This window comes from Microbacterium salitolerans (genome assembly GCF_019720895.1).
In the GTDB taxonomy this organism is placed as follows: Bacteria; Actinomycetota; Actinomycetes; order Actinomycetales; family Microbacteriaceae; genus Microbacterium.
On the sequence record NZ_JAHKSH010000005.1, the window covers coordinates 281,272 to 337,179 of the forward strand.

Sequence of the window (55,908 nt, forward strand, 5' to 3'; positions counted from 1 at the left end):
TTCGCGAGCGCGAGCTCGGATTCGAGAACCTGGCGCGCCTTGGCCAGCATGCGCTTCTCGCCCGCGGACAGCCCGCGATCCTGATCGCGACGCCAGAGATCGCGCACGACCTCGCTCACCTTGATGACGTCGCCGGAGGCGAGCTTCTCGAGGTTCGCCTTGTAGCGACGGGACCAGTTCGTCGGCTCTTCCGTGAACGGCGCCTTCAGCACATCGAAGACCTCGTTGAGGCCGTCTTCGCCGATCACGTCGCGGACGCCGACCAGGTCGACGTTGTCTGCGGGAACCTCGATCACGAGATCGCCCTGCGTGACGTTGAGCTTGAGGTACGTCTTCTCCTCGCCCTTGATGACTCGAGTCTTGACTTCGGTAATGGTTGCTGCCCCGTGGTGGGGGTAGACGACAGTCTCGCCAACCTCAAAAAGCATATGGATTACGTCCTTCCCGGCCTTACCGAGTTTACCACAGGAGAATATGCGCTAAGATCGGCGCCCCGCGCGCGGATCAGTGGTCTCAGAGCGCACCGGGGAGCACCCATCCGCACCCTCTAAGATGGGGAGCACGCCCGCAGCTGGGCGGCGCCCGCACCACCTGGAGGATCCGTGACATCGCGCACCATCGCGTCCCTCGCCCTTGGCGGCATCGTGCTCCTGACGGCCACCGGCTGCGCCGGCATCACCCCGCAGGCGACGACCTTCGAGTACACGCCGTCTGACGGCGTCAACGTCCCCGACGCCGAGGGCTCCGACCTCGCAGTGCGCAACGCGTTCATCGTGGCCGACTCCGACGGCGCGGACGGCAACTTCATCGCCGCGCTCGTCAACGACGGCGACCAGCCCACGCGCCTCAGCCTCGACTGGGAGTCGGGCAACGCGACCGTCACAGTCGCCCCCGGCGAGACGATGAGCCTCGGCGGCGAGGCCGACCCGATCCTCATCTCCGGCCTCGACACGATGCCCGGCGAGACGCTCAGCATGTACCTGCAGTCCGGCGACGGGGAGGGCACCGAGATCGAGATCCCGGTGCTCAACAACTGCCTCACGGAGTACGCGACGCTGGCCCCGAACGAGACGGCCGCCGACACCAGAGAGTCCTGCGAACCCCACTCCGAGGTCGAGGCGCACTGAGGCTCCGACTCTCGTACGACGAATCCCCCGGGAGCCGCCAGCGGCCCCGGGGGATTCTCGTATCCGAGCGGCGTCAGCCCTCGAAGCGGTAGCCCAGGCCGCGCACCGTGACGAGCATCACGGGCTTCGACGGCGTCTCCTCGATGCGCGAGCGGATGCGCTTGATATGCACGTCGAGCGTCTTGGTGTCGCCGAAGTAGTCGGAGCCCCAGACCCGGTCGATGAGCTGGCCGCGCGTGAGCACGCGACCCGTGTTGCGCATGAGCAGCTCCAGCAGCTCGAACTCCTTCAGCGGCATGTTGATCTGCGCGCCGTCGACCGCGACCGTGTGGCGGTCGATGTCGAGCGTCACGCGACCGCCCTCGAGCACGTGCTCCTCGAGGTCCTCCTCCGCCGCCGCCGAACGCCGCAGCACGGCGCGCATGCGGGCGAGGAGTTCGCGCGATGAGTAGGGCTTCGTGACGTAGTCGTCCGCCCCGAGCTCGAGCCCCACGACGATGTCCACCTCGCTGTCCTTCGCAGTGAGCATCACAATCGGCACGGACGACGTGGTGCGGATCTGGCGGCAGACCTCGGTTCCCGGGATCCCGGGGAGCATGAGATCCAGGAGGATGACGTCGGCACCGTGGTCGCGGTACGCATGCAGCCCCTTCTCGCCGTCGTCGGCGATCTCGACGTCGTAGCCCTCGCGCTGCAGGAGATAGGCGAGCGGGTCGGCGAGATCGGGTTCGTCTTCCACGAGCAGAACACGCGTCATGCGGTCTCTTCCTTTCGTTGCGCAGGCGTCCTCTGCGAGTGCTTCTTGAGACGCTTTCCGCTCGTGGGATCCGGGGGCGGATCCGCGAGCGGAAGTCGGATGGTGAAGGTGGAGCCCTGGCCCTCGCGCGACCACAGGCGGACCTCGCCGCCGTGGCGCTGGATCGCATGCTTGACGATCGAGAGGCCGAGGCCCGTCCCGCCCGTGCGGCGCGAGCGAGCCTGGTCGGCCCGGTAGAAGCGCTCGAAGATGCGCTTCTGATCCTCCTCGCCGATGCCGATCCCCTGGTCGGTGACGGCGATCTCGACGGCGCCGTCGATCGCACGCACGCCGACGCCGACGCGGGACCCCTGGGGCGAGTACGCGATCGCGTTCGAAACGAGGTTGCTGACGGCCTCGATGAGCACGCGGCCGTCGCCGTGCACGAAGAGCCCGCGATCGCCTCCGGTCACCAGCTCGACCTCGGCCCCCGTCGCCGTGACCTGGTGCGCGTCGACGGCCGACTGGATGACCTCGTCGATCGCGACGCTGCCGACCTCGATGAGCTCGTCGGCGGCCTGCAGGCGGGAGAGGTTCATGATGCGGCCCGTGAGCTGCCCGAGGCGATCGGCCTCCGCCGACATGCGCTCGGAGAAGCGGCGCACCTGCTCGGGGTCGTCGGCCGCCATCTCGAGGGCCTCGGCGAGCAGCGCAATCGCGCCGACCGGGGTCTTGAGCTCGTGGCTCGTGTTCTGGATGAAGTCCTGCCGCATCTGCTGCAGCCGCTCCTGCTCCGAGATATCGCGCACCGACACGAGGATGAACCCCTGCCCCACCTGCGCGGCCCTGGCCACGACGAGGCGCCCTTCTCGGGACAGTCGGCCGACGCGGATCCGGAGCGTCTGCGACTCGGAGAGGCCCGCGTGGCGCGCCTCCTTCATGAGCGCTCGCAGCTCCTCCTGCTCGAGGCGCTCGCCCACGACCGATCCGACCCAGGTCGACGAGGGCGACGCCGCGATGACGGTGCCGGAGGGATCGGTGATGATCGCGGCATCCTCGAGCACGTCGAGCATCGCGGTCACGGCCTCGGGGAGGTGAGGGTGAGCCTCGGCCTCGGCGCGCGAACGAGCCCGCAGCGCGGCGAAGATGACGAGAGTCACGCCACTGCCGATGAGCACCCCCACGAGGAGGGCGAGCAGAGCTGCGGGCATGACTACAGGGTAAAGTCTTCGCACACCCCGGTGTGCACCGGAACCACAGCAGAACAGGGGCGGGCAAACGAGTGTTCACGAGGGTGACACCGTTCGTTCACCTTCACTCGACCTCATCGCCCTCACCATGCGCGACGCTGGGCGGAGCCGCCCAGCACGGCGCAGGAATCACCACGACCCGAAAGGCTTCCACGATGCGGGAAGTGTTCCACGACACCCTCGAAGACATCCAGAACCGACTCGCCGAGATCTCCGAGCTCGTGACGGAGGCGATCGAGAAGGCCACGAAGGCCTTTGCCACCGGAGACGTCGCCCTCGCCGAGGAGGTGATCGCGAATGACGACACGATCGACGCCCTCGTGATCTCGACCGACGAGATCGCGATCGAGACGCTCGCCATGCAGCAGCCGGTCGCACACGACCTCCGTGTCATCGTCGCGGCGCTTCGCGTCAGCGCATCGCTCGAGCGCATGGGCGACCTCGCTGAGCACATCGCGCAGCTCGTCCGCTCGCGCTACCCGGAGCGCGCCATCCCGAAGGGCCTGAAGAGCACCTTCGTGCGCATGGGAGAGCTCGACGTCGAGGTGGCGAAGACGCTGTCGCAGCTGCTGCGCACGCAGGACCTCACCTACGCGACGAAGATCCGCGACACCGACGACGACATCGACGAGCTGCACGCCTCCGTCTACGAGCGCGTGCTCGGCGACTCGTTCTCCGGCGAGATCCCCGCCGCGATCGATGCGACGCTCGCCAGCCGCTACCACGAGCGCTTCGCCGACCACGCGGTGTCGGTCGCGAAGAAGGTCATCTACCTCGCCACGGGCGACTGGGCCGGCGAAGAAGAAGCCAAGGCGGCCTCCGGCAGCTGAGGCGCAGGAGAAAGCGCCCTGCGGATCCCGTCGAGGATCCGCAGGGCGCTTCGTCGTGCGTCGTTACTTCTTGCCCTGCGACGCGACCGCGGCGGCTCCCGCCGCCGCCGCCTCGGGGTCGAGGTACCGACCGGGGCCGGCCGGCGTCATGTCGTCGTTCAGCTCGTAGACGAGCGGAATGCCCGTCGGAATATTCAGTCCGGCGATGTCGTCGTCACTGATGCCGTCGAGGTGCTTCACGAGACCCCGCAGCGAGTTGCCGTGCGCGGCGACCAGGACCGTCTTGCCGGCCTGGAGATCCGGGACGATCTCGCCCTCCCAGTACGGCAGCATGCGGTCGATGACCAGCTTGAGCGACTCGGTCGCCGGCAGCTCGCCGTCGATGCCGATGTAGCGCGGGTCGTCCGTCTGCGCGAATTCGTCGTCGGCGTCGATCTCGGGCGGCGGCACGTCGAAGGAGCGACGCCACTCCATGAACTTCTCTTCGCCGTAGGTCTCGAGCGTCTCGGCCTTGTCCTTGCCCTGCAGCGCGCCGTAGTGCCGCTCGTTGAGGCGCCACGAGCGCTTCGTCGGGAGCCAGAGGCGGTCGGCGGCGTCGAGCGCGATGTTCGCGGTCTGGATGGCGCGGCTCAGGAGCGATGTGTGCAGGACGTCGGGAAGCACGCCCTGCTCCTTCAGGAGCTCGCCTCCGCGCTGTGCCTCGCCTCGCCCCTTCTCGGTGAGCCGCACGTCGACCCATCCGGTGAACAGATTCTTCTCGTTCCAGGTGCTCTGCCCGTGGCGGAGCAGGATCAGGGTGTGCGTCATGCCCTCCATGCTACTGAGGAGCACGCCGGATGCCGACGTCCCGCGCTCCGCGGAAAGCCCGCTCACGCGCGATCGTCGTCGTGCTCGTCCACGGTCGCGGGCTGGTCGGCGAACACGCCATCCGACTCGTTCTTGAACAGGTCGACCGTGTAGATGAGCACGCACAGCAGGATCCCCGCTCCGAAGCCCCACGCCGCCCCCTTCACGGCGAGGATCGCGCCGGTGATGCCGGCGACGCCGAGATCGATCCTGCTGGCGGCCTGCATGATGCCGACGCGGATCGACACGAAGCCCTGGATGAGCAGCGTGAGCGCCAGAGCGACGCCGAGGATCGGCTCGAGCAGCGACACGATCGGCAGGAGGAACAGCCCCGTGTTCGTCCCCCAGCGGAACCAGCCGGCACCGCCGTAGATCGACTGCATGTACTTCGGGCCCTTCTTGTAGCGCTCGGTCGTCGTGACGTGCATGGCCGCCCAGAGGGGGCCGCACATCGCATTGTCCGGTCCGAAGATGCTCATCAGGAGGTTTCGTCCGCCGAAGATGAGGTGGGCGCGGTTCGGGTTGTACACCACCTTCTCGTCGGGGCGGAAGGCGTCTGCCTCGCTGAGCACGGCCTTGGCCTGGATCACGTCGCCGAAGACGACGATGTAGGCCGCGAGCACCGTGGGGATCGCTGTGAGGAACATCATCAGCGGGGGCAGGCCCACGCCGAACACCGTGTACTCCGTGAACATCGTGACGAAGTCGGGCGTCGAGATGCCCCACTCGATCGTGGGCCACGGCGCCTCTCCGAACAGCGGCGCGACGAAGACCGCCACGAGGATCGCGGGCAGGATGCCGAGGCTGCCGAGGAAGTCAGCGAAGCGGCTGCGCGTCTGCAGGCGCTTGAAGGCGTTCGAGTACATGAGGAAGAACGCGATGCCGACGGCGATCGAGATCGTCCAGGGGAACGTGTCGAAGCGCCCGCCGGCGGCGAACACGCCCTGCACCGCGGCGAAGCCGGCGCCCAGCACGATCCCGGCGCGCAGCGCGTTGGGGATGATGTGCACGACCTTCGCGGCGAGCCCCGTCGCGCCCATCACGATCGAGAAGACGCCGAGCATGAGCTGGAACGAGATGAGCGCGTGCACTCTCTGCTCGACCGGGAACTCGTTGAGATAGAGCGTCAGCAGCGGGATGGCCGGGGTGATCCACCCGGGGATCACCGGGTCGCCCAGCATGTGGTGCAGCAGATACAGCAGGCCGTTGAGGACCACGATCGCCAGGGCCGCCTCGAAGGGCATGCCGAGCAGCTCCTGCATGAGCGGGATCGCGCCGAGATCGACGGCGCACATCACCAGGCCCTGCGAGTAGTCGCGCCACTCGAATCGGTAGTGCGCGAACGGCAGGCGGACCTCGAAGGGCCCCGCCTTCCATGGCTTCAGATAGGTGCGTGACATGGGTGTCTTCCTGTCAGGGACGGCGGCGCTGCCGCCCGGTGTGCGTGCTGTGGGGTGCGATGTCAGTCGAAGACGATCACCTGGCGGACGGCGCGGCCCTCCGCCAGCTCGTCCATGGCGTCGTTGATCTCGTCGAGGCGGATCGTGCGGCTGATCAGCTTCTCCACGGGGAGCCGGCCCTCTCGCCACCACTCGATGAATCGGGGGATGTCGCGTGCCGGGATGGCGGATCCGAGGTAGCTGCCGATGATCGTGCGCGCCTCGCTCGTGACCGTCAGCGGCGAGATCTCGCTCACGGCCTGCGGGTTCGGAAGTCCCACCGTCACGGTGCGGCCGCCGGGGCGCGTCGCACGGAAGGCCGTCTCGAACGCCTTCGGGTGACCGGCGCATTCGAGGGCGTGATCGGCCCCGATCCCCCGTTCTGCCACCTCCGCCGGGGTGTGCGCCGCGTCGGCGCCGAGCCGCCGCGCGAGCTCGAGCTTCTCGGGGAGCGCGTCGACGGCGATCACGGGCCCCGCCCCCTCCGCCACGGCCGAGATGAGGGCCGAGACGCCCACGCCGCCGAGGCCGACGATCATGACGGATTCGCCCTGCTCGCGGCGGACGGCGTTGAGGAGGGCGCCGCCGCCCGTGAGCACGGCGCAGCCCAGCACGGCCGCGATCTCCGGCGGGACGTCGTCGCCGACCGCGACAACCGACGCGCGATCGACGACGGCGTGCGTCGCGAATCCCGAGACGCCGAGGTGGTGGAAGACCTCCTCGCCGCCGCGCGACAGCAGCCGGGATCCGCTCAGCAGGGTTCCGGCGCTGTTCGCGGCCGTCCCCTTCTCGCAGGGAAGCCTGCCGCCCGTGCGGCACCCGTCGCAGTCCTCGCAGCGCGGCAGAAAGGCCATCGTCACGCGGGAGCCGACGTCGAGATCCGTCACCCGGGATCCGATCTCCTCCACGATGCCCGCGGCCTCGTGGCCGAGGAGCATGGGGACCGGGCGCACGCGATTTCCGTCGACGACCGACAGGTCGGAATGGCAGATCCCCGCGGCCTCGATCCGCACGCGCACCTCGGTGGGGCCGACGTCGCCCAGCTCGAGCTCTCCGATCGTGATCGGCTGCGACTCCGAGTAGGGCGACGGCCGCCCGATCTCCTCGAGCACGGCTCCGGTGATGCGCATACGGCTCCTTCTGAGGGAACGAGCCGTCGATGCGGTTGCCCCATCGCGGCCCGCGGCGTTCCTGCTGACCTCGTGCCAGTAGCGGGCCGATGCACCCGGCGAGATGGACGCCTGCCCATGAATGGAACAAGATGATGTGCATGAATGACATGCGCGGATCCGCGGGACGGCCGCGCGAGGAGCTGCTCCAGACACTGCTCGACACGGCGACCGACATCGCGGCGCTGCACGACGTCGAGGACGTCCTGCAGGCGATCGTGCGCCGCACGCGCGCGTTCCTCGGCACCGACATGGCCTACCTCAGCCTGACCGACCACGACCGCGGCGAGACGTACATCCGGCAGAGCGACGGCGTCACGACGCCCGGCTACCGCACACTTCGGCAGCCGCTCGGCACGGGCGTGCTCGGGCAGATCGCTCGCGGTGTCGCGCCGTACCAGACGAGCGACTACCTGGCGGATCCGTCGATCCATCACATCGATGGCATCGACGACGTCGTGCGGGCCGAGGGCGTGCGCGCGATCATGGGCGTGCCGCTCACGGTCGGCGGTCGCGCGCTCGGCGCCCTGGTCGTGGCGGAGCGCTCGCCGAGGGCGTTCACGCCGGAGGAGATCTCCGACGTCGACTCGATCGGTCGTCACGCCGCGGTCGCGCTCGACAACTCGATGCGGTTCGCGGAGCTGGCGCGCCTCGCCGACGACCTGCAGCGCGAGAAGGAGCAGCGCGCCGAGCAGCTCGACATGATCGGGGCGATGCTCGAGCTCGACGACCGACTCATCGACGTCGTCACGATCGCCCCCGACCTCGACCGGATCCTCGCGGTCGGTCGCACGGCCGTCCCGTACGACCTGGTGCTCCGCGGTCGCGAGGAGAACGTCCTCGCCGCGACCGGCGACGTCGCGAGCACAGCGGAGACGTCGTCTGTTCCCGTGCGCACCCGCGGCGAGCGCCTCGGCTCCCTCCTCGCCCACGGCGTGCTGACGATGCCCGAACGCGCGCTGCTCGAGCGCATCGCCGCGCACGCGTCGCTCGCGATCCTCTTCACACGGGCGCAGGCCGACGCCGACCTCCGCCTCCAGACCGAGGTGCTCGGAGATCTCATCGCGCGCCCCGATGCCCCGCACGAGCACCTCGAGCGCTGGCTGAGGCGATGGGGAATCGAGCCGCAGGAGCCGCTGTGGGTCGTCGTGCTCGACGTGCCCGCCGCGGAGCGTCATCGACGGGTCGAGGCGATCCGCGCTCTCGGGACGCGCTCCGTGATGATGGCGTCACACGACGACCACGTCTGTCTCGTGACCCCCGATGCGGACTGGCAGGAGCTTCTGCAGTCTCTCTTCACCGCGCGCGGGTGGGCGCTGACGGCCGGCGTCGCCGGCCCCGTGGACGATGTCTCCCGGCTCGCTGACGCCCACAGCCGGGCGCAGCTCGCCCACGGATCGCTCATCACGCTGGGCCGCACCGGGGTGATGGACTCCGCCGAGCTGGGGATGCTCGGCGCCCTGCTCGACCTCGCCCGTCGCGGCGAGATGCCCGCGAGCCTCACCGCGGGAGTCGAGCCGCTGCGCGACTACGACCGCGCCCACGGCACTGCGCTCACGCGCACGGCCTTCGTCTTCCTCGAGAGCGACGGCAGCGTGGCGCGGGTCGCGCGTCTGCTGCACCTGCATCGCAACACCGTCCGCCAGCGCCTCGACCGCATCTCCGCCCTGCTGGGCGACGACTGGGATGCGTCGCCGCGCCGGCTCGAGATGCACCTCGCGCTGCGTGTGATCGACGCGACAGCCTGACGCGGGGTCACTCCCCGGCGCGCGCGGTCACACTCGCGGCAGCTCGTGCGCCGCGTCGGATCGGGCCTCCCCCGCCGCGACGAGCAGGTCGACGACCATGGGGCGGAGCGACACGACGACGTTCTGGTCGCCGAGCTGCGCACGCGGCAGCAGCTCAGCGGGATCCAGTCGCCGCGCGATCGCGCACAGCGCGTCCTGCGCATCCTGCTCGCACGAGGGATCTTCGAGACACTCGGCGACGAGTGCCGTCGCTCGCTGCACATCCCCGATGAGGTCGGCGAGGGCGGGCCGCTCGATCCCGTCTTCGACGGCATAGTGAGCGCGGCGCGCGACGACCCGCAGATTGCGCGTGGCGAGATCCATCGCCTCCTGGATCCTCACCAGCCGCGCGAGCTGCTGCCGGCGCGCCCGCAGGAACGGCGAGACCTGCGAGATGGCGCGCCCCGACTCGAGCGACGTCGCCCACACGCCGAGCGGCGTCTGCAGCTCCCGCGCCTTCTGCAGGCCCCGCTCGGCGCGCAGACGATCGCCGCGGCGCAGCCCCTGCGCGACGCGGGACATCGCGCGGTCGGCGTCGGCGAACGCGATGTGCGCATCGCGCAGGATCGCCCGCATCGGGTTGCGCGGGAGCAGCGCGGTCACGAGGAGCGCCATGATCCCGCCCACGGCGCCGTCGAGGATCCGCATCCCCGTGAAGGTCCCGAGCGGGAGCATGAACGCGATCGCCGACTGGATCGCCGCCGAGATCGGGAAGCCCGGAGAGGGCGATATGAAGCGGGCGATCACGAGGGTGAGGGTGAGGACGACCGCGAGCTCCCACCAGCCCGGCCGCAGAAACAGCAGCGCGATCTCGGAGATCGCGATGCCCGTCAGCATCCCTGCGACCGTCTGGATGACCTTCGACGGACGAGCGTCTCGCAGGAGCCCCAGGCTCGAGATCGTCACCGTGACGGCCAGCAGCGGCGTCGTATGCCCGATCAGCACGTGCGCGATTCCGTACGCCGCCGATGCCGCGATCACGATCTGCGCGATCGCGGCCCACGACTCGCGCAGGCGCAGGAGCCCCACTCGCGGGCGATACCCGGAGTGCCACCTCGCCGGAAGGACCTCGGTCAGCGGATCGGATTCGGACACGTGCCGAGACTACTGCGCGCAGGGAGCGAGTGGATCAGGCGGGAGGCGCGGCCTGCGCGCGCCGCGACAGACGCGTCAGACGCGGGACCTCGGCGGTGCGCCCCGCGTCGCCCGGAACGATGACCTCCTGCGACGCCGGAATGCGCGTGCCGTCGTGGTCGACCGCGAGGTCGGCCTCCGGCGGGGTGCGGCGCCCGACGATCGCGAGCGCGATCGGACCGAGCTCGTGGTGGCGCGCGGCCGAGGTGATCCGCCCCGCCTCGGTCTCGCCGTCGAAGACCACGTCGCCGCGCTCCGGCAGCACGCTCTCGGATCCGTCGAGGTGCAGCATCACGAGTCGGCGCGGGGGGTGGCCGAGATTGTGCACCTTCGCGACCGTCTCCTGACCGCGGTAGCAGCCCTTCGACAGGTGGACGGCCGTGCGGAGCCAGTCGGACTCGTGCGGAATCGACCGCTCGTCGACCTCGTTCTGCCAGCGCGGACGCCATGCGGCGATGCGCAGCGCGTCGATCGCCAGGGCGCCCGTGACCGGCACCTCGGCGAGCGCCTGCGCGCCCTCGTCGTCGACGAGCGCCTCGGCCCAGAGGAAGCGAGCGCCGGGGTGCTCCTCTGCCTGCGCGTACTGCCAGCCTCCCGCGGTCACAGCAGCCCAGGGATCCGTCCACACCAGCGGGACCTCGCCCGTGTGCACCGCCGCCGGCACAACCTGGTCGAACGCGGCGCCGCCGCGCATCACGCCGACCACGCGCAGGTCATCGCGCTGAGCGATCTCGACCTGGGCGCGGAAGCGCATCATCGTGAGCCACTTCGTCAGGGGCTGCGCATCACCGCGGTCGACGAGCAGCCACATCGTGGAGCCGTCGTCGAGGACGGATGCGGCGTGTTCGACGCGTCCCTGCGGATCGAGCACGAGGAGCTCGCTGCTCTCTCCCGGCTGGATCGCACTGACCGACTGCGACGTGATCGAGTCGAGCCACGTGCGGCGGTCGTCGCCCGAGACGGCGACGACGGCGCGGTCGGCGCGCGGCGCGATCGCCTCGCCCGCTTCGAGACGGCGCTGCTCGATGGAGGGTGCGCCCGCATGCAGGAGCAGGCCATCGTCGTCGGCGACGACGCCAGGGCGGGAGAGGAACGGATCCGTCATCAGTCGACCTTCGCGAGTCGCGCGGACGCGTGCGACGCGAGCTCGGAGCCGAGCGCCGCGATGTCCCATGCCCAGAGGAGGTGGCCCTCGACGAGGCCGTAGAGGCGCGTCGCGGCGCCGTAGTGCTTCGCACTCGCGGTGCGCACGACCGCGTCGGTGCCGAGGTCGATGCGGGGCCCATCGACCTCGCCGATGTAGAGCTCCTGCACGCCGTCGGAGTGCGAGATCACGACCTCGAGAGGGAAGCCGCCGTCCGTCGTCCGGAGTGCCTCGACGTCTTCCGCCGTGCGCTCCGCAGCCGACGCGAGCGCCGGGAGCAGTCCGGGCCCCGGCTCCGCGTCACCGGCCGCGCGCGCGAGGCGCCAGAAGCCGGACTCGGAGACGAGACGCTGAGCGGGACGGTCGCCGTCGGCGAGGAGCGTCGCTGATGCCGAGTAGTTGAGGAAGGGCCCGCCATCATGGCTGAAGCTCACGCGATGGGTGAACTCACCCGCGTAGTGCGTGTCGCCGACGTGGTAGTCGATGACGCCGGTGCCCTCCCACACGCCGACAAGCCATGAGAGGGGGACGAGGTCGGCGGGGATGTCTGTGGGGATCTCGATCATGGTGATCCCAGCGTATCCGCCTTGCGGCCACCGAGGGCGGGCACGGCGAAGCGCCGCCGTGCGGCGGCGCGGAGGGGAAGCGCTACTTCTGTCCGCGGAAGAGGTGGACGAGCACGGAGCCCGACACGAAGGCGATCGCGAGGCTCGCGAGACCGAGAAGCCCCACGAAGAACATCTCGAGGGCGAACACGTCGACGTCGGCGAGGAATTCGAGCATGCTCACACCTTAGCGCGTCGCCAAGACCGAGAACATCGTCACGCTGCGGGAAACATTTGCAGGCCGGTCGCGACCGCGCCGAGCAGGGACTCGATGAGCGACACGATTCCGAGGAGCAGGACGCACCCGAGCGACGCCGTGGCCGTGCGCAGGAGGAATCCGTCCGAGCGTCCGATGATGAGCTGCACGATGAACGTCACGATCAGGCAGATGCCCGCCGCGGCGGCGTACCAGTCCCACTGCAGCGAGATCGGCGCGAAGACCGCGACGAGGATGGCGAGCACGAACGCGACGCCCCACGGCAGAAGGAGGCCCTGGCTGGCGGCGATGCGCGCGTAGATCCCGCTTCCGGCGCGCTTCGGCGTTCCTGCGGCGTTCGTCATGCGGCCCCTCCCCTGGCGTCCGCCCCGCGTGACGCGAGACCACGCTCCATTCTGCCCGACGCGGCCTCCTCCTGGGGGCCGGTTCGCGTTCAGCCGCCATTCAGACTTCCCCTATCATGGGGGGCACCGCAGGGCCCGGACCCCCGGCCGGCCCGAAAGGAAGTACTCGTGGCTCAACTGCTCGTTCTCAGCTCCTCGACCGATCCCGGCCCCGTCGTCCCCGCGCTCGAACTGCTCAGCCACCGGGTGCGGCAGATCCCCGCCGAGCCCGCTCAGCTCGTCAACGCACCGGCGGCGGACGTCATCTTCGTCGACGCCCGCGGCGACCTCGTGAGCGCGAAGTCGCTCTGCCGGATCCTCAACACGACCGGGCTCGACGCGCCGCTCATCCTCGTCATCACCGAGGGCGGCCTCACGGCCGTCTCGCCCGAGTGGGGCGTCGACGACGTCATCCTCGTCGGCGCAGGTCCTGCCGAGGTCGACGCCCGCATCCGCCTCGTCATCGGTCGCCAGGAGCTGGAGCCGCAATCCACGCGCATCCAGACCTCGGGCATCTCGATCGACGAGTCCTCCTACTCGGCCAAGGTCCACGGCAAGCCGCTCGACCTCACCTACAAGGAGTTCCAGCTCCTCCACTTCTTCGCCACGCACCCCTCCCGCGTGTTCACACGCGAGCAGCTGCTGAGCGAGGTGTGGGGCTACGACTACTTCGGCGGCACGCGCACGGTGGACGTGCACGTGCGTCGTCTGCGTGCGAAGCTCGGCGACCTCGACCAGCTCATCGGCACCGTGCGCAACGTCGGCTATCGCTTCAACGTCCACGAGGACGAGCAGGCGCCCTCGTCGCGCTCCCGCACCGGGCCGGCGTCGACACGTCAGGCGACGCAGAACTCCTGACGGCGCGGTCGAGCCGTCTCGGACCCGTTCACCTGCGCGTCTCCCGACGGTGCCAGGATGGGACCCATGAGCGACACCACGATCGTCGACGCCGGACTCGGCGACTCAGAAGACGATGACTTCGACGAGCTGATCGAGGTCGACGAGTCCGATCTGCCCGACCACCGCTTCCTCGACCGCGAACTCAGCTGGCTCGCGTTCAATCAGCGCGTGCTCGAGCTCGCCGAGGATCCGCTCGTGCCGCTCCTCGAACGGGCCAACTTCCTCGCGATCTTCGCGAGCAACCTCGACGAGTTCTTCATGGTGCGCGTCGCCGGCCTCAAGCGCCGCATCGTGACCGGCCTCGCGGTGCCGAACAACATCGGCACGGCGCCGCAGAAGGTGCTCGAGCACATCGCCCGCGAAGCGCACGCCCTGCAGGAGCGCCACGCCGCGGCATGGAACGACAGCCTCCGCCCCGCGCTCGCCGACGAGGGCATCGAGATCGTCTCGTGGGACGAACTCACCGAGCTCGAGCGCGCGGGGCTCTACGAGTACTTCCAGCAGCAGGTCTTCCCTGTCCTCATGCCGCTGGCCGTGGATCCGGCGCACCCCTTCCCGTACATCTCGGGGCTGTCGCTCAACCTGGCCGTGCGGATCCGCCACTCGCGGACAGGGCGCGAGGAGTTCGCACGCATCAAGGTGCCGCCCATGCTTCCGCGCGTCGTCCGGATCGCCGAGGAGGATCCGTCGAGCGATCGCGTGCGCTATCTGCCCCTGGAGGAGCTCATCGCCGAGAATCTCGGCGAGGTCTTCCCCGGGATGGAGATCCTCCAGCACCACACGTTCCGCCTCACGCGCAACGAGGACATGGTGATCGAGGAGGACGAGTCGGAGAACCTCATCCAGGCGCTGGAGTCCGAGCTGCTGCGACGCCGGTTCGGCCCGCCGATCCGGCTCGAGATCACCGAGGACATGGACGAGGTCACGCTCGGGCTCCTGCTGGACGAGCTCGACGTCTCGGAGCAGGAGGTCTACCGGCTGCCCACGCCCCTCGACCTGCGCGCGCTGTTCCAGCTCGGCAGAATCGACCGCCCCGAGCTTCGCTACGCCAAGCACGTCCCCGTCACACCGCTCGCGTTCCAGCCCGCCGACAGCGACTCGAAGCACGCCAAAGCCGACGTCTTCCAGGCCATCCGCAAGGGCGATGTCGTCGTGCACCACCCCTACGAGTCGTTCACGACGAGCGTGCAGGCGTTCCTCGAACAGGCCGCACGGGATCCGCAGGTGCTCGCGATCAAGCAGACGCTGTACCGCACGTCGGGCGACAGCCCCATCGTGCAGGCGCTCATCGACGCCGCCGAGAGCGGTAAGCAGGTGCTCGCGCTCGTCGAGGTGAAGGCGCGCTTCGACGAGGCCAACAACATCGAGTGGGCGAGAATCCTCGAGAAATCGGGCGTGCACGTCGTGTACGGCCTCGTCGGCCTCAAGACCCACTGCAAGATCGCGTCCGTCGTACGCGAGGAGAACGGCCAGCTGCGGCACTACACGCACGTCGGCACCGGCAACTACAACCCCAAGACGAGCCGGATCTACGAAGACGTCGGCCTGTTCACGTGCGATCCGGTCGTGGGCCGCGACGTCACGCGCCTCTTCAACGAGCTCAGCGGCTACGCGATCGAGAAGAAGTTCTCGCGCCTTCTGACCGCGCCCCTGCATCTGCGCAAGGGGCTTCTCAAGCTCATCGATCGCGAACGCCGCCACGCGGCCGCCGGAAAAGCCGCGCAGGTGCGCATCAAGGTCAACTCCATGGTCGACGAGGAGATCATCGACGCGCTCTACCGCGCCTCCATGGCGGGCGTGAAGGTCGATGTCTGGGTGCGCGGGATCTGCAGCCTCCGCGTCGACCTGCCGGGGGTGAGCGACAACATCCGCGTACGCAGCGTGCTGGGCCGATACCTCGAGCACGCGCGCGTCTTCGCGTTCGAGAACGACGGATCCCCCGAGCTGTTCATCGGCAGCGCCGACATGATGCATCGCAACCTCGACCGCCGCGTCGAGGCGCTCGTGCAGGTGACGAACACGCAGCACATCACGGACCTGACGGCGTTCTTCGATCTCGCGATGGACGACGGCTCGGCGACCTGGCACCTCGGCGAGAGCGGCACCTGGACGCGACGCCATCTCGACGACGACGGCACTCCCCTCCTCGATGTCCAGGACCGCACGATGACCCTCATCCAGCGGCGCCGCCGCGCGCGCCGGGCGCGGGGGTGACGATGGCGAGCGCACGCACCGGATCCTCGTCCCGGACTCGCCAGAAGTCGACGGTGTACGCGGCCGGCGGGGTGATGTGGCGATACGAGGGCGACCGGCTCCTCGTGCTGCTCGTCGAGCGCACGAAGTTCCGCGACGTGTCCTTCCCGAAGGGCAAGGTCGATCCGGGCGAGACGCTGCCCGAGACGGCCGTGCGGGAGCTCGAGGAGGAGACGGGCGTGCGCGGATCCCTCGGTCCGTCGCTCGGCACCGTGCAGTACCACATGCCCTCCGGGCGCGAGAAGGTCGTGCAGTACTGGGCCGTCGAGACGACGCCCGAGGCGCTCAAGGCCTCCACCTTCCAGCCCAACAAGGAGATCTCGGCCCTCCAGTGGGTCACCCCTGGCAAGGCGCGGAAGAAGCTCAGTTACCCGATCGATCGCCAGGTCCTCGACGGCTTCGAGCAGCTCGTCGCGGCGGGCGGGCTCGGCACCTTCGCCCTGGTGCTGATGCGCCACGGCCAGGCGGAATCGCTGTCGTCCGCCGCATCCGACGCGGAGCGCGCCCTCACGCCGCGCGGAGAGAAGCAGGCCCACGGAGCCGTCGGCCCCCTGCGCGCGTTCGGCGTGCGCCGCATCATCTCCTCCACGGCGCGGCGCTGCGTGCAGACCGTCACCCCCGTCTCGCGCGCCCTCGGTCAGCGCATCCACGACACCGACCTCATCAGCCAGGACGCGTGGGAGCGCTCGGATGGCGACGTGCCGTCGATCGTCGACAAGCGGATCCGCAAGGCCAAGCCCGCCGTCCTGTGCTCGCACGGGCCCGTGATCCCGCAGCTGATGGAGGCGATCGCCGAGGCCACCTCGACGCCGTTCTCGCGCGAGCTGTCGGCGGCGGCGTCTCTCCGCACGGGGGCCTTCACGGTCGTGCACGTATCCCGCGCGGATCCGTCGCACGGCATCGTCGCGATCGAGTCGCACGCTTCGACCGCCTAGGCTGGGCGCGTGACCAAAGCACGACTCTTCTCCGGCATGCAGCCCTCCGCCGACTCGCTCCAGATCGGCAACTACATCGGCGCGCTCATGCAGTGGCGCGACATGCAGGAGGAGTACGACGCGTTCTTCACCGTCGTCGACCTGCACGCCATCACCGTGCCGCAGGATCCGGTCCAGCTGCGCGAGAAGACGCGTCGCACCGCCGCACAGTACATCGCCGCCGGCATCGAGCCATCGAAGTCGACGCTCTACGTGCAGTCGCAGGTGCCCGCGCACGCCGAGCTGGCGTGGATCCTCTCGACGATCACGGGCTTCGGCGAGGCCGGCCGGATGACCCAGTTCAAGGACAAGTCGCAGCGATACGGCTCCGACCAGGCGAGCGTCGGGCTGTTCACCTACCCCGTGCTGATGGCGGCCGACATCCTGCTCTACCAGACGGAGGCCGTGCCGGTCGGCGACGACCAGAAGCAGCACGTCGAGCTGACCCGCAACCTCGCCGAGCGCTTCAACGCGCGCTTCGGCGAGACGTTCACCGTGCCGGAGCCCGTCATCCAGAAGGAGACGGCGCGCATCTACGACCTGCAGGACCCGACGTCGAAGATGTCGAAGTCGGCAGAGTCGCAGGCGGGTGTGCTCTACCTGCTCGACGACGTGAACGTCACGGCGAAGAAGATCATGCGCGCGGTCACCGACAGCGACGGCGTCGTGCGCTACGACCGGGAGACCAAGCCCGGTGTGGCCAATCTCCTGTCGATCTACGCGGCCCTCACGGGGCGCGAGATCTCGGCGATCGAGGACGAGTACGCCGGTCGCGGGTACGGCGACTTCAAGAAGGGCCTGCGCGATGTCGTCGTGGCCGAGTTCGAACCGGTGCGCGCGCGTGCCCTCGAACTCCTCGAGGATCCGGCCGAACTCGACCGCACGCTCGCCGCCAACGCCGATCGGGCGGCGACCGCCGCCGAGGAGACGCTGTCGGCCGTGTACGACCGCGTCGGACTCCTGCGCCGTGGGTGACCCGGTCCCCCTCCGCACACCTCGCCTGTTCCTCACCGTCCCCGGACCGGACGATGTCGACGCGATCTTCGACGCGTGTCAGGATCCGCTGATCCAGAAGTACACGACCGTCCCGTCGCCGTACACGCGCGACGACGCCGAGACCTTCGTCGGGCTCGTCGCAGACTGGTGGGACTCGGGCGCCGAGCACGTGTGGGCGATGCGCGCGGGCGACGAGCTCGTCGGCATGGTGGGTCTCCACCGCATCAAGGACGGCGCGGCCGAGCTCGGCTACTGGACGGCGCCCGCCGGGCGCGGGCAGGGATACACGACCGAGGCCGCGCGCGCCGTCGTCGAGTTCGCGTTCGGCCCGATGCGGCTCGAGCGCCTCGAATGGCATGCCGTCGTGGGCAACACGGCGTCGGCACGCGTCGCACAGAAGCTCGGCTTCCAGCTCGAGGGCACGCGACGGATGGGCCTTGCCCACCACGGCGCAGGCGGATCCCACGGTCGCACCGACGGCTGGATCGCCGGACTGCTGTCGTCCGACCCCCGCACGGAGTCCGCCTGGGGGCTGTAGCTCGAGCTCAGCGCACCGGCACGGACATGACGGTGCGCACGATCCAGTCGTGACCGTGGTCGTCCTCGGTGTGCGTCATGCCGAGATTCTCGGCGACACCGCGGGATGCGGCGTTCTCCGGATGGATGATCGCCGTGAGCTCGGTCGGCGCGAAACGGCGCCGCGCCTCCTCTAGGCACGCACGCGCGGCCTCCGTCGCCAGCCCCTGCCCCTGATGCTCCGGCCGCACGTGATACCCCACCTCGAGCACATCGCGGCCGTTGGTCTTCTGCCACGTGAGGCCGCAGTCGCCGACGAACGTCCCGTCGAGCATCTCGATGATCCACAGTCCGAAGCCGTGCTCCGCGTAGCGCTCCTGCATGCGACGGATCCACTCGGCAGCCTCGTCACGGGACTTCGGCGCGGGATAGAACTCCATCACACGCGGATCGCCGAGGAGCGCGGCCATCGCGTCGAGGTCCTCGATCGTCATCTCGCGGAAGCTCAGGCGAGCGGTGTCGTGCGGGGTCCGGCGGTCGGGAGTCATCTGTCCAGCGTATTGCGGCGCCCGGGAATACCTGCAGCAAAGGCGCGTTAGGCTGAGGGCAGCACGTGCTCCGGGGTCGGTGAGAATCCGAACCGGCGGTGACAGTCCGCGAGCTCCTCGTCTGAGGGGCTGATCCGGTGGGATTCCGGAACCGACGGTGATGCTGGCAGCAGCCAGATCAGTCCGGATGGGAGGCAGCACGGCGAAGCCCTGTGGGCTTCTTCCGTAACCCCCGGCGCCGTCTCAGACGGAAGGGTTCACGGATGGCCGGTTCGGTGGAGATCGCCGCGATGCGTCGCGCGCTGGAGCTCGCCGCACGCGGTCGGCAGACGCGCAACCCCCAGGTGGGCGCTGTCATCCTGTCCCCCGGCGGCGACGTGATCGCCGAGGGGTGGCACCACGGCGCGGGCACCGCGCACGCCGAAGTCGACGCCCTGTCGCACCTGGCGCACGGCGATGCGCGAGGCGCAACAGCCATCGTCACGCTCGAGCCCTGCAGCCACACGGGCCGCACCGGCCCCTGCACGGAGGCCCTCATCGCGGCCGGCGTGGCGCGGGTGGTCTACGCGCTCGACGATCCGGGCGAGCACGAGGGCGGCGGCGCCGCCCGCCTGCGCGCGGCGGGCATCGAGGTCGAGGGCGGCGCCCTCGAAGACGAGGCGCGTGCGTTCCTGGATCCCTGGCTCACCGCTCGGCGTCTCGGACGCCCTCATGTCACGGTCAAGTGGGCGCAGAGCCTCGATGGCCGCGCCGCTGCGGCGGATGGGTCGAGCCAGTGGATCACCGGCCCCGTCGCGCGCGCCGACGTGCACCGCCGGCGCGCGGAAGCCGACGCGATCGTCGCCGGCACCGGCACCGTGCTGGCCGACGACCCCGCGCTCACCGCGCGCGACGGCGAGCAGCTGCTCCCTCACCAGCCGGTTCCGGTGATCATCGGATCCCGTGAGGTGCCCGCGGACGCGCGGATCCGTCGGCATCCGCACGCCCCGATCGTCCACCGCACCCACGACCTGGCCGCCGTTCTCGACGATCTCGCCGATCGCGGCCTGCACCGCGTGTTCGTCGAGGGCGGGCCGACGCTGGCGAGCGCGTTTCTCGCGGCGGGCCTGGCGGATCGCGTGCTCGCCTACATCGCACCGACCCTCATCGGCGGCCCCCGGGCCGCCCTGACAGACCTCGGCGTCGAGACGATCGCGGGACAGCGACGCCTCGCGATCGACGCCGTCGAACGACTCGGCGACGACCTGCTCGTCATCGCTCTGCCCGAAGGAGAGACCCACTGATGTTCACCGGAATCATCGAGGAGATCGGTCGCGTCACGGCCGTCGAGCCGTCGGGCGACGGCGTGCGCCTCACGATCCGCGCGCCGAAGGCCGTCGAAGGCGTGCGCCATGGCGACTCGATCGCGATCAGCGGCGTCTGCCTCACCGTGATCGAGTGGACGGACGAGGGCTTCACCGCCGACGTCATGAAGCAGACGATCGATATGTCGACGTTCGATCGCGTCGCGCCCGGCGCGCACGTCAACGTCGAGCGCGCACTCGCGTCGGGCGGCCGCCTCGGCGGGCACATCGTGCAGGGGCACATCGACGGCACCGGAGCCATCGTCGAGGTCCGCCCCGGCGAAGAATGGCAGGTCGTGCGCGTCGAGATCCCGCACGAGCTGGCACCGCTCGTCGTCGACAAGGGATCCATCACCCTCGACGGCACGTCCCTCACCGTGAGCGCCGTCAGCGAGGCAGGCGCCCCCCGGCCCTGGCTCGAGGTCTCGCTCATCCCCGAGACGCTCCGCGCCACGACGTTCGGTGAGCGCCGCCCGGGCGATTCCCTCAACGTCGAGACCGACATCCTCGCCCGCCACGTGCAGCGCCTTGTGGCGTTCTCGAACACTCCCGCAACAGAAGGATCCGCGCGATGAGCATCGACGCCCTGCCCCCGCTCTCGACGATCGACGAGGCCCTCGCCGCGCTGCGCGCGGGCCTGCCGGTGATGGTCGCCGACGACGAGAAGCGCGAGAACGAGGGCGACGTGATCCTCTCGGCTCAGCTCGCCCGGCCGGAGCAGATCGCCTGGATGGTCCGGTACACCTCGGGCTACCTCTGCGCGCCGATGCCGCAGGAGTGGGCAGATCGCCTCGACCTGCCTCCCATGGTCACCCGCAACGAGGACTCCCGCAGCACGGCCTACACGGTGTCGGTCGACGCGGCGTCCGGCGTGACGACGGGCATCAGCGCGAGCGATCGGTCGCGCACACTGAACGTGCTGGCAGATCCCGACGCGACGCCCGAGAGCGTCATCCGCCCCGGCCATATCCTCCCTCTGCGCGCCATGCCGGGAGGCGTGCGCCAGCGTGCGGGTCATACCGAAGCGGCCGTCGACCTCATGGTGCTCGCGGGCCTCGCACCGGTCGGCGTGATCGGGGAGGTCATCGCGGACGACGGCGAGATGATGCGCCTGCCCGGCCTGCTCGAGATGGGCCACGCCGAGGGCGTCCCCGTCATCACGATCGAGCAGCTGGCCGCCTACCTCGACGAGGTGGATCCGCAGCCGACCGCCGAGACGGCCAGCCGCTCGGTCAGCCTGCGCGCCGAGACGACGGTTCCGACGCGCCACGGAGATATGCGCTTCCTGGCATACAGGGATCGCGCGACGGGAACGGATCACCTGGCGATCGTCTCCGGCGACCTGACGGCCCCCGCCCCGCTCGTGCGCGTGCATTCGGAGTGTCTGACGGGCGAGGCTCTCGGATCCCTGAAGTGCGAGTGCGGTCCGCAGCTGGATGCCGCGCTCGAAACGGTGGCTCAGCGCGGCGGCATCGTGATCTACATGCGCGGCCATGAGGGCCGCGGCATCGGTCTCATCAACAAGCTCCGCGCCTATGCGCTGCAGGAGCGCGGCTTCGACACGCTCGACGCCAACACCGAGCTGGGCCTCCCCGCCGATGCGCGCGACTACGCGGCGGCGGCATCGATCCTCGCCGATCTCGGCGTCGAACAGCTGCGCCTCCTGACGAACAACACCGACAAGGTCACGCAGCTGCGGGGCTTCGGCATCGATGTGGTCGAGCAGGTGCCGCTCATCGTGGGCGTCGGGCCCAACAACCACCAGTACTTGGAGACGAAGCGCGACCGCATGGGCCACATCCTCGGCGAGGCCGAGATGCAGGCGGCCGTCGCTCGCATGCACGAGGGAGCATAAGACGTGGCAGGAACGGGACAGCCTCAGCAGGGCGGAGTCGACGCCACCGGAATCCGGGTGGTCGTCGTCGCGGGCACGTGGCACGCGCGCATTGCGGACGCCCTCCTCGCGGGATCCGAGCGAATGCTCGAGCAGGCGAACGCTGACTACCGTGTCGTGCGCGTGGCGGGGGCCTTCGAGCTCGCCGTCGTCGCGCAGCGCGCCCTCGCGCAGGGTGCGGACGCCGTCGTGACGCTCGGCGTCATCATCCGCGGCGGCACGCCTCACTTCGAGTACATCGCGTCGGCGACGACCGACGGACTGACGCGCGTCGCACTCGACGCCGGAAAACCCGTCGGATTCGGCGTGCTCACGATCGACGACGAGCAGCAGGGCCTCGACCGCGCGGGCATCGACGGGTCGAAGGAGGACAAGGGCTTCGAAGCCGCCGACGCGGCCGTGCGCGCGGTCCTGGCTCTTCGTGATCTCAGCGCCTGACGTTTCGCGACGCTCGATTTCTACGTAGAGTCGAAGACATGGAGATCCTTCGCAGCGTCGTCGTCCTCGTGCACCTCATCGGCTTCGCCACCCTGTTCGGATCGTGGATCGTCGAGGCCGCGAGCGGCCGCCGCGAGATCACGCGAATCATGCACTGGGGTCTGGCGATCGCGCTCGTCGCAGGACTCGCCCTGGCGGCACCGTGGGGCCTCGACGGCGACCCGAACTACATGAAGATCGGCGTCAAGCTCGTCGTCGTCATCGTGATCGGCGCCCTGCTCGGCATCGGGGGCGCACGTCAGAAGCGCACGGGCGAGGTGCCCGCCGCCCTCTTCTGGCTCATCGGCATCCTCACGGTGCTCAATGCAGCCCTTGCCGTCCTGTGGTGATGCTGCAAATATTCTGTATGCACTGAGCATTCTGCTCATCGGTGCGCACGAAGCGCGCCCGGTTCCCCTCCTGCAGATCGCTGGGGTCCGGGCGCGTTTCTCATTCTGCTTCACCCGCGATTAACCTGGGTGTCTGCGCGTCGGCTTCACGGCCGGCGCTTTCTGCGATTCTCGGCCCGCTTCGGGCCGGAGTCGGTCCCACCCACCGCACCTCAGGTAGATCATGACCACGACTGCTTCCGCGCCCGGCGCGGATCCTCGCCCTGCGAACAAGCCCCTGAACTCCCGCGGCCGCGTCATCACCGCAAGCCTCGTCGGCACGACCATCGAGTTCTACGACTTCTATGCGTACGCCACGGCGGCCGCGCTCGTCTTCCCCGTCCTCTTCTTCCCGACCGGCAACGACACGACCGCGCTGCTCGCGTCGTTCGGCGTGTTCGGCGCCGCGATGGTCGCCCGCCCGGTCGGCGCCGTCGTCTTCGGGCACTTCGGCGACAAGTTCGGACGCAAGGGCACGCTCGTCGCCTCGCTGCTGACGATGGGCATCGCGACGTTCATCATCGGTCTCCTGCCGACGCACAACGAGATCGGCGCGTGGGCGGCGTTCCTGCTGCTGCTCTGCCGCCTCGCACAGGGCTTCGCGCTCGGCGGCGAGTGGTCGGGAGCGGCGCTCGTCGCGACGGAGAACGCCCCGGAGGGCAAGCGCGCCCTCTACGGCACGTTCCCGCAGCTCGGCGCTCCGATCGGGTTCATCATCGCGAACGCCCTCTTCCTCGCCATCAACTTCGGCCTGCCCGGAGAGGACGGCGCGGCCAGCGAGGCGTTCCTCGCCTGGGGCTGGCGGATCCCCTTCCTCTTCTCGGCCGTCATGGTCATCGTCGGCCTGTGGGTGCGCCTCAAGCTCGTCGAGTCCGATGCCTTCCAGAAAGCCGAGACGAAGGGCGAGATCAAGAAGGTGCCGGTCGGCTACGTCTTCCAGAAGTACTGGAAGCAGCTGCTTCTCGGCACGTTCATCATGCTGGCGACGTACGTGCTCTTCTACCTCATGACGAGCTTCACGCTCTCGTTCGGCACGACGCCGACCGATGCCGCGACGCCGGGGCTCGGCTTCGCGCGCACCGACTTCGTTCTGATGCAGATCATCGGCGTCGTGTTCTTCGGCATCTTCACGCTCATATCCGGTCCGCTCGCCGACTCGATCGGGCGACGCCGCCTGCTCATCTGGGTGACCTCCGCGATCATCGTGTTCGGACTGACGTACACGGTGTTCCTGACTCCGCAGGACAGCGACATGTTCACGGGCGCGCTCGTGCAGGCGTTCCTTGTGTTCGGCTTCCTCCTGATGGGCCTCTCGTTCGGCCCGATGGGCGCGCTCCTGCCCGAGCTCTTCCCGACGAACGTGCGCTACACCGGATCCGCCGTCGCATACAACGTGTCGTCGATCCTCGGCGCCGCGCTCGCGCCGATCATCGCCGTGTGGCTGTGGAGCCTCGGCGACGGCAACCCGTGGCTCGTCGGCGTCTACCTCGCCGGAGCCGCGGTGCTCACGCTCGTCGCCGTGATCCTCAGCAAGGAGACGAAGGACGCCCGCATGGACGTCGAATGATGCGCTGATGTTCTGACGGGGCGTGCGGATCTCAGCGGATCCGCACGCCCCTCTCATCTGTCTGGCACGGCGTCGCGTCCGAACGCGCGAGAATAGACGCGATGCCCGAGACACGACGCCGCTCCCCCTTCGCCCGCCCGCAGACCGACGACGGTCCGCGCGCCTCGCTGCGCCAGCTGATGCCCTTCGTCTTCGAGAACCGCGGCATCATCGTGCTCGTCGCGATCCTGTCGGTCGTCGGGGCGCTCTTCACCCTCGTGCAGCCGGTCGTGATCGGCGAGGTGATCGCACGCGTGCAGTCGCAGGATCCCCTCGGCTGGCTCATCTGGGGGCTCGTGGGCTTCGTCGTCATCTCGTCGATCGTCAGCGCCTACCAGCACTACCTGCTGCAGCGCACCGGCACGGCGGTCGTCTTCTCGAGCCGTCGGCAGCTGATCCGCCGGATTCTGCACCTGCCGATCAGCGAGTTCGACGCCCGCCGCACGGGCGATCTCGTGAGCCGCGTCGGGACCGACACGACGATGCTCTACGCCGTGCTCACGCAGGGCCTCGCCGACAGCGTCGGCAACGTGCTGATCTTCGTCGGCGCCGTCATCGCGATGCTCGTCATCGATCCCGTCCTCCTCGCCACGATCGTCGGCGTGCTCGCGCTCGCGATCGGCGCGGTCGTCGCGCTGTCCGGCCGGATCCGGTCCGCCACGAGCCGCCAGCAGGCGCAGGTCGGCGAGCTCTCGAGCGGCGTCGAGCGGGTGATCGGATCCATCCGCACCGTGCGCGCCGCGGGAGCGACGGATCGCGAACAGGAGACCGTGACGAGGTCGGCGACCGAGGCGTTCCGCGCAGGCCTCGACGTCGCCCGGGCGTCGGCGCTCGTCGTCCCCGTCGCAGGTGTCGCCGTGCAGGTATCGCTTCTCGTGGTGCTGGGTGTGGGAGGCATGCGCGTCGCGTCGGGAGCCGTGTCCGTCGCCTCGCTCGTGACGTTCGCGATGTTCCTCTTCCTCATGATCATGCCGCTCGCCAGTGCGTTCGGCGCACTCACGAGCGTCAGCCAGGCGCTCGGGGCACTCGGCCGGATCCAGGAGATCCTCGACCTGCCCGAGGAAGACGCGGACGATCGGGTGCGCGACAGCACGACGCCGTCGATCCGAGGGCCCGAGGCGCCGACGGACGCCGCGTCGCCCTCATCGACCACGGCATCGACTGCAGGGCGTTCCGGGGAGGCCGAGGACACCCCCGCGATCGCATTTCGCGAGGTGCGCTTCCGCTACCCGGAGAACGTCGTCGAAGCACGCCTGAAGGCGACCCGCGAGGTGCGCGAGTCGGCGGGCGATGCCCATCTCGACGCCGACATCGACGACACCGCCACCGCCGAGGACGTGCTGCGCGGAATCTCGTTCGACGTCCCGGCCGGATCCCGTGTCGCGCTCGTCGGTCCGTCCGGCGCGGGCAAGTCGACGATCCTGTCGCTCATCGAGCGCTTCTACGACGCGACGGCCGGCGAGATCCGCCTGCACGGCCGCGACATCCGCGACCTCCCTCGAACGGCGCTCCGCGCGCAGTTCGGCTACGTCGAGCAGGATGCGCCGACGCTCGCCGGCTCCCTCGCCGACAACCTCCGGCTCGCGTCGCCCGATTCCTCCGACGAGGCGTGCGACCGCGCGCTGCGCGCGGTCAACCTCGGGCACGTGGTCGACCGGTCGCCGCAGGGCATCGACACCCCGGTCGGCGAGGACGGCGTCATGCTGTCGGGTGGTGAGCGCCAGCGCCTCGCGATCGCCCGCGCGCTGCTCGCCGCGCCGCCGATCCTGCTCCTCGACGAGTCGACGTCGTCGCTCGACGGCGTCAACGAGCAGCGCATGCGCGAGGCGATCGACGCCGTCGCGGCGGGCCGCACGCTGATCGTCATCGCCCATCGTCTCTCGACGGTCGTCGACAGCGACCGGATCGTCGTCCTCGAACGCGGCGAGGTCATCGGCCAGGGCACCCACGCGGAGCTCCTCGAGACCACCCCGCTGTACCGCGAGCTCGCGAGGCACCAGCTGCTCGTATGACGCAGGCGACCCTTCATCCGCGCGGGAAGGGTCGCGGGCGTCACTCGAACAGATCCGCCCCCCATTCGAGTGACCGAGACGACCCGTGATCGGCAGCGGATAGGTCGCGCGCGTCACCCGAGCGGATCCGCACCTTCGCATCGCGCGGACAGAGGCGACACGACCTCGCGCCGTCAGCGCAGCTCGGAGATGAGGACCGCCGCCGTGCCGGGCTCTTGCGCGTCGAAGATGTGCGGGGCGTCGCCGGGGTAGGAGAGATAGTCGCCGGGGAACAGCTCGACGGGAGCGTCGGCCGGGCCGATGGCCGCGCGGCCCGTCATGAGGATGACGTGCTCCCTCGTGCCGGGGTGGTGCGGATCCGACAGGCGCGGCTCCCCGGGGTCCGCCTGGAGCACGTAGATGTCGCGCCTGGCGCCCGGAGGGCTGGCGGACAGCAGCGTCGCCGCGTACTCGGCGGCCGCCGACGGCACGCTGCCGCGTTCCGCCGCGCGGATGAGGGTCGGCGCGCTCGCCGGCTCGTCGACGAGCACGGCGAACGGCACGCCGAGTGCGACGCCGAGCGCCCAGAGCGTCTCCACGCTGGGATTGCCTGCGCCGTTCTCGAGCTGGGACACGGTCGCCTTCGACACGTTCGCGCGTCGCGCCAGCTCGGAGACCGAGAGGCCCGCCGATTCTCGCTCGCGTCGCAGCGTGCGTGAGATCCGTGCTCCGAGATCCTCCATCCGTTCATTGTCGCAAACGATCGTTCGGATTGACGGACTTCGATACGCCGTTCAGAATGGTGACTGTGTGTTCATCAGAACGAACGGTTGTCGAGGTGACATCTGCCGCCGAGCGACGGGCCTGGCGCGACGGAGTCGCCGTCGCCGTCGCCACCAGCGCCTACGGCGTGTCCTTCGGCGCGCTCGCCGTCACTGCGGGCCTCGACGTCTGGCAGGCCTGCGCGCTCAGCCTGCTCATGTTCACGGGCGGATCCCAGTTCGCCTTCATCGGCGTGATCGCCTCGGGAGGGCTGGCGGCCGCACCCACTGCGATCGCCTCTGCGGTCCTCCTCGGTGTGCGCAACACCGCCTACGCGGTGCGCATGAACCCCGTCATCGGGCTGAGCTGGTGGCACCGGATCGCGGCGGCGCACTTCACGATCGACGAGTCGACGGCGGTCTCGCTCGCGCAGGAGGGGCCCCGCGCCCGCCGCACCGGGTTCTGGGTGACCGGCATCGCCATCTTCATCGGGTGGAACGTCACGACGCTCGCCGGCGCGCTCCTCGGCGACGTGCTGGGCGACGTGCGCGCCTACGGTCTGGACGCGGCCGCGGCCGCGGCGTTCCTCGCCCTGCTGTGGCCCCGGCTCCGGTCGCGACAGGCGGTCGCCACCGGCGTCGCGTCCGCCGTCGTCGCGGCGACCGCGACTCCCTGGCTCGTGCCGGGGATCCCCGTGCTCCTCGCCGCCGTGGTCGCGATCCTCGTCGGGTGGTTCAACTGGTGGGGCGCGACCCCGCGGCGGGAGGCGCGCGCATGACGATGTGGCTCGCCGTGATCGTCGCCGCCCTCGCGTGCGGCGCCCTCAAGCAGGTCGGCTACCTCGTTCCGGCTCGCTGGCTCGAAGGCGTGCGCACCGCGCGGACGGTCGATCTGCTCACCGTGGGACTGCTCGGCGCCCTCGTCGCCGTGCAGACCGTGGGATCCGGCATGGCCGTCGTCCTGGACGCCCGCCTTCCTGCGCTGGGCGTGGCGGGGATCCTGCTGTGGCTGCGCGCGCCGTTCCTCGTCGTAGTGCTGGCCGCGGCTGTCGCCGCCGCGGTGCTCAGAGGCTTCGGGCTCGCGGCGTGAGCCCCGCAGGCGCGGAGCACGACGCGTCCAGGTGACGCCCGTGACCCTTCCCGCGCGGAGGAAAGGTCACGGGCGTCACCTGGATGCGAGCGGAGCGCCACCGCACGGTGACGAGCGAAGCGGACCTCACGGGAGTGCAGCGACCTCCAGACGACCTACACCACGGGCGTGCCGTGGGTGTGGAAGCTCTCGATCGTCTTCATGCCCCAGGCCTGCCCCTTCTTGCGCTCCTCCTCGGACCACTCGACGACGGGCTGGTCGGGGTCGAGGAGGAGCCGAGCGCCCGCGTTGGCGAACTCGATGCGGTTGCCGCCCGGCTCCCAGACGTACAGGAAGAACGTCTGGTTGATGGCGTGCTTGTGGGGACCGGACTCGATGTGGATGCCGTTCTCAAGGAAGATGTCGGCGGCCTTGAGGATGTCCTCGCGGGTGTCGGGCGCGAACGCGATGTGGTGCAGGCGGTTGCCGTGCTTGGTCCAATCGTCGCTGTAGACAATGTCGTACGACTTGAGCCCGAAGTGGAACCACCAGGCGGCGAACTTCCCGTTGTCGAGCCGGATCCGCTCGCTCTCGCGCATGCCCAGCGCATCGCGCAGGAAGGCGCCGTTGGCCTCGACGTCCTTGCCGAGGAAGTTGATGTGATCGAGACGACGCGCGTTGACGCCGCGCCCCGGGAACATCGACGCCTGGTTCTTGAGGGCGGGCCGGTCGTCCTCGCCTGCGACATAGCGCTCGGTCTCGTAGTAGATGCCGAGCTCGTGGCCGTCGGGATCACGGAAGAGATAGGTGGGTCCGGTCCCGACCTCGCCGTCAGTCCAGCCGGACCCGAGCCCCGTCTGCTCGATCGCGGCGACGCGGCGCTCGAGGGCCTCTTGGCTGGAGGCGCGCACGTTCGTCCGGCCGACGCCGGCGGCGTCCTTCTTCGCCGTGAGCTTGATCGTGTAGAGCTCATACTCGTCCCACGTGCGCAGGTACACGCTGTCGCCCTCCTCGGCGACGACGCGCATTGCGAGCAGGTCGCGGAAGAAGAACAGACTCTCGTCGAACTTCGGAGTGAACAGCTCGACGTTGCCCAGGTGCGCGACGTCGAATGAGGTGTAATCGGTCATGGTGGGTCCTCTCTGACTCAGGCTCAGGTGCGGGGGCGCGGGAAGACCGCGCCCTCGAAGATCTTGCGTGCGGTGCGCAGCGCGGCCGCGCGGGTGAGGGTCCAGCCGTCCTCGGCCTGGTCGACGACGACCTCGACGGCGAAGCGCCCGGTGGGGTGCTCCAGGGCGAACGGATCCCCGGAGCCGGGCGGCGACACGAGATCGTGCGCGACGGTTCCCTCGGGGATCAGTCCCGCGGCGGCAGAGATCGCTCCGAGCACGCCGATCGACGTGTGCACCCGGTGCGGGATGAAGCTGCGCGTGGCGATGGCGCCACCCTGGACCGGCGCCGATGCGAGCACCATCTTCGGCATGGTCGCGTCGGCGACGTCGCCGAGACCCATCGCACGACCGGCGGCGAGACGGATCCGTTCGACGCGCGCGGTGAGGGTCGCGTCGGATTCGAGCTCCTCGGGGCTCTCGTCGCCCGTCACGCCGAGATCGTCGGCGCGCAGGATCACCGTGGGCATGCCGCCGTCGACGCACGTCGCACGCGTGCCGGCGAGCGTGTCGACGAGGTTCCCCGTGGGGAAGAGCCCACCGGTCGACGATCCGGCGACCTCCTCGAAGTCGAGCGGGATCGCGCCCGCCGTCCCCGGCACGCCGTCGATCGCGAGGTCGCCGTCGTAGTCGACGGATCCGCCGGGCGTCGCGACGGTCGCCGTGCAGATGGATCCGGTGTTGCGCAGGCGGATCCGCACGGACGTCGTCTCTCCGGCGACGGACACGAGACCGCGCTCGATCGCGAAGGGGCCGACCCCCGCGAGGATGTTGCCGCAGTTCTGGCGGTCGCTCACGACCGCCTGGTCGACGACGACCTGCAGGAACAGGTAGTCGACGTCGACGCCCGACTCCTCGGAGGGCGCGACCACCGCGACCTTCGACGTCAGCGGGTGCCCGCCCCCGAGCCCGTCGATCTGCCGCGGATCCGGAGACCCCATGACGCGCAGCAGCAGGTCGTCACGCTCGCCGGGGTCGGCGGGCAGGTCGCTGGCGAGGAAGTACGCTCCCTTCGACGTGCCCCCGCGGAGGAGCATGCACGGCAGCCCGGCGGCGGTCATCGCGCGTCGAACTCCTCTTGCGCGATGTAGCGCACGCCGAGCTCGTCGAGAAGCGGGCGCAGCCCCTTGCGGTCGAGGCTGAGCTCGGTGCCGGATCCGTACGCCTCCCGGTCGGCGGCCTCCTTCGCCTCGCGCTTCTCCGACGCGGCGATCGTGGCGTCGACCTCGTCGATCGGCACGCAGCACACGCCGTCGTCGTCCGCGATGACGACGTCCCCGGGGCGCACCACCATGCCGTCGACGACGACGGGAACGTTGACGGACCCTGCGGTCGCCTTGACCGTGCCCTGCGCGTGGACGCCGTGCGACCAGGCGGGGAAGCCCATCTCGCGCAGATCCGCGGTGTCGCGCACGCCCGTGGTCGTGACGACGCCGCGCACCCCTCGGCGTTTCAGCGCCGTCGCGAAGAGGTCGCCGAAGGCGCCGTCGGTCGACGGCGACGTCGTCTGGACGACGAGGAGGTCGCCCTCCCGGCACTGCTCGATCGCGGCGTGGATCATCAGGTTGTCTCCGGGCCAGGCGAGAACCGTGACCGCGGATCCCGCGACGCGCGCGCCCTGCTGCACCGGACGGATCCCGGGACCCGCGAGGCCTCGCCGCCCCATCGCCTCGTGCGCCGTCGCGACGCCGAACTCGGCGAGGCGGTCGACGGCGAGGGGATCCGGGCGGCGGATGTCGGTCACGACGACGCCGCGCCGGCCGAACTCGCCCATCAGACGAGCTCCGACGTGACCTGCGGGTAGTACCGCATGTAGGCCTCGCCCATCGTGTCGTGCGGGAGACCGAGGTTCGGGCCGGCGTTGCGGCGCACCTGCACGCCGCGGCGGATCGCGAGCTGCGTGTAGTACTCCCACATGTGGGTCTGCGCGGGCAGGCACTCCATCGCGGCGCGCTTCCGCTCGAACGCGGGCGTGATATCGAGGAGGACGTTCGGCTTGAAGTCGCACTGCTCGGGCTGGTGCGGCTCGAAGAAGAACACGGGCGGGGCGCCGATGATCTCGTCCTTCGTCGGATACGAGCCGTCGGAGTTCGCGACGCCGATCGCCTGCGCCAGCACGCGCGCCTGCAGCGCCATGCGCGCGGCGGTCGGGTGATCGCCGTTGTACGGGTCCGCGAGGGGATGCGTCAGGACGACCGTCGGCTGCACGCGCCGCATGACGTCGACCAGCTGCTGAACGGTCTCGTGGGATTCGACGAGCGGGTAGTCCCCCACGTCGAGGAACTCGATGTCGGCTCCGAGCGCCTGGGCGGCCGCGGTCGCCTCGGCACGACGGATCTGCTTGATCTCGTCGAGCGGCTTGCCGGCGAGCCACTGGCTGGCGGACTCACCCCGCTCCCCGTACGAGAGGCAGACGACGGTCGCCTTCTCGCCTCGCAGGGAGGCGGAGGCGATGGCGCCGCCGGCCCGCCAGACGAAGTCGCCCGCGTGGGCGCTGACGACGAGGAGGGAGGGCTGCGTGTCGGACATGACGCAAGTCAAACAGCCCCCTGTTGCATTGGTCAAGGTTTTGTCTACAATTCTGGCGACGATCGGTTTCCCTACCCAGATAGGTGAAGCGCCCGTACGCTCGTCCTCGAATGACAACGACGTCCACGCGGCAAGGAGCCCTCATGGCCGACAACCTGCAGCAACTTCTCGATTCCCACGGCGACACCGTCGACCTGCTGCGCAACTCGCAGCTCGGCACCTACATCTATCCGGTCGTGCCCAGCGAGTTCTCGAACTGGCGCCGCGAGCAGAAGGCGTGGCGCGAGACCGCCGTGCTCTACGACCAGACCCACCACATGGTGAACTTCTTCGTGTCCGGGCCTGACGCACTCCGGCTCCTGAGCGAGACGGGGATCAACAGCTTCGCGAACTTCCCCGTCGGCATGGCGAAGCAGTTCGTCCCCACGGCATCGAACGGCGGCGTCATCGGCGACGGCATCCTCTTCCACGAGACGGAGGGCCACTACGTCTACGTCGGCCGCGCCCCCGGCGCGAACTGGCTGCAGTTCCACGCGGAGACCGGCGGCTACGACGTCGAGTGGTCGTACGACGACCGCTCCCCCTCGCGGCCGTATGGCGCGCCCGTGACGCGCGAGTACTGGCGCTTCCAGATCCAGGGCCCGAAGGCGTGGGACGTCATCGAGAAGCTCAACGGCGGCCCTCTCGAGCAGGTGAGGTTCTTCCGCATGGGCGAACTCACGATCGACGGCACTCGCGTCAGGACGCTGCGCCACGGCATGGCGGGAGCCCCCGGCCTCGAACTGTGGGGACCCTACGAGGATCACGGACGCATCCGCGACGCGATCCTCGCGGCCGGCACCGAGTTCGGCATCGAGCCCTGCGGATCCCGCGCGTACTCCTCCAACACGCTCGAGTCGGGCTGGATCCCCTCGCCGCTCCCCGCCATCTACACGGGCGAGGCCGAGCGGGCGTACCGCGAGTGGCTGCCCGCGAACAGCTACGAGGCGATCAACGCGGTGGCCGGATCCTTCGTGTCCGAGAGCATCGAGGACTACTACCTGAACCCCTGGGAGCTCGGCTACGGATCCTTCGTGAAGTTCGACCACGACTTCATCGGGCGCGACGCGCTCGAGAAGATCGACCCGTCGGCGCAGCGCCGCAAGGTCACGCTCGCGTGGAACGACGAGGATCTCGCGAAGCTCCTGGCCAACCCCATCGAGCGCTCGGGGCCGACCTACCAGTTCTTCGACCTGCCGAACGCGAACTACGGATCCAGCAACTTCGACGCCGTCCTCGACGCCGGCGGGACGAACGTCGGACTGTCGCTGTTCACCGGGGTGACCGCCGGGGAGCGTCGCGGACTGTCGCTCGCGACGGTCGACCGCGACGTGCCCGAGGGCGCCGAGGTGACCGTGATGTGGGGAGAGCCGGACGGCGGCACCAAGAAGACGACGGTCGAGCCGCACGAGCAGCTCGCCGTCCGCGCGATCGTCAGCCCCGTGCCCTACGCCGAGACGGCGCGTCTCGAGTACCAGGGCGGCTGGCGCTCGACCGGCACCGCCTGAGCCGCGCGAGCGCGCATCGGGTTCCGATCCGGCCCCGGATCGGAACCCGGCGCGGTCGAACGACCGCGCCGGAAGACCAGGGCACATCTCAATGACGAGAGGACTCTCCCATGCCTGACCACCACGACACCCCACGCGGGCTGTCACGCCGACAGCTCATGACCGCAGCCGGCGTCACGACCGTCGCGGGACTCGCGACCGCCGCCACGACCGGGGCGGCCGCCGCGCCGGCACCCGTCCGCACCCAGCGCCCCATCAACCGCGGCGGAGCCAGCCTCGTCCTGTTGGGAACGGCGGGCGGCCCGACCGTCTACCGCGACCGCTCCGGCATCTCGTCGGCCGTCGTCGTCGGCGACGCCTTCTACGTCGTCGATCTCGGCCATGGCGCCATCGGCAAGATGGCCGAAGCCCGGCTGAGCACGACGACCGGCCCGTCGGCGCGGCCGCTCGACGGCCTCGCCGGTGTGTTCCTCACCCACATGCACTCGGATCACCTCGCGGAGTTCTCGTCGCTGATCATCAACGGCATCTGGAACGGCATCACCGATCCCGCCGCGCCCGTGCCGATCTACGGCCCCGGCGATCGCGGCGGCCTTCCGCCCGTGCTCGGCGACCGCGAGGAGCCGCCCCTCATCGCGCCGGCCGACCCGACGCCCGGGACGGTGACGATGACCCAGCGCGCCATCGAGGGCTTCGCGCAGGATCTCAACGAGCGCACGCGCGGAAGCGGCGGCGCCGACCCGCGAGCCGTGTTCGCACCGCACGACATCGCGCTGCCGAGCGGCGTCGACGCCCCGGTCGATCACGCCCCGATGCCGCGCATCAGCCCGTTCCTCGTCCACGAGGACTCGCGCGTGCGCGTCACGGCCACGCTCGTCGAGCACTCGCCCGTGTTCCCGGCGTTCGCGTTCCGCTTCGACACCGACCACGGATCCGTCACCATCTCCGGAGACACCGCACCGTCCGAGAACCTCATCGAGCTCGCGCGGGACACCGACGTGCTCGCGCACGAGGTGATCGACCGGGAGTGGGCGGAGGCGCGCTTCCCCGAGCCGCGGACGCCCGCACAGCAGGCGACGCTGACGCACCTGATCGAGGCGCATACGACGATCGAGGACGTCGGCGCCGTCGCGGAAGCGGCGGGAGCCGGCACGCTCGTCCTGCATCACCTCGTGCCGGGCGACGGCGCGACACCGCAGTACCGGCGCGCCGGCAAGGGGTTCAGCGGACGCCTGGTGGTCGCCCGCGACCTCGACGTCGTACCTCTCGGCTGACGCTAACCGCCCCCGCGCCCCGCGAGACACCACGTGGTCTCGCGGGGCGCATCCGTGAGATGACGGCATGGTCACGATTTGCCACAAAATTGTTGACATTACCAACGTGGCCGGATGTACTCTCTGGCAGAGGGATCCGCGACCCGAGCGGATCCACCCGCACGATGGCGTGTTCTGAGGACTGAACGATGGCGACACACCTGGCGCTGACCGACGTCAACCTCCGGTTCGGAGGGGTGACAGTGCTGACCGACGTGACGTTCGAGGCCGAGCCGGGGAAGATCCTCGGACTCGTCGGACCGAACGGCGCCGGCAAGACCTCCCTGTTCAACTGCATCAGCGGGCACTACCGCCCGACCTCGGGGTCGATCCGCTTCGACGACGACGAGATCGCCGGGTCTCCTCCGTCGCAGCTCAACCGGCGCGGGCTCGCGCGCACTTTCCAGCACCCCGCGCTGCAGCTCAATCACACCGTGCTCGAGAACGTCATGCTCGGCGGCCACACCCGACTCCCGGGCGGCCCCCTCGCGTGGTCGCTGCGGATCCCCCCGACCGGCCGTCGCGAACGCGAGACACGCGACGAGGCCCTCGCCCTCCTCGAGGAGCAGGGGCTCGGGTGGGCCGCGAACTCCCGCGCCGACGAGCTGTCCCACGGTCTCCACAAGAGCGTCGAGCTGTGCCGTGCACGCATGTCGCGCCCCTCGCTGCTCCTTCTCGACGAACCGGCGGCCGGCCTGTCGCAGGGAGAGGTCGATCAGCTCATCCGCACCGTGCGCCGCCTCGCCGCCGAGAACGACATGACCATCATCGTCGTCGAGCACAACATGACCCTCATCGCCGAGCTGACCGACCGCGTCATCGTCCTCGACCACGGCAGCAAGCTGATGGAGGGGACCGCGGCCGAGGCGCAGGCCGACCCGCGGGTGATCGAGGCATATCTCGGAACGGAGGCCGCTGATGACGCTGCTTGAACTCACCGACGTCACGGCCGCCTACGGCCGCGTGAAGGTGCTCGAGGGCGTCTCGCTCTCGGTGCCGGAGGGCGGAGCGGTCGGGATCCTCGGGGCGAACGGTGCAGGCAAGACCACCACGCTCCGCGCGATCAGCGGAACCGTGAACGTCGGCGGGCGGATCACCTTCGCCGGGACCGACATCACGTCGCTCGGCCCCGAGAAGACGGCCGCGCTCGGCATCGCGCACGTGCCGGAGGGCCGCGGCACGCTTCCGAACCTCACAGTGCGCGAGAACCTGCTCGTCGGGGCGTATCTGCGGCGCGACCGGAATGCGCTCGGCGACGACATCGACTTCCTGCTCGATCTGTTCCCGAACCTCGCCCAGCGCATCTCCCAGAACGCGTCCGCGCTGTCCGGAGGCGAGCAGCAGATGCTCGCCGTCGCTCGCGCCTTCATGGCGAAGCCGACGCTGCTCGTGCTCGACGAGCCTTCCCTCGGCCTCGCGCCCTCCACCGCGAAGGACGTCTACGACGCCATCGAGCGCCTCCGCGGCGAGTCCGGCATCGCGATGCTCGTCGTCGAGCAGAACGCGAACCTCGCGTTCCGCGTCGTCGACTCCGCCACGGTGCTCGAGACGGGGCGCAGCGTCCTCAGCGGCACGACGGAGGAGCTCAAGGGACGCGACGAGATCCGCAAGGCGTACCTGGGAGGCTGACATGGGAACATTCATCCAGCTCGTCGTCGACGGCCTCGCCATGGGGGCGATCTACGCGGCCCTCGGCCTCGCGATCGTGCTCGTCAACCAGTCGACGGGAATGATCAACTTCGCGCAGGGCGGCATGGCCGTCCTGTCGGCCTACTTCGCATTCGGCTTCGTCGGACTCGGTCTGCCGATCTACGTCGCGGTCCTGCTCGCCGTCCTCGCAGGATTCGTGCTCGGCGCGCTCGTCGAACGCTTCCTCATCCGGCGCTTCGAGGGCGGGGATCCCGACACCGCGATCGTCGTGACGGTGGGCCTCCTCACGCTCCTCACCGGCATCTCGGGCTGGCTCTGGTCCTACAACAACCTGCGCCTCCCGTGGCTGTTCCCCAACGAGTCCTTCTCGTTCCTCGGGGCGACGGTGAGCTGGCGGTCGCTCGGCACGTTCCTCGTGATCATCGCGATCATGGGTCTGCTGCAGGTGCTGTTCCGTCGCACGAAGCTCGGCCTGGCGCTGCGCGCCGTCGCCGACAACCCGGCCTCGGCGGCGCTCTCGGGGATCCCCGTGGGTCGCCTGCTCATGGTCGGCTGGGGGCTCGCCGCCGCGCTCGGCGCCGTCGCCGGATCCCTCATCGCGCCGCGCCTGTCGCTCACTCCGGGCATGCTCGACAACATCCTGGTCTACGCGCTGGCTGCCGTCATCCTCGGCGGCCTCTCGAGCCCCTTCGGCGTCGTCGTCGCGGCGCTGATCATCGGCGTGCTCGAGAACCTCGCGGCCGTCTACATTCCGGCCATCGGCCACGATCTGAAGATCGCCGTGCCGTTCATCCTGCTGTTCATCGTGCTGCTCGTGAGGCCGCAGGGCCTGTTCGGGCGCAAGACCGTGGTGCGAGTGTGAGGCCTTCATGACTCCGAACCTGTCGGCGACCGACCTCACGGCGCCCCTGACCACGCGCCCCGCGAACCCGCGGCGGCGATGGTGGCTCCTGGCGATCGGCGTCGCCATCGCGATCGCCCTCGTCGTCGCCCCGCTGGTGATGGCCGTCGAGACGAACCAGATGCTCGCGCGCATCGGCGTCTTCGCCGTCGCGGTGCTCGGGCTCAACGTCGTCATGGGCTACACCGGCCAGGTGTCGCTGGGCCAGATCTTCTTCGTCGGCTTCGGCGCCTACGTCACGGCGTACGGCGTGGAGCACGAGTGGCCGATCGTCCTGACGTTCATCGCCGCCTTCGTGCTGCCGGGCGTCACGGGACTCATCATCGCGTTCGCCGCCGCCCGCCTCGGCGGGCTCGGTCTCGCCATGGTCACGATCGCGCTGCCGATCATCGGCGTGCCGCTCGCGAAGCGGCTCTCGGATGTCACGGGCGGATCGCAGGGCATCTCGGCGCGCTTCTCCGGCGCCCCCGAGTGGTCGGGGCTCGCCGACGACCAGTGGCAGTACTACATCGTGCTCGCCATCTCGGCGGCCGTCTTCGCGCTCGTCGCCAACTTCACGCGGGGCAAGTTCGGCCGCGCGCTCGCGATCGTCAAGGAGAACGAGAACGTCGCGAAGTCGATGGGCATCTCGCCCTACCGCTACAAGGTGATGGCGTTCACGATCGCCGCCCTCATCGGCGGTGTCGCCGGCTTCCTGTACATGGTCGTCATCCAGTACACGAGCCCCGAGACCCTCGCGTTCCACCACTCCATCAGCCTGCTCGCCGCCATGGTCGTCGGCGGGGCCGCGAGCATCGTCGGTTCCCTCCTCGGCGGCATGTACTACGTGTTCGTCCCGAGCTTCACCAACGAGCTCGCCCCGACGCTCACCGCGCTGATCCAAGGCGCGATCCTCCTTCTCGTGCTGTTCGTCCTCCCGGGCGGACTCGCGAGCATCCCGCACCGCATCCGCCGGCTCCTCCGACGCCAGCGCGCCGTCAGCGCGCCCAGCGGAGATCCGGCACCCTCAGATTGACGAACAGAGAGGTTCCTCATGATCCACAGCACACGAACCGCACGCGCCCTCGGCGTCGTGGCGATGGGCTCCGCACTCGCCCTCGCGCTCTCCGGATGCGGACGCGATGACACGGGCGGAGGAGGCGAGGACGGCGCCGCGTCGAGCCCCGGAATCACCGACGACTCGATCACCCTCGGCATCACCACCCCGCTCTCCGGCGCGACGGCCGGCCCCGGCACCTGCACGGTCGCGGGCCTCGTCGCGTATATGGGCGAGCGCAACGACGAAGGCGGCATCGAGTTCGGCGACGGGAACACGCGCACCGTCGAGATCGAGGCGTGGGACGACGCGTACGACCCGCAGAAGGCGCTGCAGAACTTCCAGCAGAACAACTCCGATGTGTTCGCCTTCACCTCAGGCCTCGGCACGCCGACCAACCGCGCCTATCGCGAGGCCGCGATCGACCAGGAGGTGCCGCAGGTCCTCATCCAGACGGGTGACCCGCTGTTCTCCGACCAGGCCGAGAGCCCGTGGCAGATCGGCTTCGTCCCGACCTACATGAACGAGGGCGCCGCGTTCGGCGAGATGCTCGCCGAGTCGGGCGAGGACATCACGGTCGCCGTCCTTTACCAGAATGACGACTACGGCGAGGGCTACCTCGAGGGCTTCCAGGAGGCCATCGACGGCACCGGCGTCGAGATCGTCGAGGAGCTCACGTACGAGGCGACCGACACCTCGGTCGACGCGCAGCTGACGGAGCTCGCCGGCACCGACGCCGACGTGTTCTTCAACGCCATGTCGATCACGCCGCTCGTCATCTCGTCCATCGAGAAGACGAAGGAGCTCGGCTGGTCGCCCAGCTGGTTCCTTCCGTCGAACACGTCGAGCCCCGCCGCGATCCTCGACCCGGCGGGGGCGAACGCCGACGACGGGTTCTACTCCGTGTCGTTCGCGAAGGCACCGCAGTCGCCGGCATACGCCGAGGATGAGGACGTCCAGACCTTCCTCACCTCGCTCGAGGAGTACTCCGGCGAGTACACGACGACGCCCGACTTCCCCCACTGCATGTGGAGCTACATGGTCGGCGCGACGCTCGAAGAGGCGTTCATGAACATGGAGGAGCCGACGCGCGACTCCTTCATGGAGGCGCTCCGCGGCATCTCCGGACTCGAGGCGCCGCTCATGCTCGAGGGCACGTCCGTCGACACGACGCAGGACGGCCAGCCGGCCGTCTCGAGCCTCGTCGTGCAGAAGTACAACGGCGCCGGATACGACACCGCCGAGTCCTTCGGCTGATCCCGCGCAGCGGCGGTGCCCCGGCCCTGTGGGTCGGGGCACCGCCGTGCAGGACGCGATCGGTCAGAAACGGACGATGGGCTTGATGACCTCGCCCCGAGCGGACGCCGCGAACGCCTCGTCGATCTCGCCGATGGGGAACTCGCGGATGAGCTTGTCGAAGGGAAAGCGGCCCTGTTTCCAGAGCTCGATGAGGCGCGGGATGAACACCTGCGGCACGGAGTCGCCTTCGATGATCATCTGGAGCGACCACCCGCGCGTCATCGACAGGCCCGTCTCGAAGGCTGTCTCGGTCCCCGGCGCCTGCGCTCCCACGACACCGACCGTGCCGCGGACGCCGAGCGAGTCGACGGCCTGCCGCAGGACGGTCGAGACGCCGGAGGTCTCGAGCGCGTGTTCGACGCCGTCACCCGTCAGATCCCTGATGCGGTCGGCGACGTCGCCGTCTCGCGCATCGATCGTGTCGGTCGCCCCGAGCTCCTCGGCGAGGGCGAGCCGGTCGGGGTTGACGTCGACGGCGATCACGCGGCCGACGCCCACGGCGACGGCGCCGAGTACGGCCGCGAGACCGACGGCGCCCGCCCCGAACACGGCCAGCGTGGATCCCGCCTCGGGACGCAGCGAGTTCATGACCGCGCCCGCGCCCGTCTGGATCCCGCACCCGAGCGGACCGAGCATCTCGAGCGGCACGTCGTCTCCGACCTTCACGACCGAGCGCTCGTCGGCGTTCGTGTGGGCCGCGAATGACGACTGGCCGAAGAAGTGCGACGAGAGCGACGCGCCGGAGGCATCCGTGAACGCCGTGGATCCGTCGGTGCGCGTGCCGCCGAAGTTGCGGTCGTAGAGGCTCTCGCAGTACGTGGATCCGCCCGTCAGGCAGTGTCGACACGTGCCGCAGGTGCTGACCGAGAGCACCACGTGGTCGCCCGGCGCGACGGTCGTCACGGAGGATCCGATGCTCTCGACGATGCCGGCCCCCTCGTGTCCGAGCACGGCCGGGAGCGGGGTGGGGTAGATCTGGTCGCGCACGACGGCATCGGTATGGCACACGCCGGTGGCCACGAGGCGCACCCGCACCTCGGACGGCCGGAGCTCATCGAGCTCGACGTCCTCCCATGCGAAGGATCCGCCCTTCTCTCGGACGACAGCTGCGGTGGTCTTCATCGACTCTCCTCTCGTCGGCGCGCACGCGCGCCATGGGCTGTACGGCAGACGCTAGCCGGGTGAGCGGAGCGCGGGAAGGCCGTCTCCCGCCCACGCGGAACTCGGCCGTCACCCCTCGGCGGCGCCGGCCGTCCGCACCCGCACGAGCATGCTGCGGAGCAGGTCGTCGAACGCCGTGACCTCCTGGGCGCTCATCCCCTCGAGGATGATCTCCTCGCCCCGCGCCGAGATCGGCTGCATCACGTGGTGCATGTCGGCGCCAGCGTCCGTGAGGAACATCGGGCGGGACCCGCGGGGGCCGTCGCCGAGCACGATGAGGCCGCGATCGCGCAGGGTGCTGACGCTCTTCGAGACGACGGCCTTGTTGACGCCGAGGAACGACGTGACCGCGGTCGCGGACTGTCCGGGGTTCGTCGCGAGGGCGGAGACCACGCGCCAGTCGTTGGTGCCGAGTCCGACCTGCCGACGCAGCTCATGCGACTCGCGCCAGACGAGGGCGTTCGACAGGAGCGCGAGCAGACGTGGGGTGAAGCGGTCGGCGACGAGCGCGTCCGCCAGCGGCTCGGTCAGAGCCCCGGGCGGAACCTCGTAGCTCGGCCTGCGTCCGCTCCCCGATTCGTCACCCTCGCTCATGCGGTCCCCTTCTCGCGGCTGGCCATCGTCGCGCCATTGTCGCAGGCCTGATCGTTCGCCGACAGTTATCGAACATGTTTATCTACATTCCTGTTTACACCTAAACACGATGGTGCTACGTTCCTGACCACGGGATCCGATGACGGCTCCCGGAAGCACTGCGAGAACGTCGACGATGACATCCGCACGATGCCGTCGCCGACCTCGATCACGAGGAGGCACGATCCATGGCCCAGGCAGTCCTCGATTCCGGCCCGCGACACACCGTCGACGAGCTCGAGGATCTCTCCTATGAGCTGCGGCGCAAGCTGCTGCAGCTCTGCGGCACCTACGAGGGAGCCGTCCACATCGGCGGCGACATGTCGGTGGCGGACATCCTCACGGCGCTGTTCCACCACGGTCTCCGCGTCGACCCGAGCGACATCCGCAACCCCTCGCGCGACCGGTTCGTGCTGAGCAAGGGGCACGCGGCGGTCTGCATGTACATCGCGATGGCGATGCGCGGGTTCTTCGAGTACGACGACATCGTCGCGACCTACGGACAGCTCGACAGCGCCTACGGCATGCACCCGTGCAAGGTGCAGCTCCCCGGCGTCGAGTGCTCGACCGGATCGCTCGGACACGGGCTCCCGCTCGCGGTCGGCATGGCGCTCAGCGCGCGCGGCCGCCGCGAGGACCACCGCGTCGTGACGCTGCTCGGCGACGGTGAGACGGGCGAGGGATCCGTGTGGGAGGCGGTCATGGCCGGGCGCAGCAATCGGCTCGGAAACCTCGTCGCGATCGTCGATCGCAACCGTCAGCTCATGACGAGCTTCGCGGAGGAGCGCGTGATGTTCGAGCCGTACCCCGACAAGTGGCGCGCCTTCGGCTGGAACGTCGTCGAGGTCGACGGCCACGACATGTCGCAGCTCGTCGGCGCGATCGACGCCCTGCCGGCGCCCGACAGCGACGTCCCGACCGTGATCATCTGCGAGACGGTCAAGGGCAAGGGCGTCGACTTCATGGAGCGCAATCTCGCGTGGCACGCGGGCTCGCTCGGAGCAGAGGACCTCGAGCGCGCGCTCGCGTCGCTCGAGGCGTCGAGGAAGAAGGAGACGGTCTGATGCCGAACACGTTCACATTCGGAGAGATGCTGTCGGCGCGCTCGGTGATCGGATCCACGCTCGCCGAGATCGGCGCGGAGCGCGACGACCTGTGGGTGCTCACGCCCGACATCGGCGCGACGCTGGTCGAGTTCCGCGAGAGGTTCCCCGACCGATTCGTCGACGTGGGGCTCGCCGAGCAGGCGTGCGTCGGCGTCGCCGCGGGTCTCGCGTACGACGGGAACATCCCCGTGGTGTCGGGCATGCTCCCGTTCCTGTCGATGCGAGCGCTTGAGCAGGTCCGCTCCGACGTCTGCTATCCGAACCTCCCCGTCAAGATCATCGGCACGCACGGCGGTCTGGTCGGCAACGGCGGGTCCACGCACTACGCGGTCGAGGATCTCGGCCTCATGTGCTCGCTCACCAACATGACGGTGACGTCGATCGGCGACCCCGCCATGGTCGGCGAGGTCCTGCGGCAGTCGATGGCGATGGACGGGCCGATCTACATCCGCCTCGCCGTCGGCAAGAAGGACAGGGTCCTGTACGGACCGGGCGAGCACGACGTGCGGATCGGACGCGGCATCGTCGCGCGCGACGGATCCGACGTCACGCTCTTCACGCACGGCACGACGGTCGCGCAGGCTCTCGACGCGGCGGACGCCCTCGCGGAGGAGGGCATCTCGGTGCGCGTCGTCGACATGTTCACGCTCAAGCCCATCGATGCCGACCTCGTGCAGAGCTCGGCCGCGGAGACAGGAGGACGCTTCGTCGTCCTCGAGGACCATCTGTCCTACGGCGGACTCGCGACCCGGATCGCCGACGTCGTCGCCGACCGCGGGATCGACCTCGCCTCGTTCGAGCGCCTCGGCATCCCGCAGGTCTACGCCGGCTTCGGCGAGGACGAGCAGCTCCGCGACAAGCACGGCTACGGAATGTCCGCCACGATCGACGCGCTGCGCCGCGCCGTCGGCCAGACGGTCGCGGCGTGAGGGGCGCCCGGATGAAGACCGTCGCCGTCACCCGCATCGGCAGCCTCCGCGATCCCGATCCCGCCGCGCGCGGAGAGATCGGCCTCGTGGACCTGCCCGTGCCCGAGCTGGGCCCGGAGGACGTGCGGATCCGCGTCGCCTACGCGGCCATCTGCGGATCCGATCCTCACCTGGCCGAGGGCTTCTTCGGCACCGACGTCCCGATCGGCCTCGGCCACGAGATCTCCGGCGTCGTCGAGGCGCTCGGCGAGCGCGCGACGACGAACGGCCTCGCCGTCGGCGACCGGGTGTCGGGGAACTTCGTGCGCTTCTGCGGCGCCTGCCGCGCCTGCCAGTCGGGATCGCAGCAGTTCTGCGAGCGCCTGCAGGAGTACAACCGCCCGGGCATGGCCGAGACCGTCACGTGGCACGAGTCGCAGGTGCAGAAGCTCCCCGATGAGGTCTCGCTGCGGACGGGGTGCCTTCTCGAACCCACGTCGGTCGCCGTGCGCATCGCCGACAAGGCGCGGGTACGCGCCGGCGACCGCGTCGCCATCTGCGGCGGCGGCCCGATCGGCCAGCTGGCGCTGCAGGTGCTCGCGCGGTCGGGCGCGACGTCGCTCACGCTCATCGAGCCGATCGCCGAGCGCCGCGAGATGGCGCTGCGGCACGGCGCCCAGCACGTCATCGACCCCGTCGCCGAGGACCAGCGGGCGCGGGCCGACGAGATCACGCTCGGAGCGGGCTACGACGTCGTCGTCGACGCCTCCGGCTCCCCGCGCGCGGTGCGCGGTCTGCTCGACATCGCGGCGCACGGGGCGACGGTCGTCTACGGGGCGATGTACCCCGAGGACTTCGAGATGCCGCTCAACCTCTCTGACTTCCTCTATCTCAAGGAGCTCACCCTGACGGGCGTCTTCGTCTCGCCGTACGCGTTCCCCCGCGCGCTGCAGCTCCTGCCGCTGCTCGACCTGGACGAGTTCACGGCCGCCGTGTTCGACATCGACGACGCCGCCGAGGCCTTCGCGGCCCACGTGTCGGGCGCGCACCCGAAGGTCCTCATCCGGTGCGGCGACGCCGCCGAGGCGGGTGCGCGATGACGACCCTCACCGCCCCTCCCGTGACGGCCGCGCTCGAGACGCGCGGCATCACGAAGCACTTCGAGGGCGTGCAGGCCCTGCGCGGCGTCGACCTCGAGGTCCGGCCGGGCGAGATCCACGCGCTCCTCGGCGAGAACGGCGCCGGGAAGTCGACGCTCATCAAGATCATCACGGGGATCCACCGCCACGACGCCGGCGACGTGCTCGTCGGCGGCGAGCGCGCCGAGTTCCCGAACGTGCGGGCCGCCAACCGCGCCGGCGTCGTCGCCCTCTATCAGGAGCTGTCGATCATCCCGTCGATCAGCGTCGCCGAGAACATCTCCCTCGGCGAGGGACCGCCGTCGACGGCGGGGATCGTGCGCTGGGGCGAGATGCGACGGCGCGCGGGGCAGCAGCTCATCCGTCTCGGACAGCGGATCCCGCTGCGACGACTCGCCGGCGACCTCTCGCCGGTGCAGCAGACGATGGTCTCGGTCGCGCGCGCCCTGTCGATCGATGCGCGCGTGCTGATCCTCGACGAGCCGACCGCCTCGCTCACCGACACGGAGATCGAGGACCTCTTCCGAGTGCTCCGGCGTCTGCGCGAGGAGGGCGTCGCGATCGTGTACGTCTCGCATCGCCTCGAGGAGGTGTTCGAGATCTGCGACCGGCTCACGGTCATGCGCAACGGGAAGTCGGTGCTCACGCAGACGGTCGGCGAGTCGACCATCGACGGCGTGATCTCGACGATGGTCGGGCGCGAGCAGAGCGACCTCTACCCACCGCGCGGCACCGCGACGGAGGAGGTGGTGCTCGGCGTCGACGCCCTCACCGGCTCGCGCGTCCGCGACGTGTCCTTCACGGCGCGCCGGGGCGAGGTGGTCGGCATCGGCGGACTGGCGGGGTCGGGACGCAGCGAGCTGCTGCGCCTCCTGGCCGGCGCGCAGAAGCGGGTGGGCGGATCGGTGACCGTCGGCGGCTCCCCGTTCCGCGGCAGAAGCGTTGGACAGGCGCTCGACGCGGGACTCGCGCTCGTCCCAGAAGAGCGGCGCAGCCAGGGAGTGATCCTCACCTCCCCCATCGACGAGAACATCTCGATCCCGAACCTCGCGTCGGTCTCCCCCGGAGGCGTCGTGTCCGGGCGGCGCATCGCGAAGCTCGCGGCGAGCGCGATGAGCGATCTGCGGATCAAGGCGAGCAGCGCGCGTCAGCCGGTGGGACAGCTGTCGGGCGGAAACCAGCAGAAGGTCGTGCTCGCCAAGATGCTCGCACGGGGTCCCCGCGTCCTGCTCATGGACGAGCCGACGCGCGGCATCGACGTCGGCACGAAGGCCGAGATCTATCGGCTCATCCGCGAGCTCGCGGCCGGCGGGACGACCGTCGTCGTCGTGAGCAGCGAGATCCCCGAGCTCATCGGACTGTCCGATCGGATCCTCGTCATGCACGAGGGGCGGGTCGCGGGCGAGCTGGACGCCGCGACCGCCGACGAGGAGATCGTCCTCACCCACGCATACGGAAGGAGCGCCTGACATGGCGCAGACAGACACGCTCACGGTCCAGGCGGCGGCGCCGGAGAAGAAGCCCGTGCTCCCGTGGATCTGGCAGAGCAGCACGATCATCGCGCTCGTCGCGCTGGTCGTCGTATTCACGACGATCGGCGGCGGGGTGTTCCTGACCCCGGGGAACGTCACGAACATCCTGTACCAGGTCGCGATCCTCGCGATCATCGCGATCGCCCAGACGATCGTCATGGTGGTCGGCGACTTCGATCTGTCCGTCGGCACGACCGCGACGCTCGCAGGGGCGACCGCCGGCGCCCTCATGATCGGCGGCACGCCCATCCCGACGGCGATCCTCATCGCCCTCGCGGTCGGCGCCGCGATCGGAGCAGTGAACGGCATCCTCGTGGCCTACTTCTCGCTGTCGCCGTTCATCGTGACGCTCGCGATGATGACGACGTGCATGGGGCTGACCCTCATCGTCACCGACGGCTCGACGCTGTACGGCTGGCCGGAGGTGTTCGGCGTCATCGGACAGGCGCGTGTCAACGGGCTCCCCTTCCCCGTCGTCTACGCGATCGCGATCGCCATCCTCGTCTGGCTGGTCCTGCGGTTCACGACGATCGGACGCAAGTGGTACGCGATCGGCGGCAACGCCGAGGTGGCGCGCCTGTCCGGCGTCGCGGTGCGGCCGACGCGCATGCTCGCATTCGTCTCCGCCGGTGTGCTGTCGGCGCTCGCGGGGGTCATCCTCGTCAGCCGTCTCGGCAGTGCGGGGTCCGGCGGCGCCGACAACCTCATGATGTACGCCGTCGCCGCCGTGTTCCTCGGCATGACGCTGCTGCGCTCGGGCCGCGCCAACGTCGGCGGATCGCTCATCGGCGTCGCGATCATCGGCGTCGTGCAGAACGGCCTCAACATCATCGGCGTCAACACGTACATCCAGCAGGTGCTGATCGGCGTCATCATCATCGCCGCGGTGCTGCTGTCGAGCCTCAAGAGCAGGACCACCTGAGCGAACCGCTCCCCCTGGCATCACGACACGAAGGAGTTTCACGATGCGCACGACACGAATGACACGCACACTGGCCGCGGCCGGCACGGGGGCGCTCGCCCTCGCCGCTCTCGCGGGCTGTTCCGTCGACACCGGCATGTCGTCGGGCGACGAGACCGCGAGCGAGCAGAAGTCCGACGGGATGGGCGACGACGGCGTCTTCACGGTCGCCGCCTTCACCGCCGGCTACGCGACGCCCGGCGGCAAACTCACCCTCGACGACTTCGTCGAGAAGGGCGAGGAGGAGGGATGGGAGGTGACCCTCTACACCAGCCAGTTCGACTACGACAAGATCAACAGCGACGTCCAGACCGCCATCACGCAGGGCGCCGACGCGATCCTCGCGGGCTTCCCGGATCCGCGGCAGATCGCGCCGCTCGTGCAGGCGGCCGACAGCGCGGGGATCCCGATCTTCTCGATCGACGGCGGAGTCGAGCCGAACGACGACTTCGTGCAGGACGTCACGTTCGACCAGCAGCAGCTCGCGGAGGTCACGGTCGGAGGCCTCGAGGAGGCGATGGGCGGGCTCGACGGCAAGGACGTCATGGTCATCGGCCACGACCCGCACGTCGGCATCCAGACCCGCAGCGGCATCGCGTACGACCTCCTCGAGGAGGGAGGAGCGAACATCGCCGGCGGCGAGATGAAGCAGGCGCTGGATCCCGGAACCGGTCGCACGGAGGCGCTCAACTTCGTGACCGACTACCTGCAGGCGAACCCGGACGGGCTTGACGGCGTGTGGGTCGGATGGGACGACGCCGCACTGGGCGCCGTCCAGGCCATCGAGGAGGCGGGACGCGACGACATCCCCGTCACGGGCGTCGACGCGCTCGCCGAGACGGCCGCGAAGATCGAAGCCGGCAGCCCGATGTACGGATCGGCCGCGCAGGACTGGATCGAGGTCGTCGACATGGTGATCGGTTCCATGAACGAGTACCGCGACAGCGCGACACTGCCCGACGAGCACTTCGTCGAGGTCGAGGCCGAGCTCATCGACCCGAGCAACGTCGAGGACTTCGAGCCGACCCTCGGGGTGTCGTGATGCCGGTCGACCTCCCCGGCCTCACCGACCTGACCGGCGACGTCGTCGTCGTGACGGGGGCCTCGAGCGGCATCGGCCAGGCCGCCGCCGAGATCTTCGCCGCCGCCGGTGCGCACGTCGTGGTGCTCGGCCGCCGCGCCGAGCGCGTCGACTCCGTCGTCGAGGGGATCCGCACGGCGGGGGGACGCGCCGACGGGTTCCCGGTCGACCAGGCCGAGCGCGGCGCCGTGGACGCCGTCTTCTCCCAGATCATCGCCGACGTCGGCCGTCCCACCATCGTCGTCGCGAACGCCGGGATCTCCGGCGGCATGAGCTATCGCGACGGGGGTGAGCTCGACGGCTACACCGACGCGGAATGGGACGAGGTCCTCGCGACGAACCTCACGGGCACGTTCGAGACGGTCCGCGCGGCCGCCCGAGTGCTCGAGCCGGGCGGACGGATCCTCGTCACGAGCTCGACGGCCGGGATGCGGACGGATCCGATGGTCTCGTACGGATACGTGACGACGAAGGCTGCGATCCTCAACTTCGTCCGGCAGGTCGCGCTGGAGCTCGCCCCGCGGGGCATCCGCGTCAACGCCCTCGCGCCCGGCCCCATCAAGGGCACGCGCATCGGCGACGGCCGCACGGAGCTCTCGCCGGCGGCGGAGGCGGGGTGGGCCGAGACCGTCCCCCTCGGGCGGATGGGCACGATGCCCGAGATCCAGGGGCCGATGCTCTTCCTCGTCTCGCCCGCGTCGTCGTTCGTCACGGGCGCGACGCTTCCGGTGGACGGCGGGGCGCTCGCCCTGTCGCACACCGGGTTCTGACCGATTTCCCGTGGGCGCGGCGCCGACGCCCCGCCCACCCACCGATGGAGGACGTATGAAGCTCGACAACAGGACCGCGATCATCACCGGCGCCGCGAGCGGCATCGGCCGCGCGACGGCGCACGCCTTCGCCCGCGCCGGCGCGAAGGTGATGATCGCCGACATCGATCTCGCGAGCGCCGAGCGCGTTGCGGCGGAGATCGCCGATGCCGACACATCGGGCGAGGCCGACGCCGTGCGCGTCGACGTGTCGCAGTTCGCGGATGTCGAGGCGATGGTCGCCCGCACCGTCGAGGTGTTCGGCGCCGTCGACGTCATCTTCAACAACGCCGGGATCGCGGGCGGAGCACCTCTGCTCGACCACGACCCCGAGGCCGACTACCACCGTCTGCTGCGCGTCGATCAGGACGGCGTCTACTACGGCATCCTCGCCGCCGGACGGCAGATGGCGAAGCAGGGAACGGGGGGCGTCATCATCAGCACCTCGTCGGTGTACGGCGAGCAGGCGGCCGAGCTGTCGTTCACCTACAGCGCCGCGAAGGCGGCCGTGATCTCCTTCACGCGCTCCGCCGCGTACGAGCTCGCCGAGCACGGGATCCGCGCCGTCGCCATCACGCCGGGGCGCGTCGCGACGCCGATCATCAACCAGTTCAGCGACGAGCTGAAGGCCACGTTCGCGGGTGAGCAGCTGCGCGGAGCGCTCACGGATCCCGACGAGATCGCCGACGTCGTCACGTTCCTCGCCTCGGACGAGTCGCGCGTCATCAACGGGACCGTCGTGAGCGTCGAAGACGGCTACTCCGTGTTCAAGCAGCGCCTCGACCTGCCGGTGTTCTGACATGGCGGGTGACCTGGGCGTGATCCCGGCGGAGATCGACGCCGCGTGCCACCTGAACGTCGTGCTCGCGGATCCGTCGTCGGAGCTCCTCGACCAGGCGCTCGACGCGCTCGCGCGGGTCGGATACCGCCGGGTCGTGCTTCCTCCCGTCGACCCCGGGACGTTCGACGCCGACCGCATGCGCCGGGCCTGCGGCGAGCGCGGGCTCACGGCGATCCCGATCGCGGGGCAGACGCCGACGGCCGATGTCTCATCGCCGGATCCCGCGGTGCGCGCGGCGGGCGCCGAGGCGCTGCGCGCCGCCGTCGACCTCGCCGAGGAGCTCGGCTCCGACCAGCTCAACGGCGTGCCCTACGGCGTCTTCGCCCGCGGGCACGCGCCCGTGGACCACGACTCCTGGCAGCGCGCGGCCGCGGCCGTCGGAGACGTCGCGGAGGCCGCGCACGCCCGCGGCATCGCGATGACCTTCGAAGTGCTCAACCGCTACGAGACCCCTCTGGTCAACACGGCGGAGCAGGCGATGGCGTTCGCGGAGGCGAGCGGATCCGCGCACCTCGGGATCCATCTCGACACCTTCCACATGGCCGTCGAGGAGACCGACATGGCCGGGGCGATCCGGGCGGCGCTTCCGCGCCTGCGCTTCCTCGAGCTCGGCCAGTCGGGGCGCGGTCCGCTGGGCGCGGGCGCCGTCGACGTCCCCGCCCTCGTCACCGGCGCGCTCGACGCCGGGTACGACGGCAGGTGGGGTGTCGAGGCGTTCTCGGCGGCGATCCTGCCGCCGCCCGCACAGGATGCCCTTGCGATCTGGCGCGAGCCGTACCGCGACGGAATCCATCTCGCGCGCGGCGCCGCGGCGCTGCTGCGCGATGGGTGGGCGCGCAGCGCGAGACGCGGCGCCCACAGCCCCCACGAGTCCTGATTCGTCCCTTGTCGCCCCGCCTCCCGACCGGGAGGATGAGGGCGACGGGGATCCTTCCCGAGATCCTGCGGCGTCATCCGACGCCGCGCCACACAGAGAGGTATGTGAACCCATGCCAGACACCGTGAAGACCGCACTCTTCATCGGCGGCGAGGAGCACGCCACGGCTGACGTGCTGCGCGTCGTCGACCCCGCCCAGCCGAGCGTCCTCGTCGGCGAGGCCGCCAGCGCATCAGAAGACGACGTGGCCCACGCGATCGCCGCCGCCAAGGCGGCCTTCCACCCGTGGGCGGCGCTCACCCCCGAGGAGCGCGTCGAGCGCATGACCGAGGCCATCGCCGACGTCGCCGCCGACCGCGACGAGGATGCGCGCATCCTCTCGCTCGAGAACGGCAAGATCCGCATGGAGGCGTGGATCGACGCGCTCGTGTTCGAGATCCGCTGGCGCGTCGCCCTCGACCTCGTCGGCGAGGTCGACGGCTCCCGCACCCTCCCCGTCGTTCCGGGCGCGATCGCGACCGAGGTCGAGGTCGGCTACCAGCCCCTCGGCGTGTGCTCGTTCATCGTGCCGTTCAACTGGCCGCTCGCGATCCTCGGCGCGTCGCTCCCCCACGCGCTCCTCGCGGGCAACACGGCGATCGTGAAGCCGCCGCCCTCGACGCCGCTCGCGATGACCCGCCTCCTCACGCGCGTCGCATCGAAGCTCCCCGACGGCGTGCTCAACGTCGTGACGGGCGAGGACGCGGCGATGGGGCGCCTCATCCAGAGCCCCGACGTCGCCAAGCTCTGCTTCACGGGCAGCGTCGGCGGCGGCAAGAAGATGATGGAGCTCGCCGCATCGTCGCTCACGCGCGTGACGCTCGAGCTCGGCGGCAACGACGCGGCGATCTTCGCCGAGGATGCCGTCATCGACGACACGCACCTCGACCGCCTGTTCGCCGCGATCTACGACACGACCGGGCAGATCTGCATGAACGCCAAGCGGGTGTACGTGCATCGGTCGCGCGTCGACGAGGTCGTCGCGGGGCTCGAAGCGCGCCTCCACGGCGTCGTCCTCGGCCGCGGCGTCGACGAGGGCACGACGATGGGGCCGCTGCACCAGCGTCGCCAGATGGAGTTCGTCGCCGAGCTCATCCAGGAGGCGAAGGACTCCGGCGCCGAGGTGCGCGAGTACGGTTCCCTTCCCGGCGGCGATCTCGCCGACGGCCACTTCCTGCGTCCGGCGATCGTCATCGACCCGGATCCGTCGCTGCGGGTCGTCACGCAGGAGCAGTTCGGCCCCGTCGTGCCGATCCTCCCCTTCGACGATGAGGAGCAGGCGGTCGCGGCCGCGAACGACACGTGGGGCGGGCTGTGCGGATCCGTCTGGTCCGCGTCTGCCGAAACGGCCCAGCGCATCGCCGCGCAGCTCGCCTGCGGCTACGTCTGGATCAACGACCACGGCGCCACCCGCCTCGACAACCGGGCGCCGTTCGGCGGGATGAAGCAGTCGGGCTTCGGCCGCGAGATGGGCATCGAGGGTCTCCGCGCCTTCCAGGACACCCACTCGGTGGCGACGATCGACGAGGAGGCGCTCGCGGGCCTGCACCACTGAGCGTCGCGTTCGACACCCCGGAAGCGCAGCGATGTCTGTCCTCTCGCCCGCTGGCATCGGGTCTGGCGGTGAGGGCCGCGGATCACGCGCCAGCCGGTCGGACCGCCCCGCGGCCCGAGGGGACTGCGGGTGAGAGGACAGGCATCGCAGAGCGGACGAGACATGCCAGCGGCCCACCCCGGATCGGAAGGGGTGGGCCGCTGGTGGGTGCGAGCCCCGGTGTGCGGTCCGGAGCGTCGCTCGGCGAAGAAGACTGAGTGCGGTCAGCCCTTCGCAGTCTGGAGGCGCTCGCGGAGCGCGGCGAGCTCGCGGCGCAGCGCGGCCGGCACGCGGTCGCCGAAGGTGTCGAAGAACTCCTCGGTGAGGTCGGCCTCGGCGAGCCACGAGTCGGGATCGATCGAGAAGATCTCCCGCATCGTCTCGTCGGGGACGTCGAGGCCGGCGAGATCCATGCCGTCCTCGGCAGGGATGCGGCCGATGGGCGTCTCGACGGCCTCGGCCTTCCCCTCGAGGCGACGGACGATCCACTCGATGACGCGCGAGTTCTCGCCGAATCCGGGCCACATGATCTGGCCGTCGTCGTTCTTGCGGAACCAGTTGACCTGGTAGATGGCAGGCAGCCGCTCGGCCTTCCCGCCCATCTCGATCCAGTGACCGAAGTAGTCGGCCATGTTGTACCCGCAGAACGGCATCATGGCGAACGGATCGCGGCGCAGCTCGCCGACGGTGCCCTCGGCGGCGGCGGTTCGCTCCGACGAGATCGTCGCGCCGATGAACGTCCCGTGCTCCCAGCCGAACGACTCGACGACGAGCGGGACGTTCGTGGCCCGACGCCCGCCGAAGAGGATCGCGTCGAGGGGCACGGCCTCCTCCCAGTCGGCGGAGATCGACGGAGCCTGGGCAGCCGAGACCGTGAAGCGCGAGTTCGGATGGGCGGCGGGACGACCGCTGTCGGGCGTCCAGTCGGCGCCCTGCCAGTCGATGAGGTGCTCGGGGACCTCGTCGGTGAGGCCCTCCCACCAGACGTCGCCATTGTCGCGGAGCGCGACGTTGGTGAAGAGCACGTTGCCGTGGAGCGTCTCGACGGCGGTGATGTTCGTCGTCGCGCCCGTGCCGGGAGCGACGCCGAAGAAGCCGGCCTCGGGATTGATGGCGTAGAGGCGGCCGTCGTCCCCGGGGCGGATCCACGTGATGTCGTCGCCGAGCGTCTCGACCTTCCAGCCGGGGATCGTCGGACGGAGCATCGCGAGGTTGGTCTTGCCGCACGCCGAGGGGAAGGCCGCGGCGACGTGGTAGTGCCGACCCTCGGGCGAGATGACGCGGATGAGGAGCATGTGCTCGGCCATCCAGCCCTGGTCGCGGCCGAGGACGGAGGCGATCCGCAGCGCGTAGCACTTCTTGGCGAGGATCGCGTTGCCGCCGTAGCCGGAGCCGAACGACCAGACCTCGAGGCTGTCGGGAAAGTGGACGATGTACTTCTCGTCGTTCGAGGGCCAGGAGACGTCGCTCTCGCCGTCCGCGAGCGGGGCGCCGACCGAGTGGACGGTCTTCACCCAGGGCGAGCCCTCGGCGATCAGCGCCGTGACCTCTTCGCCGACGCGGGTCATGACCTCGATCGAGGCGACCGCGTAGGGGCTGTCGGTGAGCTGCACGCCGAGCTGCGAGATCGGACCGCCGACCTTGCCCATGGAGAACGGCACGACGAACATCGTGCGCCCCCGCATGGATCCGTCGAACAGCGGCGTGAGCGTCTCGCGCATCGTGGCCGGCGCGACCCAGTTGTTCGTGGGCCCGGCGTCCTCTTCCTTCTCGGACGAGATGAAGGTGCGCGACTCGAGGCGGGCGACATCGCCGGCGTCGCTGCGCGCGAGGTAGCTGTTGGGGCGCCACTGCTCATTGAGCTTGATGAGCGTGCCCTGCTCGACCATGTCGGCGAGGAGGCGCTCGTTCTCGGCCTGCGATCCGTCGACCCAGTGGATCCGATCGGGCTTCGTCAGCGCCGCGATCTCCTCGACCCATTCGACGAGGGCCCGAAACGCCTCTCCCTGATACGCGGGTCGCGCTCCGAAGTCGGCGACGGACGTGGCGGATGCGGCGGTCGAGGTCTCAGCGATGGCCATCGTGCGCTCCTTTGGTCTCTCCGAGGTGCGGGCACGTCATCGGCCCGCACATCAAGAATCGGTCACACAGTGCGGTCCTTCTGTCGATCTGAGGTCGAAAGAATCACATTTCTTTCGGTACGCTGAAGGAATGAGCTCCCCGACGCCCGGCACCGCCCCGAACCCGCGCATCGAGCTGAAGACGCTCGGGCACCGGATCCGCCACTACCGTCTCGCGCGTGACATGACGCTCGACGAGCTCGGCGCCGCGGTCGGCGTGGCCGGCAGCCAGCTCAGCCTGATCGAGAACGGCAAGCGCGAGCCGAAGCTCACGCTGCTGCAGGCGATCGCCGAGGTCACCGACACGGTCGTCACCGACCTCATCTCGGCCGAACCGCCGAATCGGCGCGCGGCTCTCGAGATCGAACTCGAGCGCGCACAGCAGAGCCACTCGTTCCTGCAGCTGGGGGTCCCCCCGCTCAAAGTCACGAAGGGCCTCACCGACGAGGCGATCGAGACGGTGCTCGGTCTCCACGGCGAGCTCCAGCGCCGCGACCGCGAGGCGAACGCGACACCCGAGGAGGCGCGCCGCGCCAACACCGAGCTGCGGCTGCGCATGCGCGAGCTCAACAACTACCTGCCGGACATCGAGCAGCTCGCCGAGAAGCAGCTCGCGGCCGCCGGCCATGCCACCGGAGCGCTCACGCACCGGACGGTGAGCATCATGGCGGAGCAGCTCGGATTCGACCTGATCTACGTCAACGATCTGCCGACCTCGACGCGGTCGATCACCGACCTCGAGAACGGCCGCATCTATCTGCCGCCGGCGTCGATCCCCGGCGGCCACGGTCTGCGGTCGATGGCGCTGCAGGCGATGGCCCACCGTCTGCTCGGGCACCGCCCGCCCACCTCGTACGCCGACTTCCTGCAACAGCGCCTCGAGATCAACTACTACGCGGCGTGCTGCCTCGTGCCCGAGACGAACGGCGTCGCGTTCCTGCAGGGAGCGAAGAAGGAGCGCAATCTCGCCGTCGAGGACTTTCGCGACGCATTCGGGGTGACCCATGAGGCCGCCAGCATGCGCATGACGAACCTCATGACGCAGCACCTCGACATGCCGCTGCACTTCCTGCGCGTCGGGGGCCAGGGGCAGATCGAGCGCGTCTACGAGAACGACGATCTGCCGCTCCCCCAGGACCTCACGGGCGCCGTCGAGGGCCAGATCGTGTGCCGCCGGTTCTCCGCCCGTCACGCCTTCGAACGCCAGAACCGCACGACCGAGCACTACCAGTACACCGACACGCCGGCCGGCACCTACTGGTGCGCGACGCAGACCGGA

At 69.8% G+C, this 55,908-nt stretch carries 55 protein-coding genes and 1 riboswitch (2 of these 56 cut by a window edge); of the genes, 35 read left to right on the forward strand and 20 right to left on the reverse strand.

Translation table 11 applies throughout. The features are described 5' to 3' along the window. On the reverse strand, positions 1-428 hold the 5' portion of the coding sequence (locus tag KOL93_RS13330; protein WP_221585879.1) for a CarD family transcriptional regulator. The gene continues 58 nt to the left of window position 1, outside the view; the window shows 428 of its 486 coding nt (coding positions 1-428); the start codon lies at positions 426-428; its stop codon lies beyond the left edge, outside the window. A 174-nt stretch (positions 429-602) separates the two neighbouring features. On the opposite strand from KOL93_RS13330, the gene KOL93_RS13335 reads away from it, so the two are divergent. Then, the gene (locus tag KOL93_RS13335; protein WP_221585880.1) at positions 603-1,127 is read left to right on the forward strand and encodes a DNA modification methylase; all 525 of its coding nucleotides are present in this window, start codon (positions 603-605) and stop codon (positions 1,125-1,127) included. A gap of 73 nt (positions 1,128-1,200) precedes the next feature. Here the strand turns inward: KOL93_RS13335 and KOL93_RS13340 are convergent, their stop codons facing one another. Next, positions 1,201-1,884 carry a response regulator transcription factor gene (locus tag KOL93_RS13340; RefSeq protein WP_221585881.1) on the reverse strand — a complete coding sequence of 228 codons (684 nt, stop codon included), beginning with the start codon at positions 1,882-1,884 and terminating at the stop codon, positions 1,201-1,203. Next, positions 1,881-3,074 (reverse strand): sensor histidine kinase, encoded by a 1,194-nt coding sequence (locus tag KOL93_RS13345; RefSeq protein WP_221585882.1) that lies wholly within the window; start codon positions 3,072-3,074, stop codon positions 1,881-1,883. The genes KOL93_RS13340 and KOL93_RS13345 overlap by 4 nt, the downstream gene beginning before the upstream one ends. Positions 3,075-3,268: 194 nt before the next feature. Between KOL93_RS13345 and phoU the strand changes: the two genes are divergently transcribed. After that, positions 3,269-3,943, forward strand: coding sequence for a phosphate signaling complex protein PhoU (gene phoU / locus KOL93_RS13350; protein ID WP_221585883.1), 675 nt, complete (start codon positions 3,269-3,271; stop codon positions 3,941-3,943). Between the two features lie 63 nt (positions 3,944-4,006). Here phoU and KOL93_RS13355 read toward each other — a convergent pair whose 3' ends face one another. From KOL93_RS13355 to KOL93_RS13365, 3 genes are all read right to left on the reverse strand, one after another. Next, positions 4,007-4,750: a phosphoglyceromutase gene (locus KOL93_RS13355; RefSeq protein WP_221585884.1), complete on the reverse strand. Its 744-nt coding sequence runs from the start codon at positions 4,748-4,750 to the stop codon at positions 4,007-4,009. Positions 4,751-4,812: 62 nt separating this feature from the next. Then, complete coding sequence (locus KOL93_RS13360; protein ID WP_221585885.1) at positions 4,813-6,189, reverse strand: hypothetical protein; 1,377 nt, start codon at positions 6,187-6,189, stop codon at positions 4,813-4,815. Positions 6,190-6,251: 62 nt separating this feature from the next. Beyond that, entirely contained in the window at positions 6,252-7,358 is a 1,107-nt protein-coding gene (locus tag KOL93_RS13365) for an alcohol dehydrogenase catalytic domain-containing protein (protein WP_221585886.1), read from the reverse strand. A gap of 140 nt (positions 7,359-7,498) precedes the next feature. Here KOL93_RS13365 and KOL93_RS13370 point away from each other — a divergent pair, with 140 nt between their 5' ends. Continuing rightward, positions 7,499-9,145 carry a helix-turn-helix domain-containing protein gene (locus KOL93_RS13370; RefSeq protein WP_221585887.1) on the forward strand — a complete coding sequence of 549 codons (1,647 nt, stop codon included), beginning with the start codon at positions 7,499-7,501 and terminating at the stop codon, positions 9,143-9,145. A gap of 27 nt (positions 9,146-9,172) precedes the next feature. Here KOL93_RS13370 and KOL93_RS13375 read toward each other — a convergent pair whose 3' ends face one another. The 5 genes from KOL93_RS13375 to KOL93_RS13390 form a co-directional block, all read right to left on the reverse strand. After that, positions 9,173-10,279 (reverse strand): FUSC family protein, encoded by a 1,107-nt coding sequence (locus tag KOL93_RS13375; protein ID WP_221585888.1) that lies wholly within the window; start codon positions 10,277-10,279, stop codon positions 9,173-9,175. A gap of 34 nt (positions 10,280-10,313) precedes the next feature. After that, positions 10,314-11,423, reverse strand: coding sequence for a CAF17-like 4Fe-4S cluster assembly/insertion protein YgfZ (gene ygfZ, locus KOL93_RS13380; protein ID WP_221585889.1), 1,110 nt, complete (start codon positions 11,421-11,423; stop codon positions 10,314-10,316). After that, a complete protein-coding gene (locus KOL93_RS13385; RefSeq protein ID WP_221585890.1) occupies positions 11,423-12,028 on the reverse strand; it encodes a nitrobindin family protein in 606 nt (201 codons plus the stop codon). The genes ygfZ and KOL93_RS13385 overlap by 1 nt, the downstream gene beginning before the upstream one ends. Before the next feature lie 82 nt (positions 12,029-12,110). After that, positions 12,111-12,245 (reverse strand): hypothetical protein, encoded by a 135-nt coding sequence (locus tag KOL93_RS16255; RefSeq protein ID WP_260406564.1) that lies wholly within the window; start codon positions 12,243-12,245, stop codon positions 12,111-12,113. A 38-nt stretch (positions 12,246-12,283) separates the two neighbouring features. Next, a complete protein-coding gene (locus KOL93_RS13390; RefSeq protein ID WP_221585891.1) occupies positions 12,284-12,628 on the reverse strand; it encodes a hypothetical protein in 345 nt (114 codons plus the stop codon). A 168-nt stretch (positions 12,629-12,796) separates the two neighbouring features. On the opposite strand from KOL93_RS13390, the gene KOL93_RS13395 reads away from it, so the two are divergent. The 5 genes from KOL93_RS13395 to KOL93_RS13415 all read left to right on the forward strand — a co-directional run bounded on the left by KOL93_RS13395 (position 12,797) and on the right by KOL93_RS13415 (position 18,328). Next, complete coding sequence (locus KOL93_RS13395; RefSeq protein ID WP_221585892.1) at positions 12,797-13,525, forward strand: winged helix-turn-helix domain-containing protein; 729 nt, start codon at positions 12,797-12,799, stop codon at positions 13,523-13,525. Positions 13,526-13,591: 66 nt separating this feature from the next. After that, on the forward strand, positions 13,592-15,781 hold the full coding sequence (locus tag KOL93_RS13400) for an RNA degradosome polyphosphate kinase (protein ID WP_221585893.1): 2,190 nt from the start codon (positions 13,592-13,594) through the stop codon (positions 15,779-15,781). Between the two features lie 2 nt (positions 15,782-15,783). Continuing rightward, positions 15,784-16,755 carry an NUDIX hydrolase gene (locus KOL93_RS13405; RefSeq protein WP_221585894.1) on the forward strand — a complete coding sequence of 324 codons (972 nt, stop codon included), beginning with the start codon at positions 15,784-15,786 and terminating at the stop codon, positions 16,753-16,755. Positions 16,756-16,764: 9 nt separating this feature from the next. Continuing rightward, a complete protein-coding gene (gene trpS, locus KOL93_RS13410) occupies positions 16,765-17,769 on the forward strand; it encodes a tryptophan--tRNA ligase (RefSeq protein ID WP_221585895.1) in 1,005 nt (334 codons plus the stop codon). Further along, positions 17,762-18,328 (forward strand): GNAT family N-acetyltransferase, encoded by a 567-nt coding sequence (locus tag KOL93_RS13415; protein ID WP_221585896.1) that lies wholly within the window; start codon positions 17,762-17,764, stop codon positions 18,326-18,328. The genes trpS and KOL93_RS13415 overlap by 8 nt, the downstream gene beginning before the upstream one ends. Positions 18,329-18,335: 7 nt before the next feature. Here KOL93_RS13415 and KOL93_RS13420 read toward each other — a convergent pair whose 3' ends face one another. Further along, positions 18,336-18,854 (reverse strand): GNAT family N-acetyltransferase, encoded by a 519-nt coding sequence (locus KOL93_RS13420; protein WP_221585897.1) that lies wholly within the window; start codon positions 18,852-18,854, stop codon positions 18,336-18,338. A gap of 63 nt (positions 18,855-18,917) precedes the next feature. Continuing rightward, a riboswitch (FMN riboswitch) is annotated at positions 18,918-19,057 on the forward strand. Positions 19,058-19,117: 60 nt separating this feature from the next. Between KOL93_RS13420 and ribD the strand changes: the two genes are divergently transcribed. The 7 genes from ribD to KOL93_RS13455 all read left to right on the forward strand — a co-directional run bounded on the left by ribD (position 19,118) and on the right by KOL93_RS13455 (position 26,575). Then, positions 19,118-20,137, forward strand: a complete 1,020-nt coding sequence (gene ribD, locus KOL93_RS13425; protein ID WP_221585898.1) for a bifunctional diaminohydroxyphosphoribosylaminopyrimidine deaminase/5-amino-6-(5-phosphoribosylamino)uracil reductase RibD — start codon at positions 19,118-19,120, stop codon at positions 20,135-20,137. Then, the gene (locus KOL93_RS13430) at positions 20,137-20,772 is read left to right on the forward strand and encodes a riboflavin synthase (protein WP_221585899.1); all 636 of its coding nucleotides are present in this window, start codon (positions 20,137-20,139) and stop codon (positions 20,770-20,772) included. The genes ribD and KOL93_RS13430 overlap by 1 nt, the downstream gene beginning before the upstream one ends. After that, positions 20,769-22,052 (forward strand): GTP cyclohydrolase II, encoded by a 1,284-nt coding sequence (gene ribA, locus KOL93_RS13435; protein ID WP_221585900.1) that lies wholly within the window; start codon positions 20,769-20,771, stop codon positions 22,050-22,052. Before KOL93_RS13430 ends, ribA begins: the two co-directional genes overlap by 4 nt. A gap of 3 nt (positions 22,053-22,055) precedes the next feature. Beyond that, positions 22,056-22,529 carry a 6,7-dimethyl-8-ribityllumazine synthase gene (gene ribH / locus KOL93_RS13440; RefSeq protein ID WP_221585901.1) on the forward strand — a complete coding sequence of 158 codons (474 nt, stop codon included), beginning with the start codon at positions 22,056-22,058 and terminating at the stop codon, positions 22,527-22,529. A 38-nt stretch (positions 22,530-22,567) separates the two neighbouring features. Further along, on the forward strand, positions 22,568-22,918 hold the full coding sequence (locus KOL93_RS13445; protein ID WP_221585902.1) for a Fe-S protein: 351 nt from the start codon (positions 22,568-22,570) through the stop codon (positions 22,916-22,918). A gap of 223 nt (positions 22,919-23,141) precedes the next feature. Next, entirely contained in the window at positions 23,142-24,524 is a 1,383-nt protein-coding gene (locus tag KOL93_RS13450) for an MFS transporter (protein WP_221585903.1), read from the forward strand. Between the two features lie 101 nt (positions 24,525-24,625). Further along, complete coding sequence (locus KOL93_RS13455) at positions 24,626-26,575, forward strand: ABC transporter ATP-binding protein (RefSeq protein WP_221585904.1); 1,950 nt, start codon at positions 24,626-24,628, stop codon at positions 26,573-26,575. 173 nt (positions 26,576-26,748) lie between these two features. Here KOL93_RS13455 and KOL93_RS13460 read toward each other — a convergent pair whose 3' ends face one another. Then, positions 26,749-27,297 carry a helix-turn-helix domain-containing protein gene (locus KOL93_RS13460; protein ID WP_221585905.1) on the reverse strand — a complete coding sequence of 183 codons (549 nt, stop codon included), beginning with the start codon at positions 27,295-27,297 and terminating at the stop codon, positions 26,749-26,751. 56 nt (positions 27,298-27,353) lie between these two features. On the opposite strand from KOL93_RS13460, the gene KOL93_RS13465 reads away from it, so the two are divergent. Both KOL93_RS13465 and KOL93_RS13470 read left to right on the forward strand, forming a co-directional pair. Beyond that, positions 27,354-28,094, forward strand: a complete 741-nt coding sequence (locus KOL93_RS13465; RefSeq protein WP_221585906.1) for an AzlC family ABC transporter permease — start codon at positions 27,354-27,356, stop codon at positions 28,092-28,094. Next, positions 28,091-28,405, forward strand: a complete 315-nt coding sequence (locus tag KOL93_RS13470) for an AzlD domain-containing protein (protein WP_221585907.1) — start codon at positions 28,091-28,093, stop codon at positions 28,403-28,405. Before KOL93_RS13465 ends, KOL93_RS13470 begins: the two co-directional genes overlap by 4 nt. A gap of 155 nt (positions 28,406-28,560) precedes the next feature. Here KOL93_RS13470 and KOL93_RS13475 read toward each other — a convergent pair whose 3' ends face one another. The 4 genes from KOL93_RS13475 to KOL93_RS13490 are packed head-to-tail and all read right to left on the reverse strand — an operon-like array spanning position 28,561 to position 32,082. Then, positions 28,561-29,514 (reverse strand): VOC family protein, encoded by a 954-nt coding sequence (locus KOL93_RS13475; protein WP_221585908.1) that lies wholly within the window; start codon positions 29,512-29,514, stop codon positions 28,561-28,563. Positions 29,515-29,537: 23 nt separating this feature from the next. Then, the gene (locus tag KOL93_RS13480; protein WP_221585909.1) at positions 29,538-30,614 is read right to left on the reverse strand and encodes a 4-oxalomesaconate tautomerase; all 1,077 of its coding nucleotides are present in this window, start codon (positions 30,612-30,614) and stop codon (positions 29,538-29,540) included. Further along, positions 30,611-31,327, reverse strand: coding sequence for a 4-carboxy-4-hydroxy-2-oxoadipate aldolase/oxaloacetate decarboxylase (locus KOL93_RS13485; protein ID WP_221585910.1), 717 nt, complete (start codon positions 31,325-31,327; stop codon positions 30,611-30,613). The genes KOL93_RS13480 and KOL93_RS13485 overlap by 4 nt, the downstream gene beginning before the upstream one ends. After that, positions 31,327-32,082: a PIG-L deacetylase family protein gene (locus tag KOL93_RS13490; protein WP_221585911.1), complete on the reverse strand. Its 756-nt coding sequence runs from the start codon at positions 32,080-32,082 to the stop codon at positions 31,327-31,329. The genes KOL93_RS13485 and KOL93_RS13490 overlap by 1 nt, the downstream gene beginning before the upstream one ends. Before the next feature lie 143 nt (positions 32,083-32,225). On the opposite strand from KOL93_RS13490, the gene ligM reads away from it, so the two are divergent. From ligM to KOL93_RS13525, 7 genes are all read left to right on the forward strand, one after another. Then, positions 32,226-33,629 carry a vanillate/3-O-methylgallate O-demethylase gene (ligM, locus tag KOL93_RS13495; RefSeq protein ID WP_221585912.1) on the forward strand — a complete coding sequence of 468 codons (1,404 nt, stop codon included), beginning with the start codon at positions 32,226-32,228 and terminating at the stop codon, positions 33,627-33,629. 110 nt (positions 33,630-33,739) lie between these two features. Continuing rightward, the gene (locus KOL93_RS13500; RefSeq protein ID WP_221585913.1) at positions 33,740-34,903 is read left to right on the forward strand and encodes an MBL fold metallo-hydrolase; all 1,164 of its coding nucleotides are present in this window, start codon (positions 33,740-33,742) and stop codon (positions 34,901-34,903) included. A gap of 188 nt (positions 34,904-35,091) precedes the next feature. Next, a complete protein-coding gene (locus KOL93_RS13505; protein ID WP_221585914.1) occupies positions 35,092-35,874 on the forward strand; it encodes an ABC transporter ATP-binding protein in 783 nt (260 codons plus the stop codon). Next, positions 35,861-36,571: an ABC transporter ATP-binding protein gene (locus tag KOL93_RS13510; protein WP_221585915.1), complete on the forward strand. Its 711-nt coding sequence runs from the start codon at positions 35,861-35,863 to the stop codon at positions 36,569-36,571. Before KOL93_RS13505 ends, KOL93_RS13510 begins: the two co-directional genes overlap by 14 nt. A 1-nt stretch (position 36,572) precedes the next feature. Continuing rightward, positions 36,573-37,454, forward strand: coding sequence for a branched-chain amino acid ABC transporter permease (locus KOL93_RS13515; protein ID WP_221585916.1), 882 nt, complete (start codon positions 36,573-36,575; stop codon positions 37,452-37,454). A 7-nt stretch (positions 37,455-37,461) separates the two neighbouring features. Then, positions 37,462-38,508: a branched-chain amino acid ABC transporter permease gene (locus tag KOL93_RS13520; RefSeq protein WP_221585917.1), complete on the forward strand. Its 1,047-nt coding sequence runs from the start codon at positions 37,462-37,464 to the stop codon at positions 38,506-38,508. A gap of 18 nt (positions 38,509-38,526) precedes the next feature. Further along, positions 38,527-39,786, forward strand: a complete 1,260-nt coding sequence (locus KOL93_RS13525; protein WP_260406565.1) for an ABC transporter substrate-binding protein — start codon at positions 38,527-38,529, stop codon at positions 39,784-39,786. A 63-nt stretch (positions 39,787-39,849) separates the two neighbouring features. Here the strand turns inward: KOL93_RS13525 and KOL93_RS13530 are convergent, their stop codons facing one another. Next, a complete protein-coding gene (locus tag KOL93_RS13530) occupies positions 39,850-40,950 on the reverse strand; it encodes an NAD(P)-dependent alcohol dehydrogenase (protein ID WP_221585918.1) in 1,101 nt (366 codons plus the stop codon). Between the two features lie 108 nt (positions 40,951-41,058). Continuing rightward, positions 41,059-41,583, reverse strand: a complete 525-nt coding sequence (locus tag KOL93_RS13535) for a MarR family winged helix-turn-helix transcriptional regulator (protein ID WP_221585919.1) — start codon at positions 41,581-41,583, stop codon at positions 41,059-41,061. Between the two features lie 227 nt (positions 41,584-41,810). Here KOL93_RS13535 and KOL93_RS13540 point away from each other — a divergent pair, with 227 nt between their 5' ends. From KOL93_RS13540 to KOL93_RS13585, 10 genes are all read left to right on the forward strand, one after another. Continuing rightward, positions 41,811-42,686, forward strand: a complete 876-nt coding sequence (locus tag KOL93_RS13540) for a transketolase (RefSeq protein WP_221585920.1) — start codon at positions 41,811-41,813, stop codon at positions 42,684-42,686. Further along, positions 42,686-43,657, forward strand: a complete 972-nt coding sequence (locus tag KOL93_RS13545; protein ID WP_221585921.1) for a transketolase family protein — start codon at positions 42,686-42,688, stop codon at positions 43,655-43,657. Before KOL93_RS13540 ends, KOL93_RS13545 begins: the two co-directional genes overlap by 1 nt. An 11-nt stretch (positions 43,658-43,668) precedes the next feature. After that, a complete protein-coding gene (locus KOL93_RS13550) occupies positions 43,669-44,736 on the forward strand; it encodes a zinc-dependent alcohol dehydrogenase (protein ID WP_221585922.1) in 1,068 nt (355 codons plus the stop codon). Then, positions 44,733-46,244 (forward strand): sugar ABC transporter ATP-binding protein, encoded by a 1,512-nt coding sequence (locus KOL93_RS13555; RefSeq protein ID WP_221585923.1) that lies wholly within the window; start codon positions 44,733-44,735, stop codon positions 46,242-46,244. Before KOL93_RS13550 ends, KOL93_RS13555 begins: the two co-directional genes overlap by 4 nt. 1 nt (position 46,245) lies before the next feature. After that, a complete protein-coding gene (locus KOL93_RS13560; protein ID WP_221585924.1) occupies positions 46,246-47,229 on the forward strand; it encodes an ABC transporter permease in 984 nt (327 codons plus the stop codon). Positions 47,230-47,272: 43 nt separating this feature from the next. Beyond that, positions 47,273-48,310 carry a sugar ABC transporter substrate-binding protein gene (locus tag KOL93_RS13565; protein ID WP_221585925.1) on the forward strand — a complete coding sequence of 346 codons (1,038 nt, stop codon included), beginning with the start codon at positions 47,273-47,275 and terminating at the stop codon, positions 48,308-48,310. After that, positions 48,310-49,119 carry an SDR family NAD(P)-dependent oxidoreductase gene (locus tag KOL93_RS13570; RefSeq protein WP_221585926.1) on the forward strand — a complete coding sequence of 270 codons (810 nt, stop codon included), beginning with the start codon at positions 48,310-48,312 and terminating at the stop codon, positions 49,117-49,119. Before KOL93_RS13565 ends, KOL93_RS13570 begins: the two co-directional genes overlap by 1 nt. Positions 49,120-49,174: 55 nt before the next feature. Continuing rightward, complete coding sequence (locus tag KOL93_RS13575; RefSeq protein WP_221585927.1) at positions 49,175-49,957, forward strand: SDR family NAD(P)-dependent oxidoreductase; 783 nt, start codon at positions 49,175-49,177, stop codon at positions 49,955-49,957. 1 nt (position 49,958) lies between these two features. Next, entirely contained in the window at positions 49,959-50,876 is a 918-nt protein-coding gene (locus tag KOL93_RS13580; RefSeq protein ID WP_221585928.1) for a sugar phosphate isomerase/epimerase family protein, read from the forward strand. A 112-nt stretch (positions 50,877-50,988) separates the two neighbouring features. Beyond that, on the forward strand, positions 50,989-52,470 hold the full coding sequence (locus tag KOL93_RS13585; protein WP_221585929.1) for an aldehyde dehydrogenase family protein: 1,482 nt from the start codon (positions 50,989-50,991) through the stop codon (positions 52,468-52,470). Between the two features lie 263 nt (positions 52,471-52,733). Here KOL93_RS13585 and KOL93_RS13590 read toward each other — a convergent pair whose 3' ends face one another. Further along, positions 52,734-54,590, reverse strand: coding sequence for a phosphoenolpyruvate carboxykinase (GTP) (locus KOL93_RS13590; RefSeq protein ID WP_221585930.1), 1,857 nt, complete (start codon positions 54,588-54,590; stop codon positions 52,734-52,736). 130 nt (positions 54,591-54,720) lie between these two features. On the opposite strand from KOL93_RS13590, the gene KOL93_RS13595 reads away from it, so the two are divergent. Then, positions 54,721-55,908, forward strand: the 5' portion of a protein-coding gene (locus KOL93_RS13595; protein ID WP_221585931.1) for a helix-turn-helix domain-containing protein. The gene runs 276 nt beyond the window's last position; 1,188 of the gene's 1,464 nt are visible here — the first part of the coding sequence; it begins with the start codon at positions 54,721-54,723; its stop codon lies off the right edge, out of view.

Coding starts and splice junctions, on each gene's coding strand:
- KOL93_RS13340 (WP_221585881.1), bottom strand. CDS start 1,884: ATGACGCGTGTTCTGCTCGTGGAAGACGAACCCGATCTCGCCGACCCG.
- KOL93_RS13345 (WP_221585882.1), bottom strand. CDS start 3,074: ATGCCCGCAGCTCTGCTCGCCCTCCTCGTGGGGGTGCTCATCGGCAGT.
- phoU (WP_221585883.1), top strand. CDS start 3,269: ATGCGGGAAGTGTTCCACGACACCCTCGAAGACATCCAGAACCGACTC.
- KOL93_RS13355 (WP_221585884.1), bottom strand. CDS start 4,750: ATGACGCACACCCTGATCCTGCTCCGCCACGGGCAGAGCACCTGGAAC.
- KOL93_RS13360 (WP_221585885.1), bottom strand. CDS start 6,189: ATGTCACGCACCTATCTGAAGCCATGGAAGGCGGGGCCCTTCGAGGTC.
- KOL93_RS13365 (WP_221585886.1), bottom strand. CDS start 7,358: ATGCGCATCACCGGAGCCGTGCTCGAGGAGATCGGGCGGCCGTCGCCC.
- KOL93_RS13370 (WP_221585887.1), top strand. CDS start 7,499: ATGAATGACATGCGCGGATCCGCGGGACGGCCGCGCGAGGAGCTGCTC.
- ygfZ (WP_221585889.1), bottom strand. CDS start 11,423: ATGACGGATCCGTTCCTCTCCCGCCCTGGCGTCGTCGCCGACGACGAT.
- KOL93_RS13385 (WP_221585890.1), bottom strand. CDS start 12,028: ATGATCGAGATCCCCACAGACATCCCCGCCGACCTCGTCCCCCTCTCA.
- KOL93_RS16255 (WP_260406564.1), bottom strand. CDS start 12,245: ATGCTCGAATTCCTCGCCGACGTCGACGTGTTCGCCCTCGAGATGTTC.
- KOL93_RS13390 (WP_221585891.1), bottom strand. CDS start 12,628: ATGACGAACGCCGCAGGAACGCCGAAGCGCGCCGGAAGCGGGATCTAC.
- KOL93_RS13400 (WP_221585893.1), top strand. CDS start 13,592: ATGAGCGACACCACGATCGTCGACGCCGGACTCGGCGACTCAGAAGAC.
- KOL93_RS13405 (WP_221585894.1), top strand. CDS start 15,784: ATGGCGAGCGCACGCACCGGATCCTCGTCCCGGACTCGCCAGAAGTCG.
- KOL93_RS13420 (WP_221585897.1), bottom strand. CDS start 18,854: ATGACTCCCGACCGCCGGACCCCGCACGACACCGCTCGCCTGAGCTTC.
- ribD (WP_221585898.1), top strand. CDS start 19,118: ATGGCCGGTTCGGTGGAGATCGCCGCGATGCGTCGCGCGCTGGAGCTC.
- KOL93_RS13430 (WP_221585899.1), top strand. CDS start 20,137: ATGTTCACCGGAATCATCGAGGAGATCGGTCGCGTCACGGCCGTCGAG.
- ribA (WP_221585900.1), top strand. CDS start 20,769: ATGAGCATCGACGCCCTGCCCCCGCTCTCGACGATCGACGAGGCCCTC.
- KOL93_RS13445 (WP_221585902.1), top strand. CDS start 22,568: ATGGAGATCCTTCGCAGCGTCGTCGTCCTCGTGCACCTCATCGGCTTC.
- KOL93_RS13450 (WP_221585903.1), top strand. CDS start 23,142: ATGACCACGACTGCTTCCGCGCCCGGCGCGGATCCTCGCCCTGCGAAC.
- KOL93_RS13455 (WP_221585904.1), top strand. CDS start 24,626: ATGCCCGAGACACGACGCCGCTCCCCCTTCGCCCGCCCGCAGACCGAC.
- KOL93_RS13460 (WP_221585905.1), bottom strand. CDS start 27,297: ATGGAGGATCTCGGAGCACGGATCTCACGCACGCTGCGACGCGAGCGA.
- KOL93_RS13465 (WP_221585906.1), top strand. CDS start 27,354: ATGGTGACTGTGTGTTCATCAGAACGAACGGTTGTCGAGGTGACATCT.
- KOL93_RS13470 (WP_221585907.1), top strand. CDS start 28,091: ATGACGATGTGGCTCGCCGTGATCGTCGCCGCCCTCGCGTGCGGCGCC.
- KOL93_RS13475 (WP_221585908.1), bottom strand. CDS start 29,514: ATGACCGATTACACCTCATTCGACGTCGCGCACCTGGGCAACGTCGAG.
- KOL93_RS13480 (WP_221585909.1), bottom strand. CDS start 30,614: ATGACCGCCGCCGGGCTGCCGTGCATGCTCCTCCGCGGGGGCACGTCG.
- KOL93_RS13485 (WP_221585910.1), bottom strand. CDS start 31,327: ATGGGCGAGTTCGGCCGGCGCGGCGTCGTCGTGACCGACATCCGCCGC.
- KOL93_RS13490 (WP_221585911.1), bottom strand. CDS start 32,082: ATGTCCGACACGCAGCCCTCCCTCCTCGTCGTCAGCGCCCACGCGGGC.
- ligM (WP_221585912.1), top strand. CDS start 32,226: ATGGCCGACAACCTGCAGCAACTTCTCGATTCCCACGGCGACACCGTC.
- KOL93_RS13500 (WP_221585913.1), top strand. CDS start 33,740: ATGCCTGACCACCACGACACCCCACGCGGGCTGTCACGCCGACAGCTC.
- KOL93_RS13505 (WP_221585914.1), top strand. CDS start 35,092: ATGGCGACACACCTGGCGCTGACCGACGTCAACCTCCGGTTCGGAGGG.
- KOL93_RS13510 (WP_221585915.1), top strand. CDS start 35,861: ATGACGCTGCTTGAACTCACCGACGTCACGGCCGCCTACGGCCGCGTG.
- KOL93_RS13515 (WP_221585916.1), top strand. CDS start 36,573: ATGGGAACATTCATCCAGCTCGTCGTCGACGGCCTCGCCATGGGGGCG.
- KOL93_RS13520 (WP_221585917.1), top strand. CDS start 37,462: ATGACTCCGAACCTGTCGGCGACCGACCTCACGGCGCCCCTGACCACG.
- KOL93_RS13525 (WP_260406565.1), top strand. CDS start 38,527: ATGATCCACAGCACACGAACCGCACGCGCCCTCGGCGTCGTGGCGATG.
- KOL93_RS13530 (WP_221585918.1), bottom strand. CDS start 40,950: ATGAAGACCACCGCAGCTGTCGTCCGAGAGAAGGGCGGATCCTTCGCA.
- KOL93_RS13535 (WP_221585919.1), bottom strand. CDS start 41,583: ATGAGCGAGGGTGACGAATCGGGGAGCGGACGCAGGCCGAGCTACGAG.
- KOL93_RS13540 (WP_221585920.1), top strand. CDS start 41,811: ATGGCCCAGGCAGTCCTCGATTCCGGCCCGCGACACACCGTCGACGAG.
- KOL93_RS13545 (WP_221585921.1), top strand. CDS start 42,686: ATGCCGAACACGTTCACATTCGGAGAGATGCTGTCGGCGCGCTCGGTG.
- KOL93_RS13550 (WP_221585922.1), top strand. CDS start 43,669: ATGAAGACCGTCGCCGTCACCCGCATCGGCAGCCTCCGCGATCCCGAT.
- KOL93_RS13555 (WP_221585923.1), top strand. CDS start 44,733: ATGACGACCCTCACCGCCCCTCCCGTGACGGCCGCGCTCGAGACGCGC.
- KOL93_RS13560 (WP_221585924.1), top strand. CDS start 46,246: ATGGCGCAGACAGACACGCTCACGGTCCAGGCGGCGGCGCCGGAGAAG.
- KOL93_RS13565 (WP_221585925.1), top strand. CDS start 47,273: ATGCGCACGACACGAATGACACGCACACTGGCCGCGGCCGGCACGGGG.
- KOL93_RS13570 (WP_221585926.1), top strand. CDS start 48,310: ATGCCGGTCGACCTCCCCGGCCTCACCGACCTGACCGGCGACGTCGTC.
- KOL93_RS13575 (WP_221585927.1), top strand. CDS start 49,175: ATGAAGCTCGACAACAGGACCGCGATCATCACCGGCGCCGCGAGCGGC.
- KOL93_RS13580 (WP_221585928.1), top strand. CDS start 49,959: ATGGCGGGTGACCTGGGCGTGATCCCGGCGGAGATCGACGCCGCGTGC.
- KOL93_RS13585 (WP_221585929.1), top strand. CDS start 50,989: ATGCCAGACACCGTGAAGACCGCACTCTTCATCGGCGGCGAGGAGCAC.
- KOL93_RS13590 (WP_221585930.1), bottom strand. CDS start 54,590: ATGGCCATCGCTGAGACCTCGACCGCCGCATCCGCCACGTCCGTCGCC.